Genomic DNA, 57671 nt, shown 5'->3' with positions numbered 1-57671 from the left:
AGCCCGTTCGGAGATTGAAAAAGTCCCGATATATAATCAGATTGGAAATTTACAAAAAATAGTTAAATTATTAAAACGACATAGAGATATTATCTTTGAAGGGGCTGATCATAAACCGATTTCTATTATTATTACAACGTTAGCAGCTAAGGCCTATAAAGGTAATTTATTACTTTATGATGAACTTAAAAACATATTGATGTATATGGAAAGCTTTATTGAGAGGATAGATGGTACATATATAATTAGAAATCCGGTAGAATATAATGAAAATTTTGCAGAGAAGTGGAATTCTAATAGTAGTCATGCAACACAGTTTTTTAGTTGGATTCAATATGCCAAATCTGATTTTTTAAATATTAAAGCAGGATTAGATGAGGTTGCTGAATTATGGGGTAAAAGTCTAGGAGAATCTTTAGTAAACCGAGCAGTAAAAAAATATGCATTAGGTTATAGAAATGCTAGACAAGATGGAAAGCTACATGTCAACGCTAATACGGGGCTTTGTATTGGGACTACAACTATAGCTAGTACTAAGGTGAAGGCACACACATTTTTTGGAGCAGAGGAGTAACGAGTGAACAATATTTTTCAATCTAAAAGCTTAAATGTGGGGCAACAAATACTTAAACTGGTAAAGTGTTGGAATTCAGGTGAAGTTATATTTCAATCACATAAAACATTTGAGTGGTGTTGCAAAGTAAAACCAACAAGTTTAAGTAGAGAATATGAAATGACTATAATATATAAATTAAACTGCCGTCCTCAAGTATATATAAGAAAAGATGATTTATGGAAAGTGAAAGATGGTAAAATTCCTCATATATACAAGTGTGAAGAGAATAGAGTAGAAATTTGCTTGTACTTTGGAAATGAATTTAAAACATCAATGTATATATCCGATACGATCGTACCGTGGGCTATAGAATGGCTATTTTATTATGAAATATGGTTAATAACAGGAACTTGGCTGGGAGGTGGGATCCATCCTGCCGATTGCAAAAATCAAATAGTGGATTATGAGAAGAGGACCTAAAGAGAAACTATGTAAGAGCTTTAAAGAATACTCATGATAACTTAATAAATACAGTACAATAAGCTGTAAAGTTATTACTGGGCGATATACTGCATTGCTTCGGTTTTGTCTTTTAGTTAAGACGTATTATAGGTGCGAAAAAGCGCTCCAACCAGGAGCGCCTTTTCTTTTTTATCCAAAAGGATAATATAAAGTTAGTTTTGGGATTCATAGCCCAATTTGTATTTTCATTATACATTTGCTTTTGAAGCGGGTCAATCTTTTCAGTGCATATATATTTCGTATGATAGCATTTAGTTATGCCTATTCTATTGTAAAAAATGTTGATGGCTACTATTAGAGGAATAGTGCCAATATTTAGTATAGAACCTATTTTAATAATTTTCATGGCATTCTAACTATTGATGCACAAACATATTTTTTTTATAATTAATATATAATAAAACGTACTAATTGATACATTTAATATTGACGATTGTTTACAAATATTGTATTATATATTTTACAGAAAGGCGCATAGATGAATTTACATTATAATCAAAGTTATAGTAGAGAAGAAATAGCTAATATGCTAAAACTAGTGTACGAATGTGTTGAATGTGGAATGTATTCCGTTTCAAGAAATGTAAATCGCCAAGAAAATATAGACTTTATTAATGAATATAATATGCGTAGTGAAAAGATAGAAGCAATTTTAAATAATCTCACAGTAGATGATTTTTGTCATACATTACAGAATACAAAAGCAGGGTATGAAGATGAAACACTCTATGTATTTGTCCCTCAGGTAGAACTATTTGAAGCTGATGGAGTAGCAATTAAAGTAGATATTTATATAAAAACTAATATAATGAATACATCTAAAGGTAATCGAATGGTGGTGATTTCTTTTCATAAGAGAAATAAACCTATACAGTATGCATTTAGATAACCTAGAAAAGAGGATATGATTATGGAAAGCCAAAGAGTGTTTTGTGAAGAATGTAGAAATGATGTTAATTATGTAGTAGAAGAAACACAAATGGTTGGGACAATTAAAGGCGAAACTTATGAGTACATGGGGAAAGTTGCACACTGCGTTGATTGTCAGTCTGAAATCTATGTAAGTGAAGTACATGATTTTAATTTAAAAGCATTATATGATGAGTATAGAAAGAAGAATGATATTATTTCCTTAGAACATATTCGGGAGATTTGTGAAAAATACGCGATTGGTAAAAGACCGCTTTCATTGTTATTGGATTGGGGAGAGCAGACTTTTTCGCGCTATTATGAGGGAGATATTCCGACTAAACAGTATTCTAACTTATTAAAAGAAATATATGAAGATCCACATGTTTATTATGAATTATTAGAAAAAAATAAAAATAATCTAACATCAGTAAAAGCTTATCAAAAAAGCAAGCTTGCTGTGCAACAATTGATTGGGCAAGTTGAAAATGAAGATAAAAAGATTAATCATGTGATTGCATATCTTCTTAGTAAATGTGAAGATATTACACCGTTAGCGTTACAAAAATTATTATATTATGTGCAAGGGTTTTACTATGCATTTTATGACAGATTTTTGTTTAATGAAGATTGCCAGGCATGGGTACATGGTCCCGTATATCCGGAAGTGTATCATCGATATAAGGATTATAGATTTAATCCTATTAAAAGTAATAAGGAACGAGATAGTTTAGACCTTCTAGTCTCTGAAACTGTTATTTTGGATAGTGTAGTGAAGTATTTTGGCTGCTATAGTGGAAAGATTTTAGAATTATTTACTCATTCAGAGGAACCTTGGTTAGCGGCAAGAAGCGGGTGTAAAATGTTTGAGCAATCTGATGAAATTATCTATAAAGAAGATATAGGTAAATACTTTCAGCATATAAAATCAATATATAATATGATAAACCCTAGTGATATAAAGCTCTATGCAGAATCAATGTTTAGCAGGCTATAAAGAAAAGATGAATTGTTTTTAAACTTGCACCAACCCCAATAGTCTTGTAAAATAGAGGTATAACAACTTATGTAGTATAAGAAATTTTAGGAGGAATTGATTATGGCAGTGAAGATTGGTATTAATGGCTTTGGTCGTATTGGTAAATGCGTCATGCGCGCGGCTCTTAACAACCCAGATGTGGAAGTAGTAGCCATTAATGATACTGGTGATATTGAAGGTTCCGCTTTACTGTTTAAACATGACTCAATTCATGGCAACTTAAGCTGTGACGTGTCTGTAGAAGGCGAATATTTAGTAGTAGACGGCAAAAAAACACGTGTATTCTGTGACCGTGATCCAGCAAAATTAGACTGGTCCTCCGAAGGGGTAGAAGTGGTTATCGAATGTACGGGAGTGTTCCGTTCTCGTGAAAAGGCAGCAGCTCATTTAGGGGGCACTGTTAAAAAAGTAATCATTTCCGCACCAGGTAAAGATGAAGATAAAACCATCGTAATGGGTGTCAATGAAAGTGAATATGATCCAGCTACACATCATGTAGTATCTAATGCAAGTTGTACTACAAACTGTTTAGCTCCATTTGCAAAAGTATTGCATCAAGAATTTGGTATCAAACGTGGTATGATGACAACAGTGCACTCTTACACAAATGACCAACGTGTATTGGATGCACCACACAAAGACTTACGTCGTGCTCGTGCAGCAGCGATGTCCATTATTCCTACTACAACAGGTGCAGCAAAAGCAGTGGCATTAGTATTACCTGAATTAAAAGGTAAATTAAATGGCTTTGCTCTTCGTGTACCTACTCCAAATGTGTCTGTAACAGACTTAGTAGTAGAACTTGAAAAAGAAGCAACTAAAGAAAGCATCAATGCGGCATTCCGCAAAGCAGCTGAAGGTGAGTTAAAAGGTATTCTTGGCGTATCTGATTTGCCACTAGTATCCAAAGACTTCAATGGTGATGCTCGTAGTTCTATCGTAGATGCAGACTTGACAATGGTGATGGAAGGCAATATGGCAAAAGTAGTAGCTTGGTATGACAATGAGTGGGGCTATTCCTCTCGTATTGTTGACCTAGCTGTGTACATGAGCAAACGAGGCTTATAATCTGCCGGGGACTACGAGGGTAGTCCCTTTTTGGCATGTTTATTGTATATACATAGGAGACAGTATGAAACTTTCACTAGCAAATATGAATGTAGCAAATAAAACTGTATTTGTACGAGTTGATTTTAATGTACCTTTGAAAGACGGTGTTATCACTGATGACACTCGTATTCGTGCCACATTACCTACATTGCGTCATTTGATTGACCAAGGTGCGAAGGTAGTGATTGCCTCTCATTTAGGTCGTCCTAAAGGAGAGCGTAAACCAGAGTTTACCTTAGCTCCTTGTGCCAAACGATTGAGTGAATTATTAGAACAACCAGTTCGTTTTGTAGAAGATTGCATTGGTGACATCCCTGCACAAGCTGTAAGTGAAATGAAGTCCGGTGATGTGGTGGTATTAGAAAATCTTCGTTTCTATAAAGAAGAAGAAAAAAATGATCCTACCTTTGCCAAAGCCTTAGCGGATTTAGCAGAAGTGGGCGTGAATGATGCCTTCGGCGTATCTCATCGTGCCCATGCCTCTGTGGAAGGAATTACGAAATACTTACCAATGGGAGCTGGTTTCTTGTTAGAAAAGGAAATTCGCTATGTGGGAGGTGCTGTAGAGCATCCTGAACACCCATTTGCAGCTATCATCGGTGGCGCCAAAGTAAGCGACAAAATTGAAGTCATTTCTAACTTATTACCAAAAGTAGAAGTATTGATCATCGGCGGTGGTATGGCAAATACTTTCGTAGCGGCTCAAGGTCATAATGTGGGTACTTCCTTAGTGGAAGCTGACAAATTTGAACTAGCTCGTGAATTAATTGCTCGTGCAAAAGAAACTAACACTAACCTATTATTGCCAGTAGACTTCGTTGTAGCCGATGCTTTCAGTGAAACTGCTAATCACAAGGTGGTAGATGCAACGGCTATTGAAGAGGGTTGGATGGCCTTAGACATTGGTCCGAAGAGCCGTGAGCTATTCGCAGAGGCTTTAGCACCGATGAAAATGATCGTTTGGAATGGTCCTATGGGCGTATTTGAAATGGAAGTATTCGCAGGTGGTACCAATGCGGTAGCGAAAGCGGTGGCAGAGGCGAATGCAACTACAATTGTAGGCGGCGGCGATTCTGTAGCGGCTATTGAAAAAAGTGGATTAAGTCACAAAATTTCTCATATTTCCACTGGTGGCGGCGCCTCCTTAGAGTACTTAGAAGGCAAAGTATTACCAGGTATTGCAGCCTTACAAGAGGCATAGGAGGTTATCATGCGACAACCGATCATTGCAGGGAACTGGAAAATGCATATGACGAATACAGAAGCCACTGTATTCGTAGAACAATTGAAAACATTAGTGGCAGATGCTAGTTGTGAAGTGGTAGTATGCCCTCCGTTTACAGCCATTAGCACTGTAGCTGATTTAGCGGAAGACACCAAGGTTCGTGTAGGGGCACAAAACGTGTTCCACGAAGAATCTGGTGCCTATACAGGGGAAGTATCTCCTTCGATGTTGACGGACTTAGGTGTGTCCTACGTAATTGTGGGTCACTCTGAACGACGTTCTATTTTTAAAGAAGCAGATCGTTGTGTGAATAAGCGTGTGCGCATTGTTTTACAACATGGCATGAGCCCTATCCTGTGCGTAGGTGAAAGTTTAAATCAACGTGAAAGTGGGGAAACGGTGGCATTCATTCATTCCCAATTAGAAATGGGATTGCATGGAGTGCCTGCAGAAGAAATGACAGAAGTGGTGATTGCTTACGAACCGATTTGGGCCATTGGCACAGGTCGTACAGCCACAGCGGAACAAGCTGGGGAAGTATGCCAAAGCATTCGTGAGAAAATCGCCGCTATGTATACGCCGGACATTGCAGAACAAGTACGCATTCTATACGGTGGCAGTGTAAAACCGGAGAATGCGAAAGATATTTTAGCCCAAGCCCACGTGGATGGTGCTTTGGTGGGTGGTGCTTCCTTGGAAGCAGAGACTTTTACGGGAATTATTAATGCCTGTTAACATAGGTTTGAGGTAGCGTATGGCAAAATTAAAAGGACCAGTGATGCTAACAATCCTTGATGGATTCGGTATTGGGGATGGTCAAGACCCAACCAATGCGGTGGTACAAGCGAACCCCCGAACATTTTTAGAATTATGGGATAAGTGCCCTCACACTCTATTGGATGCATCTGGTATGGCCGTAGGCTTGCCAGATGGACAGATGGGAAACTCTGAAGTGGGGCATTTGAATATTGGTGCCGGACGTATTGTGTACCAAGAATTGACGCGCATCACGAAAGAGGCAGAGGAAGGAACCTTATTTACTCGTCATACCTTGGTGAAAGCCTATGAAGAGGGGGCTAAACAAGCCTTGCATCTAGTAGGTTTGTTATCGGATGGCGGTGTCCACTCGCATATTGATCACTTGAAGGCATTACTTCGTGGCGCTAAAGAGGCTGGTGTAGGAAAAGTCTATATCCACGCCTTCTTAGATGGTCGTGATGTACCACCACAAAGTGCGTTGGCCTATATTGATGATATTGCTCACTATTGCAAAGAATTGGGCTTAGGATCGATTGGGACGGTAGGCGGTCGCTATTATGGTATGGACCGTGATCAACGATGGGAACGGGTACAATTGGCGTACAATGCCATGGTATGTGGTAGTGGTACAGAAGTAGGTTGTGCTCATGAAGCGGTAGAACACAGTTATGCTGATGAAACAACAGATGAATTTGTCATTCCATCGGTAGTGGAAGGGTATACAGGTATGCAGGATGGAGATGCGATTTTGTTCTTTAACTTCCGTCCTGATCGGGCTCGTCAATTAGTGCGTGCTGTGGTAGATCCGGATTTTACTGGATTTGAACGAAAACATGTATTGCAAGGTTCCTATGTGGCGAGTATGACTCGGTACGAAGCAGACTTACCAGTGCCTGTGGTGTATGATAAAGAACTGCTAACAGATACCCTAGGAGAAGTGCTAGCTAAGGGTGGTTATCGTCAACTGCGCATTGCAGAAACAGAGAAATATGCTCATGTGACGTATTTCTTCAATGGTGGTAAGGAAGATGTATTCCCTGGGGAAGATAGAATTTTAGTGCCTTCTCCGAAGGTGGCTACCTATGATTTGCAACCAGAGATGAGTGCTCCAGAGGTAACAGAAAAGGTTGTATCCGCCATTCGCAGTGGCGAGTATGATATGATTATCTTGAATTATGCAAACCCAGATATGGTAGGCCATACGGGTGATTTTGAAGCAGCAAAACGAGCGATTTTAGCTGTGGATGTGGGACTTTCAGAGATTGTGAAAGCCATTCAAGATAGGAATGGTCAGTTATTAATTACAGCGGACCATGGAAATTCTGAGGTCATGGTGGACCATACCACAGAAATTCCGCACACGGCGCATACGACGAATCCGGTACCACTCATTTTAGTGGGAGCCCCAGAGGGTGTCACCTTGCGACCAGGTCGGCTATGTGATTTAGCACCAACTATGCTGGCTTTAGGCGGTATTGAGCAGCCTGAAGCTATGAGTGGTGAAAGTTTGTTAGTACAATAAGGAGAAGTAACAATGGCAGTAATTACTGATGTATACGCAAGAGAGATTATGGATTCCCGTGGCAATCCAACAGTAGAAGTAGAAGTATATTTAGAAGATGGTACGATTGGTCGTGCAGCGGTTCCATCTGGAGCGTCTACTGGTCAATTTGAAGCGGTGGAATTGCGCGATAGCGAGTCTTCTCGTTACTTAGGCAAAGGTGTATTACAAGCGGTAGCAAACGTAAATGACATCATTGGACCTGCTATTTTAGGGTTTGATGCATCTGAGCAAGTGGCTATTGATGGGGTGATGATTGAGTTAGATGGCACTCCTAACAAAGCAAAATTAGGTGCTAATGCGATCTTAGGTGTATCCATGGCAGTAGCTCGTGCAGCGGCTGAATCTTATGATTTACCATTGTTCCAATACCTTGGTGGCACGAATGCAAAAGAATTGCCAGTACCAATGATGAATATTTTAAATGGTGGGGCTCATGCAGATAATAACGTGGATATCCAAGAGTTCATGATTATGCCAATTGGTGCATCTAGCTTTATGGAAGCATTGCGTTATTGTGCAGAAGTATACCATACATTGAAAGGTGTATTGAAAGCAAAAGGCTTGGCCACAGGTGTAGGTGATGAAGGGGGCTTTGCTCCGAACTTAGGTTCCAATGAAGAAGCATTACAAGTGATTACAGAAGCTATCGAAAAAGCAGGTCTTGTAGTGGGTAAAGATATTGTATTTGCTATTGATGCAGCATCTTCTGAGTTCTACAAAGATGGCAAGTATCACTTAGCTGGTGAAGGCAAAGTAAAAACAGCTGCTGAGATGGTAGAATACTATGCAGAACTTTGTGAAAAATATCCAATTTACTCCATCGAAGATGGCTTGGCAGAAGAAGATTGGGAAGGCTGGAAACTATTGACGGAGCGCCTTGGCAAAACTGTTCAATTAGTAGGTGACGATTTATTCGTAACGAACACAGAACGCTTGTCTCGTGGTATCAAAGAAGATACAGCGAATGCAATCTTGATCAAAGTGAACCAAATCGGTACGTTGACAGAAACATTTGATGCTATTGAAATGGCAAAACGTGCAGGCTATACAGCTGTAATTTCTCACCGTTCTGGTGAAACAGAAGATTCCACAATTGCTGATATCGCTGTAGCAGTAAACACTGGACAAATCAAAACTGGTGCTCCAGCTCGTTCCGAACGCGTAGCGAAATACAACCAATTACTTCGTATTGAAGATATGTTGGCAGAAACGGCTCAATACCGTGGTAGCGATGTGTTCTATAACATCAAACGATAAGAATATGTGAAAATGAAAAAGGACCCTACGGGGTCCTTTTTGTATAAAACCTATATGTATTTTCCGTATATTGCGGGAAGTTCCTGTAGAAACAAGCTATAATTATTCTCCCAATAAAGTAGCGAAAAATTCTTTAGCAGAACGTCCATTACCGTTATTTGATTCTTCGACTCCACGAGATAAAATATCTTCTAATTCTGAAGGGCTAAAGTCAGATGTACTAAGGGGCGGTGTATTTAACTTTAGATCAAAAGGGAGTCCGTTATGTAGGATAATTTGTCGATAGAATAAATCAATAGCGACAGCGCGACTTAGTCCAAGGTCTTCTAAAATAGATTCAGCATGTTGTTTTATATTTTCATTAATTCGGACATTAACACTAGCAGATTTCATGAGGGTCTCCTTTCTGGTTACTATGTTAAGTAAATTATAAACTGTTGTATTGCATTATGCAACATAAAATAATATATGGAATATAAATTGACTAGGTAGTAGTTTGTGATATAATATAAATAAGAAAAGGAGAGCCATCAACGTGCGTTCGGCGTTAGGCTCATCTAGGAGTTAATAAAGCTTGATGACACCTAACGTGTTGAGGAGTGGTAGTCCTCATGCGTTAGGTGTTTTCATTGTCTACTTACATAGATCAATGATAGCACTCACCTTGTTTTATACAAGGTGTTTATTTTTTTGTATAAAATCCATGAAAGACGATATATATAATCTATGATATAATAGAAAAGATTAATGCTGAATGCATTCTATAGAATTTTAAGTAAAGGTGAAAGGATTAGGAAAGGAGGAGTAGGGTGTACAACAATTTTGAAGTGATTGGGGCATTTGCATTGTATTTAGGCCTCATGATGTACATCGGGGTATATTATTACCGCAAGTCTAATAGCTTAGACGACTATATTTTAGGAGGTCGCCAGCTAGGCCCCTGGATCACGTCCATGAGTGCGGAAGCATCAGATATGAGTGGATGGATGTTGATGGGTTTACCTGGATTTGCCTACTCAACAGGGATATCGGCCTTATGGATTGCCATTGGTTTAGCTTTGGGAACGTGGCTGAACTGGGTGTTCGTATCGAAACGATTGCGCAATTATACAGAGGTAGCGAATAATAGTTTGACTATACCGGATTATTTGAAAAACCGTTTTCATGATACATCAAGAATTGTGCCGGTGGTGTCTGCTATCTTCATCGTTATTTTCTTTTTAATTTACACGTCCTCCGGATTTGTGGCAGGTGGTAAATTATTTAATACTATCTTTGGACTAGATTACATGACATCTCTCTTTATTACAGCAGGGGTAGTTATTTTCTACACCTTCCTAGGTGGTTTCCTAGCTGTAAGTTGGACAGACTGTATCCAAGGTATGATGATGTTTTTCGCCATCTTATTGGTACCTGTGACGGCAGCCATGTATTTAGGTGGTCCTGTAGAAACATCTCAATTAATTGCTACGGAGTTCCCAGCAGGCTTGTCCATTTGGGGACCGGAACAAGATACTTTCACCTTGGTGGTAGGTATCATTTCTAGCCTAGGATGGGGGCTTGGTTACTTTGGTCAACCTCACATCTTAGTGCGTTTCATGGCGATTTCCGATGCGAAAGAATTAAAAAAAGCTACAAATATTGCCATGATTTGGGTGGTTATTTCCTTGTTGGCGGCAGTGGCAGTAGGTCTAGTTGGTAAAGTATATTTAACAACACCTCTAGTAGATGCTGATGCAGAAACAGTGTTCCTTGTGATGAGCGAGCATTTATTTAACCCATTTGTGGCAGGTTTGATTTGGTCCGCTGTATTGGCAGCTATCATGAGTACAGCCTCTGCACAATTGTTAGTAACTGCATCTTCTGTGTCTCAAGATTTGTACCGCAATGTGTTTGCCCGTGATGCAGGAGACCGTGAACTAGTTATGGTTAGCCGTGCTACCGTATTGATCGTATCTGCTATTGCCATCGTGATGGCAGTCAATCCACAAAGTTATATCTTGACGATGGTGGCCTATGCATGGGCAGGATTTGGCGCTGCCTTTGGTCCAGCTATCTTGATCTCGTTGACTTGGAAACGTATGACTCTGAAAGGTTGTATCGCTGGTATCTTAGTAGGTGGTATTACCGTTCTTGTGTGGAAACAATTTGGTTGGTTCGGCTTGTATGAAATCGTACCAGGTTTTATCTTATCCGCCATTGCTATCTTTGTAGTAAGCTTGTTGGATCATGAGCCAAGTAAAGAAATCCAAGCGGAGTTCGATGCATCAGAACAAATGCATATTTTATAATTACATACACATAGTAAACGAAATGTTGGGACTACTCCTTTGGGATAGTGCCAACATTTTTTTATAGAAGATACTTATAGATGAGGCACTTATAAAGCACACATTTAGTAATCACTGGGGTCTGTATGAATTGGCATATCTTTTTTACTAATATGTATGGATACAACTATAAGTCCTACTAGGTCTTGTTAGGAAGTTATAACGTGCGGTAAGGAAGGTACTATCTTAAAGGGAACGTGTAACAAGATAGGTATGTCTGCTAGTTCATGATGAAGGAAATTATTGTACTAGGAGAATAGTATAAAAAACTGCAAGATGCATATAACGATATAGGCAATGACTATGGAAAAGAAAGAAGAGTTCTTGGTGGAATAGTTTATAGGTATCTATAAAAATGGTATAATAAATAGATACGATTCGATAAATGTACGGTCAGAAAGGAGGAAAGACATATGGATGCTAGAGCCCTACGAACATTGCAACATTTTTATGGATATTCCAGTTTTCGCCCCGCTCAAGAGGTACCTGTTACAGCTTTATTAGAGAACCAAGATGTGCTAGGGATTATGCCTACTGGGGCAGGTAAATCGATTTGCTTTCAAATTCCTGCTATGCTAAAGGCGGGCATTACCATTGTATTTTCTCCGTTGATTTCCTTGATGCAAGATCAAGTGGATACCTTGAAAGAGCAAGGTATGCCAGCGGCGTATATGAATAGCACCCTCAGTCGAGAAGAGCAGAATAAAATTTTGTACTATTTACGGGAAGGGCGCATTAAACTATTATACTTGGCACCAGAAAAATTAGAGTCCGAAGGGTTTTGTGAGTTTTTAAGAGGACTGCCAATTAGCCAAGTGATTATTGATGAAGCCCATTGTGTGTCACAATGGGGGCATGATTTTAGGCCTTCTTTCACGGCTATAGGACCCTTTATTAAGAGCTTGCCCCATAGACCTGTGGTAGGGGCTTTCACAGCCAGTGCTACGGAAGAAGTAGAACGTGATATGAAACAACTCTTAGGATTGGAGAATGCCCGTGTGCATATTACGGGATTTGATCGTCCTAATTTAGCGTTTTCTGTGATCCACGAAAGTAAGCGTATGGAATATGTACGGGATTATGTGCTACACAACCCAAATGATGTGGGGATTATTTATTGCGCTACTAGGGCGAATGTGGAAAAAGTATATCGTGAGCTTTTACGGTACGGCGTGAAAGTAGGTTATTACCATGGTGGTTTATCTGATGAAGAGCGTAAGTACCAACAGAATCGTTACGCCTTTGATGAAGTACAAGTTATGGTAGCTACCAATGCATTTGGAATGGGCATCGATAAAAGTAATGTGCGCTATGTAATCCATTACCAAATGCCACGAAATATGGAAAGTTATTACCAAGAGGCAGGCCGTGCTGGACGAGATGGAGCACCGGCAGATTGTATTTTGCTCTACAATGGGCAAGATGTGGCAGTACATCAATATATTCTAAGTCAAAGTGACTTGCCACCAGAACGACAACGGATTGAGCGGAATATGCTACAAGCCATGATCGATTATTGTCATACACCTATGTGCCTACGTAAATTCATGTTGTCTTATTTTGGTGAACAAGTGCCTTGGGATCAATGTCATCATTGCAGTACTTGTGATGAACCACGAGTGGCGGTGGATGTAACAGCCGATGCGAGCGCCGTATTGCAGACGATTTGGAATACAGAAGAACGATATGGTGTGACTATGATTGCGGATATCCTATGTGGGAATCGGACGGAGCGTATTGAGAAGTTTCGCTTACACCGATTATCCGTATTTGGTAAATTAAATCGTTGGGCAGATAAAGATGTAAAAGGCTTTATTAAGCGCTTAATGGCGATGGGGTATGTGACGTCTTCGGGAGGACAATATCCTATTTTATCCGTTACGGAACAAGGTCATGAAGTATTAGCGGGACGGGTCACTGTGAAAGATGTGCCTATTGAGGTAGGGGAACATCGTCCTATGCAGGGCCGTTCTAAATCAAATGCTTCAGGGCTAGCAAAAGCCACTAAGAATAACTCCTTATTTGAGGCTCTGCGTGTGCATCGTTTGGAACTTTCAAAAACAGAAGGGGTAAAACCGTTCATGATTTTTTCAGACGCTACTTTATTGGACATGGTAGCAAAAGAACCATTGACCTTAGGAGATATGGCGAATGTGAAAGGCGTAGGAGATATGAAGCTGCGCAAATATGGCAATGAATTTTTGAAGGTCATAGCCGGGTTTAAGGGTAACATATAGCGATAGAGGGACAACTTGATATCTAAATGTAGATATACAAATACATTTAGACACAGATATTGATACAAATACAGATATACATACAGATATACATACAGATATACATACTATATGCTGATACAGTTTAGCATAGTTTCGTATACAAGGAGGCATAGATGAGTTTAGCAGATACGCAATATTTACAGATTATAGAGAATATATTAGATCATGGGTATTATGCCAACAATCGTACAGGCATTGCGACCTATAAATTACCGCATCAAGTGATGCAATTCAATTTAGCAGAAGAATTTCCTATTTTAACCACGAAATTTGTGGCTTTCAAAACGGCCATTAAAGAATTGCTTTGGATTTGGCAATTGCAATCTAATGATGTACGTCAGTTGCAGGCCATGAATGTAAAAGTTTGGGATGAATGGATGCGTGAAGATGGTACGATTGGTAAGGCTTATGGATACCAAATTGCCAAATATAAACAGTTAGATAATTTATTGGATATGCTACAAAAGGACCCTCAAAGCCGTCGTATGATTGTGACCTTGTGGAATATTGAGGACTTGCCAGATATGGCGTTGCAACCATGTGCCTATGAAACATTATGGGATGTCACCGATGGTCGTTTAAATTGTATGCTTATCCAGCGCAGTGGGGATATGGGATTAGGAGTGCCTTTTAATACAGCACAGTATGCAGCGTTGGTTCATATGATTGCCCAAGTATCTGGATTGCAGGCAGGACAATTCACGCATGTCATCAATAATGCTCATATTTATGAGAACCATGTAGAAGCTTTACGTACTCAATTAGAACGTAAACATGAAGCCTTAGAGGCTCCGGTGTTACGATTAAACCCAGAGATCAAAAATTTCTATGATTTTACGCCAGAAGATATAACTCTAGAAGGCTATGAGCATTTAGGGAAACTATCTATGACAGTAGCTGTATAAGGAGTTATCTATGTTAGCAATGATTGTAGCAGTGGCTGAGAATGGCGTTATAGGCAAGGATAATCAACTGATTTGGCACATTCCAGAAGATTTAGCATATTTTAAACAGCGCACTACTGGGCATGTCATCATCATGGGACGGAAGACATTGGAGTCTTTGCCGTTTTTGTTACCTAATCGTGAACATTGGGTCATTACATCACAATTGGATTACATACCACCCTATGAAGGAGTGAAAGTATTCCATAGTCCAGAGGAAGCAGCACAAGCGGCACAAGACATAGAGTTAGCGTATTGCATTGGCGGTGCGCAGGTGTATGCAAGCATGGCACCTTATGCAGATCGTTTGTATGTGACGGAGTTACACCGAGCTTTCACAGGGGATGTGACATTTACTGAGCATACCAAGCCAGAATGGATGGAGATAGAGCGTATACCCGGCGCAGGGCAAGATGAGTTGTCTTATGATTTTGTAACCTATGAAAGGTGGAAATAGAATGGAAATACATGTAGTGATAGCCCAAGAGTTAGGGGTAAAGCCACATCAAGTAGAAGCAGCCATTACTTTATTAGATGAGGGTAATACAGTACCATTTATTGCACGGTATCGAAAAGAAGTGACTGGTGAGTTAAAAGATGAGCAATTGCGTGACATCGAAGAGCGGATGAAATATTTGCGCAACTTGTTACAAAGAAAAGAAGAAGTCACTAAGTCTATTGAAGAACAAGGCAAATTGACGGACGAACTATCCGCAGCGATTACGAAAGCGATGAAATTGCAAGAATTAGAAGACTTGTATTTGCCATTCCGTCCGAAAAAACGTACTCGTGCGTCCATGGCCAGAGACCGTGGTTTGGAACCGTTGGCACAGGCATTGTTCACAACGGCTACAGAAGAAGAGTTACGCCAAATGGGAGCAGAGTACCTTAATGAAGAAGTGCCTACTGTGGAAGATGCCTTACAAGGGGCGATGGATATTGTAGCAGAAGAAGCGAGTGAACGAGCAGATATTCGCCAATATTTGCGTAAAGCTATGTGGGAAACTGGTCATATGAAAACGGAGCTAGTAGGCGAAGAAGAAGTAAACCAAGGATTCTTACAGTACAATGAAGAATACAAAGAACCCATTCGCCAAGTCCCATCCCATCGTGTATTAGCGATGAACCGTGGGGAAAGCTTGGGCGCTTTAAAAGTTAGCTTTGTGGTACCGGATGAAACATTTATCCAATATATGGTAGACACTGTGCAAGGTACTGCAAGGGTAGAGCATTCGTATATTGCTGAGGCTATTGCTGATGGATATAAACGACTATTGTATCCATCGTTAGAGCGTGAAACACGAAATGCAATGACAGAGCAAGCAGAAGAGCAGGCCATCAAAGTATTTGGTACGAACTTGCGCAATTTGTTGCTCCAAGCACCTTTATCTGGACATGTTATTATGGGCTTAGACCCAGGATATCGTACAGGTTGTAAAATGGCCATCATTGACAGGGAAGGTAATGTCCTAGATTATGGGGCTTACTATCTTACGATGAGTGATAAACAAGCAGAGCGTGCCAAACAAGAATTGGCTAAGAAAATCCGTCAATATGGTGTTACTTTGATTTCTATCGGCAATGGTACTGCTTCTTATGAAACAGAGCAATTTACATCTGCTATGATTGCTGAAGAAGGCTTAGATTGTCATTATATTATTACTAATGAAGCAGGTGCCTCTGTATACTCCGCTTCTAAGTTAGCTATTGAAGAATTGCCAGATTTAGATGTATCTATCCGTGGTGCCGTATCTATTGCGCGCCGTGTACAAGACCCATTGGCGGAATCTGTGAAGATTGATCCAAAATCAATCGGTGTTGGTCAATACCAACATGATGTGAATCAAAAACAATTGGGCGCCACCTTAGATCAAGTAGTAGAAACGGTGGTAAACCATGTAGGGGTAGAGCTCAATACAGCGTCTCCAGCGATATTGAAGCATGTGTCTGGTATTTCTAGCACCGTGGCGAATAATATTATTGCTTACCGCAAGGAACATGGTGCTTTTACTAGTCGTAAGCAATTGTTGAAAGTAGCACGTTTAGGTCCTGCCGCCTTTACACAATGTGCCGGTTTCTTGCGCATCGGTAAAGGGGAGAACCCTTTAGATGCGACGCCAGTTCATCCAGAGTCTTATGAGATTGCCCAAGGAGTGCTAACACAGTTGGGGATGTCCTTAGACGATTTACGTAATAAAGCGACACTGGAAACGGCCAAAGCGAAACTGCAAACGGTGAATGTGGAAGAGTTGGCGAAACAGCTAGATGCAGGTGTACCGACGGTGCGAGATATTGTAGAAGCCTTGCAAAAACCAGGTCGTGACCCACGGGAAGATTTACCAGCACCGATGACTCGGAAACAAATTATGAGTTTGGAAGATATTCAAGTCGGTACCGTGGTAAAAGGAACAGTTCATAATGTGGTGGACTTTGGTGCCTTTGTAGACTTTGGTGTGAAAATCAATGGACTGCTGCATAAAAGCGAGTTTTGTGCCTATCATGAACATCCATCTGATGTATTAGCAGTAGGAGATATTATCGAAGTAGAGATTATTTCTGTCGATGCAAAACGGAACCGCATTGGTTTATCCATGAAACGAGAAAAACCAAAAGATCCAAACCGTCAAGGTCATAGACGCAATGGCGATGGAAATCCCCGTCGAGATACACCACGTAAGGATGGTCAACAACCAAAAGGCGAAAGACAACAGGGTCGAAACTCTAACAATGTTAAGGATATAAGAAGTGGCTCAGGTAATCCTATTCGAGATAGAAACAATCGTGGAAAAGGGCAAGAAAAAGAGCAGGACTTAGGCGCTTTATTACAACAATGGGCTGACCGTGGAGGACGTAAACGATGATCTATATCATAAGTATCTTGACCTTCCTATTGGATCAAGTAGCAAAATGGTATGTACGTAGCCACTTTCGGTTAGGTGAATCTGTGCCAGTTGTACCTGATGTTTTTCATTGGACCTATATTGTGAACCATGGAGCAGCCTTTGGTATGTTGATGCACCAACGATGGATATTGTTGTTGGTAGTGGTGCTTTTGTTAGGCGCTATGTACGTAGGTCGTAAGAAATTAGCTATGGCACCGTTATATGCACGAATTGGGACAGGCACGCTCCTAGGTGGTGCCTTGGGCAATGCCTGGGATCGTTTGTACTTAGGTGGTGTAGTGGATTTCTTTGATTTTCGAGTATGGCCTATCTTTAATATTGCGGATATTGGTATTTGCATTGGTGTACCTTTGTTGATTCTATATTTTTGGTCCTATGAAAGCCAAAAACAGTGAGGTAAATAATGGAAACAAAACAATATATAGTAGAGGCTCAAGATGAGGGTACACGATTAGATGTGTACCTCACGAGAGAGCTTGGTCAGTCACGTAGCTATGTGCAATCCTTAGTGAAAGAGGGAAATGTACAAGTGAATGGCAAAACAGGAAAATCAAATTTGAAACTTTCAAAGGATAGTGAAATCAGCGTTACTATTCCTGAAGTGCACGAAGTAGAAGTAGAACCAGAGAACATTCCACTGGATATTCTATTTGAAGATTCGCATATGATTGTCATTAATAAAGCTCGTGGTATGGTGGTACATCCAGCGGTAGGCAATCATTCAGGGACACTGGTGAATGCTTTGCTATACCATTGTAAAGATTTATCTGGCATCAATGGAGAAATTCGCCCTGGCATTGTGCATCGATTAGACAAGGATACATCTGGTGTGATGATGGCAGCCAAACATGATGAATCCCATTTGGGCTTAGCAGAGCAAGTGAAAGAACATAGTGCTACAAGAACCTATTATGCATTAGTACAAGGCAATATTGCAGAAGAAAAAGGGACTATCAAGGCTCCTATTGGTCGCCACCCTAAAGATCGTATGAAAATGGCGGTGGTCTTTGAAAATAGTAAAGACGCAGTGACCCATTTCCGTGTACTAGAACGATATGGCAAGCACACATTAATAGAATGCGAACTAGAAACGGGAAGAACTCACCAAATTCGTGTACATTTAGCGTATATTGGACATCCTGTGGTGAATGATCCGTTCTATGGATTCCGTAAAATGGATTTTCCTATTGTAGGGCAGGCCTTGCATTCTAAAACATTATCTGTGAAACATCCTATCACAGGGGAAGCCTTACACTTTGAAGCGCCATTGCCGGAAGATTTTTTGGCATGTATTGAGTATGCGAAAGAGCATAATCGATAAGGAGTGATACTATGGAAGAACGTATCTTAATTGATGAAGCTGGTATGATGCGAGCCATTCGTCGTATCGGGCACGAAATTTTAGAGCGTAATAAAGGATTATCCAATGCTTTAATTATTGGCATTGAGTGCCGTGGTGTATATATAGCAAAACGATTACAAGCTCAAATTGAAGCCATTGAAGGGATTCAAGTAGATGTGGCAACAATGGATGTCTCCTTGTATCGAGATGATCGGAGCAATCAACCGAAGGAAGGGCCTCCGTTTACGATGGATACGACGGGTAAAATTGTGATTCTTGTAGATGATGTATTATTTACAGGTCGTACGATTCGATCTGCATTGAATGCCCTTATGGATGCAGGTAGACCGAGTGCCATCCAATTAGCTGTATTAGTGGATCGAGGCCATCGGGAACTACCTATACGAGCTGACTATGTAGGGAAAAATATTCCTACATCCCACTTGGAAACGGTGCAAGTTCGTGTGCACGAAGTGGATGGGGATGATAGTGTAGTGATTTTTTAGAAAGATGAGGAACAACCAATGCATGGTATGGGAACCATCCTTAATGTGGTGTTGATTATTTGTGGTAGCTTATTAGGACTCTTTATTCGACATCGCATGAAAGAAAATTTAAAAGAAACGCTCATGATGGTGTGTGGGATCATTATCCTTCTATTAGGTATGAGTGGCACTATGCAATATATGCTAGTTATTGTTAGCGACAGTTTGCATACAACAGGACCTATGATGATGATTATCTCTATGGTACTAGGGGCGATTATTGGGGAATTGATTGATTTTGATCGTCGTATTACAGCCATTGGAGAATGGTTGAAGTTGAAAACAGGTAACAGTCGGGACCCACAGTTTACCAATGCTTTTATTACGGCATCCATGACATTTACCGTAGGAGCTATGGGGGTCATCGGTTCTATTCAAGATGGTTTGACTGGCGATTACAGTACGATGGTTGTCAAAAGTATTCTAGATGGTATTATTGTAATGGTCATGGCATCTTCCATGGGAAAAGGGGCTTTGTTCTCCTTTTTACCAGTGGGGATTACCCAAGGGATGATTACGGGTTTAGCTCATTTAGCGGCACCGCTTATGACTCCAGAGGCGATTGATAATTTATCCTATGTGGGCTCCATCTTAATTTTCTGTGTGGGAATTAATGTATTGTGGCCCAACAAGATTCGTGTGGCTAACTTGCTACCAGCAATATTTATAGCAATATTCATGACATTCTTGCCGATTACACTGTAAATTTTAGGGGGACTATAAATATCCTTTATACTATAGAGGAATAGTGAGTGCAACATTCCATACGGCATATTAGATAGGGATTATATGATAGAGGAAGGTTGAGTATAGGTACTCACTTTCCTCTTTTTACTTTCATAAAAGCTAATGAAAAAAATACAAGTTGAGCCTAGTAAAATTATGGATAGCGGATTTTTGCATGTGATAGAAAACATTGAGTCTATGTTAATGGCTGTGATAGAATAAACATACAAAAATGTGCGGCATAGATAGTTGTAGACATACTGAGCATTAAATAGTGAGGAGTTAGTGATGAAAGAACGTGAGAAACAGCAGGCTATCGAAGATAAGCGATTAAAAGAATTAAAAACGGTGCGCAAGATGATAGAAATCTACTGCAAAGGACAGCACCGACGTAAGTCCGGTGAGCTCTGTGAAAGCTGTGCAGAATTGATGCATTATGCAGAAGCAAGGGTAGAGCGATGCCCGCATATGGAAGAAAAAACATTTTGCGCCATGTGCAAAACACATTGTTACGCACCGACCTATCGGGAACGAATTAAAGAAGTCATGCGCTACAGTGGTCCTCGTATGTTATGGATACATCCAATCATGACGATACGACACATATTGTTAGGGAAAGGTCTGTTGAAATAATATGTGACTGAAATTATATGTTACAGTAATATGTCATGGGAATTGTGACGTGTTAAAAATCAAGTAAACACCTTTACACTATATCGAAAATTATAGTATACTATATATAGACAAAAGAGCGCCCATAAAAGGTTGCTCTTTTTTTACTGTAGGAGGCACGAATTTCGTGAGGGAAACTCCTAAGCGTATATTGGGTATAGTTAAAGGGCGTATAACATGAAATTAAAAATCGTAGGATTATTGATCTTACTGGTGATTTCACTCGTAGTAGCCCCTCAATTTGGGGCTTCTTTCATACCGGTGTGGGATATGTACCAGGCATTTACCAGTCCAGTGCCAACAGATGAGATGAAAATGTTGAGCACCATTGTGCAAGATATTCGCTTGCCGCGGTTGTTGTATTCGGTACTGACAGGGATTGGATTATCTTTAGTAGGGGTTCTGATGCAAACAGTAACACGCAATGCACTAGCCGATCCTTATGTTTTAGGTGTCTCGTCAGGTGCTAGTACAGGAGCGGTCTTTGCCATCATTATGGGAGGATTACCATTCTTGGCATCTTATAATGTGCCATTCTTTGCGGCTTTGGGAGCAGGTATTTCCATCTTGTTGGTGTTACTCTGTGTGGGACGTAGCCAAAGTCCAGTAAAATTAATTTTAATTGGTATGGGTATGACAGGTATTTTCTCATCCATTACGATGATGATTATTTATGGAGCGAAGCACGAAGCACAAGTACGAAGTGCTATGTTCTGGTTGCTCGGTAGTTTTGCAGGCATTCAGTGGAGAGACTTACCATTAACAGCCATTATCATTGGTTTGTTGATGTTCTATATGTACATGTATAAACAGGATTTTGACGTCCTCTTATTAGGGCAACAAGAAGCGAAGCAAATGGGCTTATCGGTGAAATCCTTGCAATTATCTATGGTCATCGTATCCTCTGTGGCTATCGCTACCTTAGTAGCAAAAGTAGGTGTAGTAGGCTTTATGGGCCTTATTATTCCGCACTTGGCACGCATGGTTGGGGGCCCTAAACATGGACGATTACTGATTTTTGCGCCACTCATTGGTAGTATTGTGATGATCTGGGCGGATGTACTTTCACGAGCTATGTATAGTCCCGAAGAGATTCCTATCGGTGTATTGACGTCCTTACTAGGGGCACCACTATTTATTTGGATTATTATGACGAGATACCGTCATCAAGGTTAGACAATAGGAGGGACTATGTACGAGGTAAATTCTTTGTCCTTTTCCTATGGAAAACGACAAATTTTAGATGATGTGAAGCTCAGCTTTCCTAAACATAAAATGACGGCTATCATTGGACCTAATGGTTGTGGTAAATCGACACTTCTTGGACATTTGAGCCAATTGCATCCCACTGATGCGATTACATTGGATGGTGTGCCTTTACAAACCATTGATGGCCCTACCTTTTCACGGAAGGTGGCAGTGCTAGCACAAATGCATGATGCTATGATCGATGATTTTTTAGTGAAAGATATTGTACTTATGGGACGATATCCTTATAAAAGTCATTTTGGAAATTATACAGCGGAAGATGTTGCCATTACCCAGTCCTATATGGATCAAGTGGGGGTATCCCATTTGGCAGAAGAGGAAATGGGACATTTGTCGGGTGGTGAACGGCAACGTGTGTTCATTGCAAAAGCATTGACACAACAAACAGAGGTATTATTGTTAGATGAACCAACAAATCATCTAGACATGAAATACAAGGTAGCGCTCATGAAAGAATTGCAAAACTTTTCGGGTACAAGTATTGTTGTTCTCCATGACCTAAATCTAGCGGCGCGCTATTGCGATCACATCGTGTTGATGAAAGATGGCAAAGTGCTAAAAACGGGGGCCCCACAAGAGGTGTTAACCCCAGAGTTGCTGGAGCCTATTTTTGAAGTGCCTTTCCATGTGTCTATGGAAGAGGGCGTATATCATTTGTATTACTAATTAAGGTAAGAAAGGGAAGATTATGTTAAGTAATTGGAAACAATCTAAAGGCTTTGTATTAACAGCTTTAGTATGTGGTGCTTTGGCAGTAGCAGGCTGTGGTTCTGAAAAAGAACAAGCAAAAACTGGCACAGAAGTGACTTGGAATCAAACATTTGAAGGCAAACAAACAGAATTTGCTGTGAAAGAATCTCCTAAACATGCCGTATCCATGTCTCAGTTTACAACAGAAATGATGTTACAATTAGGCTTGGAAGATAAAATGGCGGGTACAGCTTTCCAAGAAGAAGAAATCTATCCACCATTACAAGAAGCCTATGGCAAAGTAAAAGTATTAGCTGAAAAATGGCCTTCTTATGAAGTGTTTATGTCTGTAAAACCTGATTTCGCTACAGGTTGGGAAGATTCTTTCAGTAAAGAAGGTATCCCTGCAGATAAAATGATTGCTCAAAAAGTAAACATTTGGATTCCAGAGTCTGCTTTATCTACACAAGCTGACTTAGAAACTAATTTCAAAGATATGATTAAATTAGGTGAAATCTTCGGCGTGAAAGCAAAAGCAGAAGAATGGGTAAAAGGTCAACGTGCTTTGCTAGAAAAAGTACAAGCTAAATTGAAAGACCTTCCACATAAACGTGTATTCGTATATGACTCCCAAGATGGACAACCTTTCACAGTATTCGAAGGTTACACAACTAACGTATTGCGTTTAATCGGTGCTGATAACGTAATGAGTGGTTTAGGGGTAGATAAAACTTGGGCGAAAGGTTCTTGGGAAACTGTAGTTCAACAAAATCCTGATTACATCATAATTCCTGACTATGGTAATTCCATCCGCAACGATGATGATTTCCAAGAAAAAGTAGCTAAAATTAAAGCTGACCCTCAATTACAAACAATTAAAGCGGTACAAGAAAATCATTTCATCCGCGTAAAATTGTCTGAAATTACACCAGGCGTTCGTACAGTAGAAGCGTTAAAACGTCTAGCTGAAGAAATCCATGGTATCCATATTGACTAATTAGATAGTCTTATACATAGTAAAAGCCGTCACAATAGTGACGGCTTTTTTTGTATGTTTTACTTATTACTTCGAAATATAGTATTATTTAAGTATAGAGAGTATATGCTGATTAATATGTACTACATAGTGATTCACTATGGGCAGTGGATATACACTTGGTAATAAAAATCAACTATAGGAGGCAGTAATGATGAAAGGGAAGGCATTACGTATTGTGGTGAGTACGATATGAAACATTCTATATTACTCATTACGTCTATGACGAAGCATTGGCAATGGGCTAAAGAAATAGAACAGAAGTATACAGATGAGACTATGTCCTTGGGCATAGTCTTTCTGTCATCTGAAAATATAGAGTTAGAAGATGTTCAGAGGGCGATTGATGGTACGGATATAGTACTATTTACTCATGTAGGCAGTACCTTAGATACTCCTTTGGTAAAAGGGATTCACAAATATATTACACAGAAACAAGTTCCTTATGTATTACTATTCCATGATTCAGCGTCGGATGTACAGCGATATGGTATTGCAGATGAAGACATCGGCCAAATTCAAGCTTATTTACATCAAGGAGGAACAGAAAACTTTTATGGACTGTGCCAATATATGCTATCCTTACAAGGTTATACAGGGCCAGTGGAACCGGTGAAAGAACTACCATACCAAGGTATTTTAGGCAGACAAGGGGAAGTGTATCCATCCTATGAGGCATATCGTAAGGACTATGATCATGATGGTCCAGTGGTAGGCATTTTCTTCTATCGAGATGAATGGGTGCAAGGTCAATTAGACTATCCCTATGCACTGTATGATCGTGCATTAGAACAAGGGTTATCGCCGGTATTAGTATTTGGTCAATACAGCAGTAAATCTGGTGGACAATTGCGGTGGTACGATTGTTGGCACATGTTGTTTGATCATCAAGTGAAAGAGAAAATATCTCTCATCATTAATACATGCAAGTTCTCCATCATTGGCTTGCAGGGGGCGAGTCGTGATGAAATGACGGATTTAGGAATCCCTATCGTGCAGGGCTTTGTTACCTATACTACTCTTGAAAGCTGGCAAACACGTTCACAAGGGTTAGAGCCTATGGATATATCCTTTTCCTTGTCATTGCCGGAAATAGATGGCATTTTAAACGGTCATATTGTAGGGACCAGAACGTACTCAGAGGAAAGAGGCTACTATTTCAAACCATATCCTGAAGGGATTCAAAAGTTAGTAGACCAAGCCAAACGATGGATTGCATTGCAACAGAAACATAGGTCAGAAGTAAAGATTGCTCTATTCCTTCATAATTATCCTCCCAAAAATTCACATATTGGCAATGCCTGTGGGCTAGATACGCCAGAATCTGTACTACGGTTGTTGCAAGAATTACAACAGAACGGATATACAGTAGATGGTATCCCTCAAACGAGTGAAGATCTAATGATGATACTGACCAAACATGCTACGAATGATGTAGATTGCTTGACCGATTCAGCCGTAGAGAAAGCCCCGAAACTACCGAAAGAAGTGTATAGGACGTGGTTTTCAAAGCTGGATAGTGCTACCCAAGAATCACTACTACAACATTGGGGACAGCCTATAGGAGAGATTTTTGTAGAAGATGAGGAACTCATTATTCCAGGAGTGCCCTTTGGCAATGTGTGGGTATTAGTACAACCGCCACGTGGATTTAGTGATAATCCAGATGCTTTGTACCATTCGCCGGATATTCCGCCTACGCATCACTATGAGGGAGTATATCATTGGGTGCGTACTGTATTTCAAGCCGATGTGGCGATTCATATGGGGACACATGGTAACTTAGAATGGTTGCCCGGTAAGGGAACGGCTTTAAGTTCCTATTGTTACCCTCAGTTAGGTATCGAAGATATACCTAATCTCTATCCGTACTGGACAACCATCGTTGGTGAAGGCATTCAAGCAAAACGGCGTAGCCATGCTGTTTTACTTAGCTATTTATCGCCACCTATGAAGCGTTCCGGTTTGTATGGTGACTATGAAACGCTAGGACGGTATTTGGACGAATATGACCATATGAAAGCGCAGGAAACAAACCAAGAGCAAGTGGTACTAGGGTATATATTATCATCCGTGAAAGAGTGTCATTTAGAGCACTTGTGCGAACCCTTCGACTGGTATCAAGAGGGCGGTCAGGCACACTTTGTGGCAGATAGATCTGTCAGTGAAGAAGAGTGGCGTGCCTTAGCTGACTCCATTCATGTAGACGAGGTAGAAGAACTGTTAGGGGATATTCATAACTATTTGATGGACATCCAACATCGTCATATTCGTTGTGGCTTGCATATTTTAGGGCAAAATCCAACTACAGAGGAAGAAGCTGGGTATATAGATGCTTTCATAGACATGCATGGTGTGCCAGATGATGCACAGAAAGAAACGCTGTGTGAAACTTACCTCGCAGGGTTGCGCCAAACCACAGAAGAAATGTGCCAATTATTACGAGGTTTAGAAGGAAACTATATTCCACCTAATATCGGTGGGGCTGTTACTAATGGTGGTATCGGGGTGCTACCGATGGGGCGCAATTTTTATGGCGTTGATGAACGGACCTTGCCGACCGTGCCTGCCTATGCCATCGGTTGTGAACTAGGCGATGCATTGCTCAATGAATATATTCGAGAAGAACAGCGATATCCAGAGGAAATCGGTATTGTCTTGTGGGCAGACAACACGCAACGCACTCATGGACAATGTATTGGTGAAGTATTCTATTTATTGGGTGTACGACCAGTTTATACAGGAAGTCGTGTGTCCGATTTAGAAGTTATACCTCTCGAGGAATTAGGGCGACCACGCATCGATGTAACAAGCCGTATTAGTGGACTATTCCGAGATATGATGCCTTCCGGTGTCATGTGGATTGCAAAAGCGGTGCAAATGATAAACGCCCTTGATGAAGATCATAGTGTGAATTACGTAAAAAAACATATAGACCTGGATACAGCTGCATTAGTAGAAGACGGTATGGACTATGAAGAAGCTATCAAGGCTACTACGATTCGTGTCTTTGGGGATGCACCAGGTGCCTATGGGGCAGGAGTGAATCAAATTCTAGAACAAAGCAACTGGTCTACTCGTGAAGATTTAGCCAATGCCTATGTCACCTGGGGTGGCTATGGATATGATGAGCAAGGGGAAATTATTCCAAGCCATCAACAGTTTCGCAAGCGATTAGGTTCCATCGAAGTGACTGTGAAAAATGAAGATAACCGAGAGGTGAGTTTGTTAAGTACAGATGATTTCAATGCCTATCATGGTGGGATGATCGCTGCTGTGGAGGCGGTGAAAGGTATTAAGCCGAAATCATTTATAGGAGATACCACGTATCGTAAAGATATTTTGGTGCGTTCCTTAGAAGATGAAATTCAGCGTCAGTTCCGTAGTGAACCAATGAACCCTATTTTTATAGAGGGCATGATGAAACACGGCTACAAGGGGGCAGCGGATATGGCTTCCTATGTACAACATACCTATGAATGGGACGCCACTAGTGATATGATTCAAGATTGGATGTATGATGCCTATACAGACGAGTATGTCATGAATCAGGACGTACAGGACTGGATGCGCCAAGTCAATCCTTGGGCATTAGGGGCCATTTGTACTACTTTATTAGAAGCAGAACAACGAGGACTTTGGAAGACCAGTGCGGAACGTATAGAAGGATTGCGCGATGTGGCAATGTCCTTGGAAGATGATCTAGAGGGGTATTATGATGAAACGTAAGGAGACTAACATGAGTACTATATATCCTTTTACAGCCTTAGTAGGACAAGATCAAATGAAATTGGCCTTACTCCTCAATGCGGTAGACCCACGGGTAGGTGGTGTATTGATACAGGGTGATAAGGGAACGGCAAAATCGACGGCGGTACGAAGCTTAGCCAAGGTGCTGCCGATGCATCGTGATGGCACACCGATGAAAGTGGTTGACCTTCCATTGCATTGCACGGAAGACAGATTGGTGGGAACTTTGGATATTGAGCGGATGCTGCAAGAGGGGAAGCAAAAGTTTTCTCCAGGCATTTTATTTGAGGCTCACGAAAATATTCTCTATGTGGATGAAGTCAATTTACTAGAGGACTACTTAGTGGATACATTGCTAGATGTGGCGGCGATGGGTGTGAATCGGGTTGAACGTGAGGGCATTAGCCATAGTCATCCATCACGATTTATTTTGGTGGGCACCATGAACCCCGAAGAGGGGGCTATTCGTCCGCAATTGTTGGATCGCTTTGGTCTATCGGTGACTGTGAAAGCAGAAACAGATGTAGCATTGCGGATGGAAGTATTGCGTCGTCGATTGGCTTTTGAAGATACACCACAAGCATTTATTGAGTCCTACAGGAAGGACGATGAAGCGTTGCGTAAAACCATTGAAACAGCGCGTAAAGCGTTGCCTACCATTGGGGTAGATGCAAATCTATTAGAATTGATTGCCAATATATCTATTACCCTAGGCGTAGAGGGACATCGTTCAGATATTACCTTGCTCAATAGTAGCCGTGCTTTGGCGGCCTTACAGGGGGAGCCCCATGTGACCATGGATCATCTGAAACAGTTGACACCGCTTGTGGTATCTCATCGGATGAAGCGGAAACCTTTTGAGCAACGTGAATTTGATGAAACTATGTTAGAGAATCTATGGGCCACCTATGAAGGGATACAGAAGTAGTAGAATCATCAAAGATTTTGTTAAAGGAGGTGAATGGTATGAGTGTACAACTGAATACAGGCATTCACCTCTTTTTGCAAGAACCTTTGTTGCGGACATTACTGATTTCAGGTGAAGTGGGAACGGGAAAAACGTATGCTCTGTTACAAGCATTGCTTGATAGGGGCCGAACCTATACGACGATTACATCCCACACAGATGTGAGTGCTATGCAGGAAGCAGTGGATATACAAAGGACCTTAGAAACAGCTCAAATTGTAAAACAAGCACATCCTTGGGACGTGTATGACTTGCTTATCTGCGAAGGATTGGATCACTTTGACCGGTCCATGTGGTTACGGATTCTTTACGAGCAAAATCATCGGTACGAAGCAGGAAGACCGCTACAAATCATTGGGACCTATACAGGAACAGAAGGGCTATCGCAATGGGTCTATGATATGGATTTGTGGATACCCATAGAATCCCCAGATGTGGATACTAGAGTGCGGATCCTAGCAGATAGAGACCATGCAGATATATATGAGAACGGTACGACTTGTGAAAGTTACCACAGGGAGGGAATATCAGTAGATGTATATGGAACTCATGGAGAAGAGTCGATTTGTTCTAAGGGGAAATTAATGGATGCACCTGGAATCCCAAACGTGCATGATAGCATATATACATATATTTCCAGTTTAGTAGAGAGATTCAACATTTCCTTTATGGGCATGGAATATATTTTACTAAAAGCGGCCATAGGTCTAGCTAGAGAAAAAGGCCATCAATTTGTGGAGCCAGCTGATGTAGAAACAGTACTTCCATGGACATTACCACAGAAAATGAAGAACCTAGTGAACCCTCGGATACAGCAAGATAGAGAGGCACAGGATTCATCTGACCGAATGCCATCCAATGAGGCAAGAAGGGAACAAGAGAAAACGAAAGAGGTCAGTTCAAACCGAGAACAAGAGGACAATAGCTCACAAGGTATGGATAGGGAAAAGGACCGTGATGAGACAATAGGGAAGGGGCCTCAGGGGATGATGACAGATAGCGATGAAGCTCATGATGGACAATCAAAAGAGGAAACCACTCTGGAACTAGATCAGACAGAAGTGGAACTTGACACTAGTCATGATGGAACAGAGGAAGAAACAGATACTAACGGACAAGGTCAACGTAAGCCCAATAGAGGTAAGGTAGAGGAGTCCTTTGCACTTTCAGAAGCAGTGGAAACGCAGGTGTTACATTTATATGGGATGTTGCAATCTGGGCTGGCAAAGAAACACATAGACATCAGTGATGACGGTCGAGGCCCTAAGGTACATCGTCAAGGAACTATGGGGAGAACCATTGCATGGATACCAACGATAGTACAAGGGATTGTACGCAGTCGGAAAGTACCGATTCGGCTAACTATAGAAGATATCAGATATGCTATGTATCAGGAAATACCAAAAGAAGCCATCTATTTAGTAGTTGATACAAGTGGATCTATGGGGCAGAGACAACGATTACAGGGGGCAGAGAAGTTACTTTCGCAATTGGTACAGATGATGTATGTAAAACGACAGTATGTATCGCTCATCACCTTTCAAAAGCATGGGGCGCAATGTGTGGTGCCGCTGACACAGCGAATTGAGACCATCCCCAAAGCATTGGGAGAAGCTCGTATTGGGGGCATAACGCCCTTTGTAAAAGGTATTGAGGAAGCGGTCAAACAGATAGGCAATGACATGTCTCAAATGGGGCATGTACAGGCAAAGGTTGTAATTATTACAGATGGGAAGGTCACCTCACAAGCACTGCAGGGACTAGACGACATCGGTAGATGGCTTGCGAATCAGGGAATACAAACGACGGTTATCGATACAGACACCAGTTTTGTACGTATGAACCGTGCCAAAGAAATTGCTCATATGTTAGGAGCAGAACTTATAAATATTTCTCAATATAGAGCATATAACTAGTGATAGAATATATAGGTAAATACATGCGCTATATGCTACAATAGAGTATAGAATCCAAGTTTGGTTTGGTAAAAGGTAAGGTGTAATTATATATGGAAAAACGACAGGATTATTTGCAAATGATTGCAGGTGAGTCAGTGTCCCGCAGACCGGTTTGGTTTATGCGTCAAGCGGGGCGAAGTCAAGCGGCGTATCGCAAGATTAAAGAGCGATATAGCCTATTTGAGATTACTCATCAACCGGAATTATGTGCAAAAGTAACAGCTCTTCCCGTTCATGAGTATGATGTGGATGCGGCTATTTTGTACAAAGATATTATGACTCCTTTGGTGCCTATGGGCGTAGATGTGAACATAAAATCTGGTATAGGGCCAGTGATTTCTAATCCCATTCGGTCCAAAGATGATGTGGAAAAGCTACGGGATATTGTGGTAGAAGAATCATTGGACTTTATGGTGAAAACGATCCAAATGTTGACGAAAGAAATGCTTACAGTTCCCTTAATTGGCTTTGCAGGAGCTCCTTTCACATTGGCTAGCTATATGATTGAAGGTGGCCCTTCTAAGAATTACCAGAAAACTCGTCAATGTTTAGTGGCAACCCCTGAGATTTGGCATGCTTTGATGGAGCGATTGACTACTATGTCCATTACTTATATGGAAGGTCAAATTCAGGCGGGTGTGAATGCAATTCAAATTTTTGATTCATGGATTGGAGCCCTTTCCATGGAACAATATGAAAATGGTGTATTTCCGTATATGAAACATATTATTGGGACTATTAAAGAACGATATCCTCATATTCCTATCACTATGTTCGGCGTAGGTACTAAGCATTTATTCCCAGTGTGGAAAGAATTACCATTAGATGTAATCGGTTGCGATTGGAGATGCTCCATTGCAGAAGCAAGTGCGATGGGCATCAAGCAAACATTACAAGGGAATTTGGACCCTGCCTATTTATTTGCAGATTGGAAGACAATTCAAGGTGAAATTGATCGTATTTTGGCAGAAGGTGCTGCTCATGGAAAGCATATTTTTAATTTAGGCCACGGTGTTGTGCCAGATGCGAATCCTAAAGTATTGCGAAACATAGTGGAGTATGTACATGACAGAGGATAAAGAGATACAACAAGTTTGTGTATTGGTATTAGATTATGGCTCTCCCCGCTCCTTAGAAGATGTGAAAACATATTATACCCGCATACGGAGAGGTCACGGGCCAAGTGACAAAGAATTACAAGGATTGCGACATAAGTATGAACGCATTGGTGGACAATCTCAGTTAATGGAGTCTACCGCATGGCAAGTAGAGCGGTTACAAGAAGAGTTACAAAACGAACTACCCTTTGCAAAGGTAACGGTGGTACAAGCACATAAATATATAGAACCACTCATCGGGGATGTAGCGAAGGAATTGGGCCACTATGATACAGTAGTGGTACTTATGATGAATCCTTATGGAACAGACATATTAAATGCATCCTATCTAGAGCCACTGAAACCGTTTATGAATGACCGATGGAAGGTAGTACAACATTGGGCAGATATACCGACATTAGTGCAATCTTGGACAGACCGAGTACAGAAGACTATGCGTACATTGCCTATTACGGCGAAACCGCTGTATGTCTTTACTGGACATAGTGTGCCACTGATGCAAGGAATTTCCTATGATGGATATGTGCATAGCTTACAACGGGTGATGCAATCTATAGCAGATCAATTGGTGTTGCCCAATGCTACCCTAGCTTGGCAAAGTGCAGGCACTCGTGGGGAATGGCTAACACCTACGGTAGAAATGGTTACGGAACAAGCGGGCGCAGAAGGGCATACCCATGTGGTATATATGCCTATCGGCTTTACTTGCACTCATATGGAAGTATCTTATGATTTAGATGTGGAACGTCGTGAACAATGTGATCACTTAGGTATATCTTATGTGCGAGTGCCTATGCCAGATCGTGACACTCTCTTTGTGAAAGCCATGGCGCATGGTGTATTAACAGCTCTCTTGAAGGAGGGATAATATGAAAGTAGCAATTATTGGTGGTGGTCTAACGGGCTTATCTGCAGCGTATTATATGGGCAAAGCATTTCCTAACTGGGACATTCATGTCCTAGAATCTTCGAATCGTTGGGGTGGAAAGGTACAAACAAAACGTCGCGATGGCTATGTGGTAGAAGTGGGGCCTGATTCGTATTTAGCCAGAAAAACATCTATGACAGATTTGGTACAGGAATTGGGATTAGGTGATACCTTGGTACGTAATGCTACGGGAGAATCCTATATTTATCATCAAGGTCAAATGAAGCCTATCCCTGGAGGATCCATCATTGGCATCCCTACAGAATTTCTTCCTTTTGCTATGTCTAGCTTATTAAGTTGGTTTGGTAAATTACGAGCTGGATTAGATATTTTTAAGAAACCATATCCAGGAAATGAAGATATGAGTATCGATGCCTTTTTCCGGTATCATTTAGGGGATGAACTAGTCAATTTATTAATTGAACCTCTCTTATCTGGTATCTACGGTGGAGACTTAAAACGCTTAAGTTTACTGGGAACCTTTCCAGAATTTCGTCAATTAGAACAAAAGCATGGAAACTTGGTCAAAGGTATGATGGCTATGCAAGGTATGCGCAAACAATCTGGGGCGGCTACCGAAGGACAATTTGCCCAATTAACGGGAGGTTTAGAATCATTAGTAGATGCTCTTGTGGAACAAATGCCAAAGAACGTTTCTTTGCACACATCGACTGAGGTGCTAGAGGCATCATACACAGATAAGCTCTATACAGTGCAAACACAAAACGGTACAGACTCCTATGACCGTCTTGTGATTACTACGCCACCTAAAGCCTATGAAAAATTTTTTTTGGGAGATGAAAAATTTGAAGACTTGCGGCATATGGAACAATCTTCTTGTGCCATTGTCATTATGAGTTTGCCGAAGTCAGCGTTTACAAAACCATTGCAAGGCACAGGCTTTGTGATTACTCGCAGCACAGAGACGCCATTGACGGCATGTACTTACATTTCTAGTAAGTGGCCACAAACGACACCACAAGACAAGGTGGTACTACGCGTCTTTTTAGGGAAACCTACAGACTCTACGGTAGATACGCACAGTGAAGAAGAACTGTGTGAATTGGCGCTTTCAGAAATACGAAATATATTGAAGTTTACAGGAAATCCAGAATGGATGGAAGTGGTACGGTTACAAAAAAGTATGCCCCAATACGAAGTGGGACATAAAGACCGAGTGGCAACCCTCATGGGCCATGTCCAAGAACACTATCCAGGATTGGCATTAATTGGAACTCCATTTAAAGGGGTCGGCATGCCAGATGGCATCAAACAAGCCTATGAATTGGTAACAGTATGGAAAGAAGAAACTAAGGAGGTAGTTCCTATGGATACACATACAGAATCTGTTCATGCAGGCGCAATACCTATGCATGGACATACTACAGGACTAGAAAAAGTGCCTGAAACGTACGAAGGTTGGTTTAGCTTACACGCTAATTATTCCATTAATTTTGAAAAATGGAGAAGCTGGTCCGGTGAGCAACAAAGTGAAGCATTGCAATCTTTCAAGGCGTTTATTGGAAATTTAGAAGCAGCTCATGAGGCCCATACAAGTAGCTATGCTATGTACCAAATCAATGGTCACAAGGGAGATATTATGTTTTGGTTCTTGCAACCAAGTTTGCAAGAGTTGAACGAAGTAGAATTGACACTAAAAAAATTACCAATCTTTAGTGTATTACAGCCAGAATCTTCTTTCGTATCTGTTATTGAAGTAAGCAATTATGTGAAATCTCCGAAGGACCATCCAAAAGTGCAAGCCCGGTTATACCCTAAAATTCCTAGATTGGCTTGCATGTGTTTTTACCCTATGGCTAAGCAACGTAATTTAACAGATAATTGGTATATGCTAGATCGTCAAAGTCGTGGTAGTATGATGCGTTCTCATGGTCAAATTGGTAAAAAATATGAGGACACTATCAAAGAGTTTACGACGGGTGCTTTTGGCATGGATGATTGGGAATGGGGTATTACATTGATGAGTGATGATCCAATTCAGTTTAAAAAAATCGTCAATGAAATGCGATTTGATGAAGTAAGTGCTCGTTTTGGTATCTTTGGACCATTTACGATTGGTACTATTCTAGATATGGATGGCATAGATCATCTGTTTTCTTAATACATCAATAGGGCATTAAACTATAAAGAAATACAATTGCGACAGGTTTGCATACTAGTACTATGCTAGATTGTATAATCTGTCGCGATTTTTTAGGGTCTTCGTCAATGTAGTAGCTGCACATCTAAGAGTCGTAGCTAACATCTATGGTTGTGTCATCTTTTGTATCATGTTAGATAGAACTGTTTGTATCTTAGTGATACTTATGCAGTAGTTATGTGTGGTTATATGGTATAATGAAAGATATGATAAAGGAGTGATATCATGAAATTGTTAGCTATAGACTTAGATGATACGCTGTTACGTGATGATAATACCGTGTCTGATTATACAAAAGCAGTGCTAAAAAAAGCACAGGACAAGGGAATTGAGGTACTCATTGCTACAGGTCGAATGTACCAAACGGCATATCCTGTAGCACATCGCTTAGGCTTAGGTGATGTACCGATGGTACTGTATTCTGGCGGTGTCATCCAACGTGTAGAAAGTAAAGAACTCATTTGGGAACGAGCTATACCACCGGAGGTAGCGCGCAAAGTATTAGCCATCACGAAAGAGCATAATATCTATATTCAGTCCTATATTGATGATGAATTATTAGTACACAGTGAAACAGAGTTTTCTCGTCTCTATGAAGAGATTACAGGTGCCAAGGCTGTGTACGTAGGAGATGCTATCTATGCCCCTCAAAAGGGAACGAACAAACTATTAGTGGTGGAAGAGCCTGAACGTATGACAGAGGTGATTGCTATACTTTCCAAAGAAGTTGGCCACATGGTTGAGTTAGTTCGATCCAAAGTGAATTTCCTAGAAATCGTGGCACCTCACGTGTCCAAAGGGGAAGCTTTGGCTTTCATGGGCGAGCGATTGGGCATCGGTTTAGAAGATATGGTATCCTTTGGTAATTCAGAAAATGATATTTCTATGTTACAAGTAACAGGCCATTCTGTGGCAGTAGGAAATGCAGAGGAACATGTGAAGACAATTGCCAAAGAAGTATGCGACACAAATGAAAAAGATGGCGTCGCTAAATGGATTGAAGCGAATGTATTATAAAATTTTGTAGGAGGGCCTCATGGAAGGGTTTCGTTTAATCATTGTGACCGGTATGTCCGGAGCAGGTAAAACACAAGTGATGCAAGTTTTGGAAGATATGGGATATTTCTGTATCGACAATATTCCTCCTGTGTTGATTCCTAAGTTTAGTGAAATTTGTCGTCAAAGTGCAGGCACTAAAGTGAGTCGAGTAGCCTTAGTGGTAGATATCCGCAGTCGTGAATTTTTTGATGATTTAAATAGTGCCTTAGATGATTTGACGGCTATGAGTGTGCCTTATGAAATTGTGTTCATGGAAGCTAGCGATGATACTTTGATTCGCCGGTATAAAGAAACACGTCGTAGTCACCCCTTGGCACCATCAGGTCGTATTAGTACAGGGCTGTCACAAGAACGGGCACTTTTGGCGGATGTACGTAGCAAAGCGGATCATATTATCGACACCACAAATATGAAAACATCTGCCTTGAAATCATTTATGCGCCGTACTTTTAGCCACGTGAAAGAACAAACAGATGGCATGGCTATTACAGTGGTAAGTTTTGGTTTTAAATTTGGTATGCCTAATGATGCGGATATGGTATGGGATGTGCGATTCTTGCCGAATCCGTATTACATTCCTGAATATCGTCATAAATCGGGGCGCGTACCAGTGGTAAAAGAGTATATTCACTCCTTTGAAGTGACTGATGAATTTAAAAAGCATTTCTTTACTACACTAGATTTCCTTGTGCCAAACTATGAACAAGAGGGAAAAAGCCAATTTGTGGTAGCTGTAGGCTGTACAGGCGGTATGCATCGTAGCGTAGCAATGGCAGAGGCATTATATGCACATTTGAAAGAAAAAGGCTGTAATGTTTCTGTGGAACATCGTGATATGATGCGTAATCATGTAGAAGAAGATGTGAATCCACGTTCTAGATTAGATCTATAAAGAAAGGAGTGGGACGATTCCTTCGTCTCTCAAGCCTATGAAATATAATAATTGGATGCGCTGGTTTGCGCCAGGCATTAATATTAAGCGGTGGCTATTCCTATTTTCTTTAGGCACGATTTGGCTGGTAGTGGGTGTCCTTATGATGATGAACTACCAGTGGATTAGCAACTTTGAAGATATTTTCTTAGAATTTTTATTCCATCTTACAGGCTCCTATAACTATACGGTCATAGCCAGTCTTGGTTTAGCAGGTATTGTGGCGGGTATGGTAGCTATGTTGTGGGGGATACGTAAGCTCATTCAGACCATTGTGAATGCGATTTTGCCTAATACAGAAGATGGTGTGAGTGATTATATTTTTGAAAAAATTCGCTTAGGACAAGGACCAAAAATCGTAGTGATTGGTGGTGGTACAGGATTGTCTATGCTATTGCGAGGGCTAAAAAGTAAAACCACGAATTTAACCGCTATTGTTACAGTAGCAGACGATGGAGGTTCTTCTGGTCGGTTACGAGAAGATTTTCAAATGATTGCTCCTGGAGATTTACGCAACTGTTTAGTAGCATTAGCGGAAAAAGAAGGACTTATGGAAGAACTATTCCAGTATCGATTTACTAAAGGAGCAGAATTATCGGGCCATAGTTTTGGGAATTTATTCTTAACAGCAATGACTCAAGTGCTGAAAGATGATGTGGAAAAAGCCTTAGAAGCCTCTAGCAAGATCTTGCGAGTTCGGGGACGTGTTATTCCATCATCTACAGAAGAAATCAAACTGATTGCTAAATTGACGGATGGTACCATCGTAGAAGGGGAAAGTAATATCCCTAATGCGGGTAAGCCAATTGCGAAGGTCTATACTGAGCCACATAGACCATCTCCTGTAGGAGCTGCCTTGCAAGCTATTGATGAAGCCGATGCCATCATTTTAGGCCCGGGCAGTTTATATACTTCGGTAATGCCGAACCTATTAATTGATAAGGTAGCGGATCACATTGCTAACTCTAAAGCGGCTAAGATTTATATTTGCAATGTGATGACGCAGCCAGGTGAAACAGATGGGTATACTGTGTCTGACCATGTGAAAGCCATTGAAGCACATAGTGAGGTGGGAATTATCGATACAGTTCTTGTGAATGATAACAGAATCCAAGATGCCACATTAGAACACTATAAACAAGCGGGGCAAGAACCAGTAGACGTAGATATGGACGTGTTGCAATCGATGGGGATTCGGACAGTTCGTGCAAATCTTGTAGATAGTCAAGATAAAGCGGTCCACAATTCTGATCGGTTAGCGAAAGTGGTCATGGATGTTGTCTATGCTTTGCAGACGGATATTGAACCGCACATTTTAGAATATTACTTACAGCGAGAAGATCATTAAGTATGAAAGTAGAGCCTCTAAAGGCTCTATTTTCTAGTAGAAATAGTAAAGGAGAGGCTATGTCATTTGCAGAAGATGTAAAAAATGAATTGTGCCAATTTAAAACAGAAGATGCGTGGGCATCCAAGGTAGAGGCCTCTTGTTTATTACGGATGGGTGGGTCCATTTTACTAGGTATGCAAGGACGCGTAGGGGTACGTTTGGTGACGGCCAATAATGCAGTAGCTAGACGAGTGCTAGGAATTATTAAAGAACAGTATGATTTGCCTACTTCTGTGCTAGTGCGTAAAGGGCTAAACCTACGCAAAAAGAACATGTATACGTTGACGGTAGAGCCTACAGAACAGAGTCGTCTTGCTCTAGAGGAGTTACAATTATGGCCTGTGGATGCTATGATTCCAGATGAATGGTTAAAAGACATGGAATCACGTCGAGCTTTTTTGCGGGGAGCTTTTTTGGGATGCGGATCTGTGAATAAGCCACAAAGTGACTATCATTTAGAGTTTATGACTACAAAGGAAGACTTTGCAGATCAAATTATTCGTGTCTTAAAGATGTTCCGATTGCATGCTCGAAAGGTAGAGCGCAAAGAGGAGTTTGTAGTGTATTTAAAAGAAGGGGATGCGGTGACCTCTTGTTTACAAATTATGGGAGCTCAATCAGCCCTGATGAATTTTGAAAATGTACGAATTATGAAAGATGTACGTAACACCATTAATCGTCAAGTAAACTGTGAAACAGCAAATTTACAAAAAACGGTGAATGCAGCAGTGCGTCAATTAGATGCGATACGTATTATTGATAAGCATCAAGGTCTCGACTCCTTGCCAGTTCGTCTTTATGAGGCAGCTATATTACGTCAGGAATTTCCGGATGGTAGTTTGCAAGAATTGGTAGATGCCTATGAAACAAAGTACAAGCGAGAATTGACAAAATCTGGTATTGGACATCGTTTGCGTAAATTAGAAGCCCTCGCCTTACAGTGGGAGCCAGAGGGACTTACGATAGAATAGAGGTAGTATGAAATTAATGAATCGAATACAATGGAAACAATGGTTATTAGGGAGCATTTTAACAGTACTTGGGCTAGGCACTACGTATGGACAAGCACCGAGAACGGTAAATATTGATGAGTATACATTTACACCCTTAGAGGTAAAAACTGTTAAAGAGATAGATACTTTATTATTGTCCGATAGCCCAGAATATGTGAAAGAGCCTGGGATTGTAGGGGCAGGTACACTTCATGGGAAAAGTCGTATTTACTTTTATCATGTGAACGAACGAACAGAACCTATGAAAGTAGGTATTTTATTGGAAAATAAAGGAAATGCTCCAGCATTTGTAGAGATTGAACGAGCTATCTATGCGAAACCAAGTCCTGACTATTTTAAAGTGGGACGAGAGCTTTCGAAAAAAGAAGTGAATAGTACTGCATTAGATTTAGGTGCTTGGGCGAATGAAGGTGTAACGATTCCTGTTCGTTCTAAAGGATTACAACAAGAAATTAAAAAAGAAAAAGAGAGTCTTGCACAATCGAAGAAATTAAAGGCAAAAAAAATTGAAGAGGCAATTAAAAAGGATACTACATCAAGAACTATTTCATTAGTATCACACAATACTAGTGGTACAGAATTTGTATTACGCCCTGGGGAAGTGCGCCCTATTTTTACTGAGTTGGAAAAAGTTCTTATAAAAAAAGATGATTTATTCAGTGGTATTATCGATGTTTCTACTACGGAACCAGTATATGCATCTGTGGCGGTGATGGAACCTAAGTCAACCGTTACATATGGCTTGCCTTTATTACCAATTCATCCTATAGATGAAGTAGAGTTGCGTGGTACCTATGAAGGAATGCGTCGATTCCATGTGGTGGAACCGCAGTTTAATAGTGAAGCAGGCCCAGCTAGTTTTGAAATTGCCAATGATCGAGAAGATGCCTTTATTAGTGGTGTTGACGAGACTAGTAATAATAAGTCGGTAAAAAACAAAGGAAATTATGGTATTTCTAATGTATATGTGTTACACACAGAAGGAAATACTCCCTATGCCTTGTATTTTAATCCATTAGGTGGTGCTTTTAGTGGCACATTCAGGATTACATCTTCTAAAGGTGTACGCACCTATGATGTGCCTGTAAAAGGTCCGTATTTGGGACATGAAACTATTTATGACACACAGCTATTAGATGTATTTGATAGACCAGAAGATTTACTATTAGAATACATGTCACCAGGGGCGTCGAATTTGCCTGTTAGATTTTTGTTGATTCCACAAATTTCGGAACATGAGAATACAGATGGTAAGACATCGCAGTATATTACTAATTTAGTGAATAAAATTTTGGGAAAATAATCAAGTTTTTATATAAATAATCTAAAAAGATATCTTGAATTAAACTAAATATAAATTATTTTATATGAACAATTATTCCTATTAATATGCGAAACTATGCAAATTGAAATTTCACTGTTTAATTTAAAATAATCTAGATAGACAAAGTTTATATTGACAATCATTGCTATTTATAAATATAATGAGTGTTAGAAATGATACTCAGATTAAAGTAGGCGATGTAATTCGGCAAAAGAGGCCCATTTGTTAGTCGTATGAGACAGCAAATGGGCTTTTTTAGAGGAGAAAATATGAATCAAAATAGTATACATGCTGTAGAAAAGTTTAAACCAAAGGTGATGGATTTAGATTTGCTATCTAGTACAGAGGTGGAACATGGCACCATTTATGAGATGAATACGCCTCGAGGTAAGGCCAAGATGTATAGTTATCCTGTATTCGGTGGAGTAGAATTGACGTTCCAAGAGGTGACCATGAAAGAAATCCGTCACCGTGCAAAACCCTTAGATGGTATGTTTGAAATCCATTATTGCAAAGAAGGGCGTATTGAGTGCGCCTTTGATAATGGAAAAGTATTATATATGGATGAAAACGATATTTCTGTAGGGTGGAAAGAGTCACCTAGCTATGTGCACTCTACAAAGTTTCCTACCTCTTATTATAAAGGTATCAATTTATCTATTTATATCCCCAAGGCCCAAGAGATGGTGAATAAGTTCGTAGGACATGATCGGATTGATCTTCGTGACATATGTAATCGCTTTTGTCAGGATTTTGAATTTGGGTTTGTATGTCGTAGAGAATCTAAACTTAGTGACATTTTTAAAAGTTTATATGATCTTCCCGATGAAGTGATGCCACAGTTATTTCAATTGAAATGTATGGAAATCATATTGTTATTAAGTACCATCGCATCAGATAATGATTGCTGTATGCCATATTTTGAACGAAAACATGTGGAAAGTGTGAAACGTATGCACGAATTTTTGATGAAAAATTTGCACAAAAAACCGACTATTGAAGAGTTGGCAAAAACATATGGATTAGCACCGACAGCATTGAAAAAATGTTTCAAAGGGATTTATGGTAGTAGCATTCATCAATATATTAAGCACATGCGGATAAAGGAGGCGGCAAAGGATTTAACTAATACAGATGATAGTATTCTCAGCATAGCTAACCGATATGGCTATGAAAATGCTAGTAAGTTTGCAGAAGCATTTCGGGTTATTATGGGACATAAACCTAGTGAATATAGGAAAATAAATAAAATGTCGGAATGGATTAAGTAGAAGCTATTTAGAGTAGATTTGAAATTATTAAATTTGATATTATAAGTATAAGCTGATAAAAATTATCATATTTTTTTAATGGAGGTAATAATATGGACAGCCTTTTATACATTGTACATTTATTTAACAGCGGTGGATTAGTAATGTATCCATTGGTTATTTTGTCAATCATTGTGATCGCAATTGGAATTGAGCGTTATACGTATTTCAAAGCTAATACTGCATTGCTAAAGGAATTTAGTCATGATGTGTATTTTGCAATAAAAGATAATGATTGGAAGAAAGCGAAAGAGTTATGTGAGGCAAATCAAACGGCAACTGGTCGTATCTTGAATGCAGGATTAACATACTCCAAAAACGAAACAAGTATGAAAAATGCGTTTTCCGAACAAATGATGATTGAAGCCTCTCATTTAAAAATTCATTTGGACTACTTAAGCGCTATCGTAACAATTTCTCCATTATTAGGTTTATTAGGTACAGTATCTGGTATGATTGGCACGTTCAGTGTATTGGATAATGGTGCTGGTGCATCCGCTATTTCTGGCGGCGTTGGTGAAGCCTTGATTGCCACAGCAACTGGTTTGTTAGTGGCTATCTTATCATTCTGTGTGTACACATACTTCAGTCATCGTATGGATGCAATTATCAATGATACAGAAACTTTATCTGTAGTGTTATTAAATGGTATGAAAGAACAATGGAGTGATTCTCATGTTTCAAAATAGTCGATTAAAAATGAAACCTGAGTTCATGATTGTGCCAATGATCGATATCATTTTCTTCTTACTGGTTTTCTTCATGATGAACAGTATTGAAACGGTGGCACAAAAGTCCTTGGGTGTACAATTACCGCAAGCACAATCAGCAACACAAGTCAAACAAAGTCCTATCATTCTTACATTGGATAAAGAAGGACATATCTTGATTGACTCTAAACCATATAGTATCGATGAAGCTCGTAACTATATTACAAGCAAAATTGGAGAAAATCCAAATACAGCGGTACTATTACAAGCAGATAAAAATACGCAACATGGATTCGTGGTTGCCATTATGGATATGCTAAAAACGATTGGGGTTAAGAAGTTCTCAATTGCTGCTAGCTAGAAAGGATGACACATGGAACAATATATTTCCTGGAAAAAATCCTACATAATCTCTGTTGTAATCCACATTGTCCTAGCTGTTGTTTTAGGTATTGCTTTAGTATCCGTAGTAGAGCATAAACAAACCGAAAATGCTTTTGAAATTGACATGTCTATTTCCGACGATTTAAAAGCATCCGCAGGTGGCGGTGGCGGTGGCGGCGGGGTATCTTTCCCTCAACCACTTTCACAAGAAGTTGTACAAGCTAAAGTACAAGCAGCGCAACAAAGTTTATCATCTCCGGTGCCAGTTGATGATGCTGTGAATGTGCCAACATCTACCAACGCAGCTACAGGTGCAAGTGATGGAACATCTACAAACCAAGGTACTGGTGGTGGATCTGGTGGCGGTAACGGAACAGGAAACGGTACTGGCGATGGTAGCGGTAACGGCTCTGGTAGCGGTGGTGGATCTGGCTCTGGCAGTGGCGGAGGTAATGGAGATGGTGTAGGTACTACATCTGGTAATGCACCGTTTGACTGGGCAGGATTTGTGGCTACTGTACAAGCCCAAGCACAAGGTACGTACCCTGCAATGGCAGTAAAACGTAACTTACAAGGTAGTGTTACAGTTAGCGTAACCATTGATGCGAGCGGTAATATAGCCTCTGTTTCGGCAGGTGGCGGACCTGGTATTTTAAACAGTCATACCCAAGATGTTGTCTATGGCATAGGCAATTATCCAAATGGTAGTGGCTCATCAGTATCAAATACATTCACAGTGTACTACACTTTGAATGGTGACTAGTGCAAAGGCACAAGAAATAATTCAGGAGGAATTATGGATTTAAAAAGTTTATTTGACTCCATGTCGGAGGAACAACGTAATATTCAACTTGGTTTTGATACGGCAACGCCGTTGACGCATGCTTTTACAAGCAAACGTGCGGTACATGCTGGTCTAAGTGGTCGTCCTTTAGAAAAGGATGAGGCACAACGTGTATGGAATGAATTAATGCAACAACCGCCTGTTCCAGGGCAAATGCAAACGGCATATATTCATATTCCATTCTGTCAAACTAAATGTACCTATTGCGGATTCTATCAACATGCTACGAATCAAGATGCAGAAGATAAATATGTAGATATGTTATTGAAAGAAATGCAAATGGCTGCCGATCAACCGCGGTTCCGTGATGGTTTGATTCACACTATCTTTATTGGTGGTGGTACGCCAACATCATTATCTGCTAATAATGCAAAACGCATGTTGTCTGCCATCCAAGAATATTTCCCGTTGGCCAATGACTATGAGTTGACATTAGAAGGTCGTATTCACGACTTGGTGCCTGAAAAAATGGATGTATGGATGAGCCACGGTGTCAACCGTATGTCCTTAGGGGTACAGTCTTTCCATACTCACGTACGACGTCAATTGGGACGTTTAGATGATCAAGATACAGTGTTGTCTCGATTAGAACAATTAAAAGCATACCAACAATGTTCTGTAATTGTGGATTTAATCTATGGTTTACCAGATCAAACGATGGATGTGTGGATGGAAGACTTAAAACTTCTTGAACAATCCGCAGCAGATGGTATGGATTTGTATCAATTAAATGTTTTTGAAAATAGTGATTTACAAAGCTTAATTGAACGCGGCAAAGTAAGCCCAGCAGCTACCACTAAAGAACAAGCATTAATGTATGAGGCAGCTGTAAAATACTTGATGAAACGTGATTTTACACGTTTAAGTGCAGCTCATTGGAGCCGTGCACCGCGTGAACGCTCAATGTACAACACTATGGCGAAAGCGGGATACCCAATGTATCCATTTGGTTGTGGTGCTGGTGGTAATTTAGGTGGATACATGACAATGTTACACCGTGTATTGCCTCCATATGAGGCTCTTGTAGAAGAAGGTAAAAAACCATTTATGGTTCTCATGAAACAATCTGAACTACAAGAATTCTCTAATTATGTAATCAGTTCCTTGGAACGAGGTGTTTTAAATCTAGACACTTTGATCGAAATGGATTCAAAATTAGAGGACTTACGTTGGTTGCTTGATACTTGGGTAACTCGTGGTTTGATGGAATATAATGGCGTATTATATCGCTTAACAACGGCTGGTGGATTCTGGAATGTCAATATTACACAAACCGTTATTGAATGTGTTCAGTACATCTTAACGGGTGAAAGCACATTGTTACATGAAAATATTGCGGCTCAAAACCATGGTGGTAGACCAAAAGATCATCCACATGTAGGTGGTGGTCATCCTGAAGGTGTGGCGAAACATCCACAGGGAGCAGGCGGTCATCCAGCAGGTGTTCCAAAAGGACATCCAGAAGGAGTACCAATGGGAGGACATCCAGCGGGCGTGGTGAAACACCCACATGGGGCAGGCGGACATCCAGCAGGTATCCCAAAAGGGCATCCAGAAGGAGTACCAATGGGAGGACATCCAGCAGGTGTACCTAAGCATCCACATGGAGCAGGTGGACATCCAGCGGGCATTCCAAAAGGGCATCCTACAGATATGGAAACTACACGTGCTCATGGCACAGTAGGACATAGTCCATTTAAGAAAAATATTTAGGTAGTATCTATTACAGGTGAACTCCTACACACCTTACCAAACCAAACAATATAGTTTCCTGTAATAGTTCTATAGCCACTCATAGAGTGGAATCAGGTATACCAGGTCAAAGTTGGTAGGCTGCATCATACTATAGTACGTTTAAAATCACTTCAGTAATAAGAGTGCAGTATCCGCAGGCAATGCCTGCGGATGTATATCTGATAAAGGAACATTGTGCCTTAGGCTACAATGTTAGATACAAAAATAATGATATACTATTTATAGTATTTATATGTTATGTAAAAGGAGCGCACTTCCTAGAAGTGTGGAAAATGAATGAAAGCAATCGTAGTTTACTCAAGCCGTACAGGCAATACAAAATTAGTAGCAGAAGCTATGGCAAGTGCTTTGCCTGCTGGTACACCATGTGTATCTGTGAAAGAAGTTCCAGCTGATTTAGCATCTTACGATGTAGTATTTATGGGTTTCTGGGCAGACCAAGGTAACGCTGATAAAGCGGCACAAGCAGTACTTAAAGAAATCACAAATGAAAAAGTAGCTTTATTCTGTACTTTAGGGGTTCCTCCAGTATCTCCTCATGCACAAGAAACTGTAGAAGCAGCTGCGAAATTGTTACCAAATGGTCAAACACCAGTAGGTTACTTCAAATGCCAAGGTAAAGTAGATCCGAAAGTAATCGAAATGATGTACAAAATGTTCCCAGAAGGCCATAACCATGGTAAAAGCCCTGAACGTGATGCACGTCATGCACAAGCTGCATCTCATCCAGACGAAAACGACTTAGCTAATGCAAAAGCATTTGTTGAAGAAGTTATTGCTAAATTATAAGTTTTCTACCTATGTAATAGGTTGCAATATAATAACACTCCGAAAAAGACTGCCAGAAATGGCGGTTTTTTTCATTTACGAAGATAACATGCTAGTATGTGTATAGATAGTATAAAATGTAAATAAATCTCTTGACGTATAAGCGTCCTTGCTTTATAATACTTATAAGCTTAATGAATCGGTACGAGAGACCGAAGAGCGTAATTTGAACCTTTTAAATTAGTCCTGTGAGGCTAGTAAGGGAACGTAGTAGGAGTCTTTACCTATATCTATAGGTGTACTCTATAATAGAATCACTATAACTATGCGACCTCTTGCCTTACGGCAAGGGGTCTTTTTGCGTGTAATAGAAGTACTACAAAGGAGGCTATGATGGGAGAAATCAGCTTAAAAGGTAAGCACCTATTAGGACTGCAAGGTCGGTCAAAAGAAGAAATTGAACTCATTTTACGTGTAGCTAAAAAAATGAAAAAAATTGTTTTATCGGACAATAAGAAACATCCATTATTAAAAGGCAAATCTATTATTAACTTGTTTATGGAGAATAGTACACGTACAAGAAGTTCTTTTGAGTTAGCAGGTAAATATTTAGGGGCTGATGTCATCAACATTTCCAAGAGCGGTAGCTCTATGGCAAAAGGGGAAAGTTTCCGTGACACATTATTAACGATGTCTTATATGGGAACAGACGCCATCGTAATGCGCTCTAGTGAAGAAGGAGCTCCTTTATATGCCACAAAATGTGTGGATCCAATTATTATCAATGCTGGTGATGGAGCTCATGAGCATCCAACACAAGCCTTATTAGATATGTACTCTATCTTAGAACATAAACCTACATTAGAAGGTTTAAAAGTAGTTATCATAGGCGATATCATGCACAGCCGTGTAGCGCGCTCCAATATTTATGGATTAAAAACAATGGGTGCTGACGTGCATCTAGCTGGTCCACGTACGTTAGTATACCCAGAACTAGAAAAATTGGGTGTTACAGTTCATCATGATGTACGTGAAGCTGTGAAAGATGCAGATGTGGTAAACGTATTGCGTATCCAATTAGAACGGATTCACTCCGCGTTATACCCAAGTAATCGTGAATATGCACGTATCTTTGGGATTAATAAATCTGTGTTAGAAAATGCAAAAGATGATGTATTAGTATTGCATCCAGGACCAATGAATAGAGGGCTTGAAATTGCGCCAGATGTGGCGTATGGTGATGCATCAGTAATCCAAGAACAGGTGCGTAATGGTGTAGCCATCCGTATGGCGATTTTATACTTAACAATTATCGGAGGTGACGGTAGTGAGCTTGCTGATTAAAAATGGTACGGTAGTTAACCCGGCAAAAGGACAACATGAAGTAGCAGATATTCTTGTAGAAAATGGTGTAATTGCAGCAATTGGACAAAATTTACAAGCGAATCAAGCAGAGGTATACGATGCAACAGGTCTTATCGTAGCTCCTGGATTAATTGACATTCACACGCATTTGCGTGAACCAGGTCAAGAAGCAAAAGAAGACTTTCACAGTGGTACACAAGCGGCAGCAGCAGGTGGATTTACACGTGTTGTAACTATGGCAAATACAAACCCTGTTGTGGATAACGCTCCACTAGTACGTGGATTGCGTAAACAAGCGGAATTGACAGGGGTTGTAAAAGTAGATTTTATGGGCGCTGTGTCTAAAGGCTTGCAAGGAAAAGAACTTGCAGAAATGGGTGATATGGCAGAAGCTGGTGTAGTAGGTTTCTCCGATGACGGACATTATGTAGAAAGTGCTGCTTTCATGCGTCGTGCTTTAGAATATTCATCCATGTTTGGAAAAATGGTTGTAGACCATGCAGAAGAATGTAGCTTAACTTGTGAAGGTCACATGCATGAAGGTATCGTTTCCTATGAAATGGGTGTAAAAGGTCGCCCAGCTGTGGCAGAAGATTTAGCGGTAGCTCGTGATATTATGCTAGCAGAAATGACTGGTGGACATATCCATATTGCACATGTGAGTACAAAAGAAGCTGTCGATCAAGTACGCCGTGCGAAAGCAAAAGGAATCAAAGTAACTTGTGAAGTAACAAGCCAACATTTAGTATTCACAGATGAATATTTACGAGATTATAATCCAGACTTTAAAATGGCTCCGCCAATTCGTTCTGAAGATCATCGCCAAGCGTTGTTAGAAGCATTACAAGATGGCACAATTGATGCAATAATTACGGACCATGCACCACATGCGTACGAAGAAAAAGATGTGGAATTCTGCTGTGCAGCGAATGGTTTCACAGGATTGGAAACATCCTTTGCGGCAGTAATTACACATGTATTAAAAACAGGTATCCTCACAATTGATGAAATCATCAATTTAATGAGTACTAAACCAGCTCAATTAATCGGAGTAGACGGAGGCGTACTTGAAGTAGGAAAACCTGCGGATATCTCAGTCCTTTCTTTAGATGAAACTTGGACTGTAGATAGAAATAAATTCTACACTCGTGGTAAATCATGTCCATTTGATGGTATGACAGTCACTGGTAGAGCAAAATTAACAGTAGTAGATGGACAAGTTGTAATGAAAGACGGGGTTGTAATCGGGTGACAGGAAAACTGGTATTAGAAAATGGAACTATCTTTGAGGGCACATTGCTGGGGGGCATGCCAATCGTTGGCGAAGTAGTGTTTAATACAGGGATGACGGGATATCAAGAGATTTTAACAGATCCGTCATATGCAGATCAAATTATTACTTTAACTTACCCATTAGTAGGCAATTATGGTGTCACACGTGAGGTAGATCAATCTTCTAAGCCCTATTGCAAGGCAATGATTGTAGGAGAATTGTGTACGTTCCCTAGTAATTGGCAAAATGAGGGGACATTTGAGGAATATATGAGAAGCCATGGTATTCCATGTTTATACAATGTGGATACACGTGCAATTACACGTGCTATCCGCAGCCATGGCGTGATGAAAGGGGTTATTTGCCCAACAGATACACCACAAGAGAAAATCGATGCTTTATTAGCGCAACTACTAGCGACAGATCACATTATGCGTGTTACCACAAAATGGGAAGGTCGCCGTGGTCAAGATACAGCTGAGTTTCATGTAGCCGTGTACGATTTTGGTGTGAAAGAAAATATTCTTCAATCTTTGGAAAACGAAGGGTGTCGATTGACAATTTTCCCAGCTCATACAAAAGCTGAAACAGTGATGGCTTGCAATCCTGATGGAATCTTCTTGTCCAATGGACCGGGAGACCCGAAAGACGTACCTGAAATTGTTGAAGAAATAAAAAAATTAGTAGGCCAAAAACCTATTTTTGGTATTTGCATGGGACATCAACTGATTGCTCGTGCATTTGGTGGTGAAACGTATAAGTTGCGTTTTGGTCATCGTGGATCTAACCATCCAGTAAAAGATTTAGATACGAATCGTGTTCATATTACCTCTCAAAATCATGGTTATGCAGTTGATGAAGCAAGCCTAGAGGGTTCTGGATTGCGCGTATCCCATCGCAGTGTGAATGATGGTACTGTAGAAGGATTAGTGCATAATGAATTGCCGATTATGTCGGTACAATATCACCCAGAAGCATCTCCGGGGCCAACTGATAATGTATATTTGTTTGAACGTTTTAAAACATTGATGAGAAGAGGTTAATGATGGAAAAGAAAAAAGTTCTTGTAATTGGTTCTGGTCCAATTATTATCGGGCAGGCAGCTGAGTTTGATTATGCAGGCACACAGGCTTGTCAATCTCTTCGTGAAGAAGGTTATGAAGTTGTATTAGTGAACTCCAATCCGGCTACTATCATGACAGACCGTGATATTGCGGACCGTGTTTATATTGAACCGATTTCTTTGGAGTTTGTTACAGAGATTATCCGTAAAGAACGCCCATATGGTGTGTTGGCTACATTAGGTGGACAAGTTGGTCTCAATATGGCGGTAGAACTGTCAGAGGCAGGAGTCCTTAAGGAGTATAATGTAAAATTATTGGGTACTACTTTAGAGGCTATCAAACAAGCGGAAGACCGTGAATTGTTTAAAGAGGCAATGAAACGTATCAACCAACCTGTGCCAGAATCTGATATTTTCAGTGATGTGGCGGAGGCAGTGGATTTTGCCAATCGTATTGGATACCCTATCATCATCCGTCCTGCCTATACACTAGGTGGCACAGGCGGCGGTATTGCTCATAACGAAGAAGAAATGTACATGATTGCTCTTCGTGGCATCAAGCTTAGTCCAATCCATCAAATTCTTGTAGAACGATCTGTAGCTGGTTGGAAAGAAATCGAATACGAAGTGATGCGTGACCGCGCAGATAACTGTATCATTGTATGTAATATGGAAAACATTGACCCAGTAGGGGTTCATACAGGTGATTCGGTGGTAGTAGCACCATCTCAAACCTTGAATGATACACAGTACCAAATGTTGCGCACTGCCTCTGTGGATATCATTCGCTATCTTAAAATTGAAGGCGGTTGCAATGTGCAATATGCCTTAGATCCATATAGCAATCAATATTATGTAATCGAAGTAAATCCACGTGTGTCTCGCTCTTCTGCATTAGCCTCTAAAGCAACGGGATATCCCATTGCTAAGGTAGCGGCGAAGGTTGCTATCGGCATGACCTTAGATGAAATTACAAATGCTGTTACAGGAGAAACAAAAGCGTGCTTTGAACCATCCTTGGACTATGTGGTAACAAAATTTCCTCGTTGGCCATTTGAAAAATTTAATTTGGCGGATCGTACGTTGGGAACACAAATGAAAGCCACTGGCGAAGTTATGGCTATCGACAGAACCTTAGAAGGTTCTCTATTAAAAGCCATTCGTTCTTTAGAAATTGGATTAGATCATATTGAACTGAAAAAGATTGCTCATGAAACGCCTGAGCAACTGATTGAACGATTACAATTAGTGGATGATGAACGTCTCTATGTCATCGCTCAAGCTCTTCGTGTGGGTATTAGTGTAGAGAAAATCTGCTATATTACAAAAATAAATTCTTTCTTCATCAATAAAATTAAAAATATTATATTAGTAGAAAAAGATTTGGCTACTAATGGTGTAACAGAAACAAATTTAAAAACTGCGAAGCGTTACTCTTTCCCAGACAAAGTCATTGCTAGATATGCAAATTGTAGTGCAGAAGACGTATTGGCAAAACGCAATGAATGGAATATTCATCCAACCTATAAATACGTAGATACCTGTGCCGCAGAATTTGAAGCGCACACACCATATTATTACAGTGCCTATGCCACAGAAGATGAAGTAGTACCACGTGGTGAAAACAGCGTTATCGTTCTTGGTTCCGGTCCAATTCGTATCGGACAAGGGGTAGAATTTGATTATTGCTCTGTTCATTCCTCTTGGGCATTGCGTAAAGCGGGCATGAAATCCATCATTATTAACAATAACCCAGAGACAGTAAGTACAGATTTTGATACATCTGATAGCTTATACTTTGAACCGTTGACAGTAGATGATGTGATGGAAATTATCCGCAAGGAGAAGCCGGTAGGGGTTATCGCTCAGTTTGGTGGACAAACAGCCATTAACTTAGCAGGACCGTTGGCTGCACGGGGTGTAAACATTCTAGGTACATCTGTAGACAGCATCGATATGGCAGAAGACCGTGAACGTTTCGATGAATTATTGGCAAAATTGGAAATTCCTCGTCCAGTAGGGGCGTTGGTGACTAGCGATGAAGAAGCCTTAGAAGCAGCAAAACGCTTACAATATCCATTGATTGTCCGTCCGTCTTATGTACTAGGTGGTCGTGCTATGGAAATTGTATATAATGACCAAGAATTAGATCGTTATATGAAAGAAGCTGTAGTAGCATCGAAAGATCACCCAGTGTTAATCGACCGCTACATGGTAGGCATGGAAGTAGAAGTAGATGCGATTTCTGATGGTATCGATGTATGCATTCCGGGTATTATGGAACAAGTGGAACGAGCAGGGGTACACTCTGGTGATTCTATTGCGGTATATCCAGCACAACATTTGTCGGAAGAGTTGACGAATCAAATTGTAGACTATACTCGTCGCATTGCTCAAGGTTTGCAGGTAAAAGGGGTACTCAATATCCAATATATTGTGGTCAATGATGAGTTACATGTTATCGAAGTAAACCCTCGTTCTAGCCGTACAGTGCCTTTCATTAGTAAAGTAACCGGTATCAACATGGTGGAGTATGCAACACGAATTGCTTTAGGAGAAACCTTGGAAAGCTTGGGATTACCAACTGGATTAGTGCCAGCCCGTCCACATGTGGCTGTAAAAGCACCAGTATTCTCCTTCTCAAAAATGGGGTTGGTAGAAATTGCACTAGGACCAGAAATGAAATCTACTGGAGAAGTAATGGGAATTGGCCGTACTTATGCAGATGCCTTGTTCAAAGCGATTCACGGAGCCAATATGCGCATTCCAGATAAAGGCAATATTTTGATGACCGTAGCCGATCGTGATAAAGAAGAAGCAGCCCGTTTGGCAAAAGGTTTTATCGAATTGGGGTACCACATTCAAGCTACAGGTGGTACTGGTCGTTATTTCACAGAACACGGTGTAGATTGCACTATAGTGAATAAGCTATCTGAAGGTAGTCCAAACTGTGCAGATGCTATTCGTGAAGGTAAAGTAGATTTGGTGCTAAATACCCTAACCTATGGTAAACAACCAGAACGAGAGGGATTCCAATTGCGTCGTTTAGCTGTAGAAATGGGCGTACCATGCTTAACATCTTTGGATACAGCTCGTGAAGTATTACATGTTGTAGCTAGTCGAGCTACCGCAGGTGATGCTATTACAGTGGATGCAGTGCAAGATTATGAAATGGAGTAATCATAAATGAGTGGATATGTAGAAATGGGTCGAGTGATTCATAACACCCAAATAGGCAGTGATGTATGGAGAATGTCCATATATGCACCCAAACAAGCAAAAGAGGCACAACTAGGACAGTTTTGCAATGTTCGCGTCACAGGGGGCACAGCTCCCTTGTTGCGCAGACCTATCAGTTATGCCGGCTTTGATGCCGAAGCAGGTACCATCGACTTATTATATCGTGTGGTAGGTAAAGGTACAGAGATTATGACTCAGCTACGAGAAGGGGATACCTTAGATTGCTTGGGACCATTAGGTCAAGCTTTTACCACTGCAGACCGCATGTTATTAGTGGGTGGTGGTGTTGGAATTGCGCCTATGCTATGTATCGCTGATCGGTTACAACCAGGTCAAGAGGCTCATGTGATATTAGGATTCCGTAATGCAAGTGAATCATTTTGGGCTGATTTATTTAAAGATAGTCCTGTGACTGTACACATCACCACAGATGATGGCTCACTGGGTACTAAAGGATATCCTACGTCTGTGATGGAAACGCTGATGAGAGAAGAGCAGTTTCATGCGGTCTTGACATGTGGTCCTACACCAATGATGAAAGGGGTAGCCGCTGTAGCTCAACAAATGGGAGTGCCTTGCCAAGTGTCCTTAGAGGAACGCATGGGTTGTGGTACCGGTGGTTGCGTAGGCTGTGCATGCCAAGGTAAAAGTGGCACACGATATAAAGTGTGTAAAGATGGTCCTGTATTCCCTGCTGAGGAGGTGTTTTTCTAATGGCTACTGTAGATCCTAAATTAGCAGTGGAGTTCTGTGGTATCTCCATGAAAAATCCTATTGTAGCAGCATCGGGCACTTTTGGGTTCGGATTGGAATATGATGGATATTTAGACCTTGATACAGAGGTAGGGGCGATTTCTGTAAAAGGTTTAACACCTACTCCTCGACCTGGTAATGCTGGTGTACGTATCGCTGAAACACCATCTGGGGTGTTGAACTGTATCGGATTAGAAAATCCAGGAGCAGAAGCATTCGTAGCAGATATATTGCCAAATTTAAAACAATATGATGTGCCAATTTTTGCCAATATCTCTGGTAATACACTGGAAGAGTACGAATATATGGCAAAAACATTGACCGTCGAAGGTGTAGCAGCCTTAGAGGTCAACATTAGTTGTCCTAATGTAAAATGCGGAGGTATGGCATTTGGTGTGCAGGCGGAGAGTGCGGCTGCTGTATGTAAAGCGGTAAAAGGGCATACAGATTTGCCAGTAATTATGAAATTATCACCCAATGTAACAGATATCGTAGAGATTGCTCGTGCTGTAGAAGCGGCAGGTGCAGATGGTATCAGTATGATTAATACCCTATTAGGGATGTCTGTAGATCTACGGACTCGTAAACCATTATTGGGGAATATCTATGGTGGTTTATCTGGTCCAGCTGTGAAACCAGTGGCATTGCGCTTAACACATCAAGTGGCACAAGCTATTGAAATCCCAATTATGGGGGGCGGCGGCATCATGACTGGTGAAGATGCCTTAGAATTTATGCTAGTAGGAGCTGACATCGTGTCTGTGGGGACGGCAACGATGGTAGATCCACGAGCTATTGGCATCATCGCTAGTGAAATGAGTGCTTATTGTGAAAGCCAACACATCGATCATGTATCGAACTTAGTTGGTGGTATTATTATGCCTTAATAAGAGAAAATGTATATCTCCTGTAATAGGTTTATAGTGTCAGCAATACATCTAAAATCAGAGTGGTTATCAGGAAATATATCGATACAGGGAAAGCCTTAAAGAAGAGAACTTTGAATACAATACAGAAAAGGACTGTTCCAGTGAAAGAGACACTGGCAACAGTCCTTTTAGTGTTTAAATTTTATTGAGTAATTCTTCTTTTTTCTGTTGAAATTCTTCGTTGGTTATGGCTCCTAGGTCAAGGAGCTCTTTTAGTTGTTTGATACGAAGGATGGGATCATCCAGGGCTGATACTATATCAGATGTGGTAGTATTCTCTGATGTATCCTCTACTTCAATGGTAGCAGTTTCCACTGGAGGACCTGCATCGATGGCAGCTTTCACAGCAGCTGTATTAACCCATAAGCCACGTTGTTGTTGATCATAATCGTAGGCTACAGTGCCACGAGATTCAATCCAGGCTTGTAAATTTTCATTTACTAAATTAGTCAATACATCTAATGTGGCAAGACAGGTATCTCGACCTTGAATGAGCAAGACTCGATGGGTACGACTCACCTCTTTGTTGTCGATATGATCGATATCTGTATCATAAAACTTAGCACGTGTACCATAGCGACCACGATACGTAAATAGACCTGTTTTTGTGTTGTAAGTAATTTTAACTTGCAATGTATGACCGCCAGGGGCATAGCTTATGATATGGTCTGGAGTTTGCGTGAACCAATCGAAGAGTCCCATAATCACTATCCTTTCTTACGTTTGCTTGGCCAAGGACTAGGAGGTCCGTAGCGATTGTTTCCAGTAGAACCAGGGAAACAAGATAAGAATCCGTGTATAATTACTACAATAATAGTGTGCAGAATATAAATATTCTTTAATGGTAGATATAAATTTGTACAAATAATATACATACCCAATAGTATACCAAGGAGACGACCTGGTAATCCGATGTCATTGAATCGTCGTATGTATAGGGTATAGTATAGAGGGAGCAATATGATATATCCTGCGTAAGCTAATGCTTTGATGCCAAAATAAGCCGGCAATATGACAACTACATCTAATAGTTGTTGGATAAACATATTAAAAATATGCATAGTAGCAGATAAAAATAGTATGCCAATGATAAATTGAAATCGATTCATCCGACCTGATGAATTTAATACGCCATGACTGTGTGGTTCTAGCGCAAGTAAAAGAAAGAGGGCTGCTACACCTACTAGAAATGATAGGCCCATATTAATCAGTATGTCCATAAGGAACCTCCTTATATGCTATGAATAAGTATAGCATAGATTAGGATATATGGCGAACTGTGGTCAAATGGAATGAAATTGAAATAGATTCTTCATTAAAATATTAAAAAAATAGAGTAGTATAAAGAAAGTTAGCAGAAAAAAATAGGCAAAATAGCGGTTCATTGGTATAATAGTAAAGATAGTAAGAAATAGGTTCACTTTTTTCTTTCTAACTACGATTATATAGTTATGAAAGGAGGAATGTATGAAACCTGTAACAACACCTATGGAAAAACGCATTCGCATGGTTCGTGCTTGGTTAGATGCAGCAGCTAAGTCCTATGCTACAAAGGGAAGTGTGAAGGGGAACTTTCATTTATTCTTGGCTCAAGCAGAGATGAAGCAAATGAATGAGGGTAGACCCTCTATTGTGTCCTACGCACAACGAGCTATGTTAACTATTGCATTAGTAGGAGTCATAGGGGTAACACATTGGTGGCTATCACAACATGAAGCAGGGAACGTAACACATACTCCTGTCATAGAAACAAAGGTAGAGGTGAAACCTGCACCTGTGTCTTCCACAGTGGTAGTGAAAGAATCACCAACCATAGAACAGGCTGAACCTAAGCCCGTAGAGACGGTGATAGAAACCAATCATGTTGTAACAACACAGCCCAATGTAGAACCTAGAAAAGATCCTACTATTAGCTCGAAAGACATGGTACATGCAGTGCAAACTGGTGGACGTATTTTGCGAGATTAGCACCTTTTATATTCTAAGGAGGAACATATATGAAGGGAAACCTATCTTATAAGAAATTTTTAACCTTTGCTGTCCTAGCGGCAATCAGTACAACTCCAGTATTTGCTGATACTGCTACTACGACTGAAAGTGGCAAAACAATTGCTAAATTATCCATGGAGGATTTAGGAAAGCAAAATACTACACGCCAAGAAACAGTAGCCTCTGGTGATACGGCTACAGAGGCAGCGATTGCAGCAGCTCGTGAAGGTTTGTCTGAGGCTGCACAACGTGATGCTATTGAAGAACAACGTAAACGTGTTGATAACTCTTCCTTAGCTACTAATGACAAAGAAGTTAAAGTTATCACAAAAGCTGGTGGTGATAAATTAGAAGAAGCACAGGCGGCAGGTGTGGAAACAGCGATTCCTCAAGTACAAGCTCGTTATTTCACATCCCTAACTGAAGCGGAGTTACAAAAATATGTAGGCAAAACGATCACTCATATTTCTATTGAAGGTCTTGACCAAGCAAATCAACCGGCTTTCCTTTCTTTATTACAAGGTAAAATTGGTGATGCTGTTACAGTAGAAGGAATCTCTAAAGAGATTGCTAACCTAGGTGGTTCCGGTGTTCTTTCAGAAATTACACCAGTATTTACAGAAGTACCAGAAGGTGTAAAAGTAGCATATCATGTAACCTTAAACCCAGTGATTAAAGGTGTGTCTGTAGAGGGTAATACGGTATACAAAACAGATGTATTATTGAACTATTTAGGTGTACAACCTAACACTGTGTTAAATACTATTGCAGTTGGTGAAAAAGTACAAGGTATCAACGCAGCGTACCAACGTGATGGATATATTTTAGCTCATGTAAAAGATATGGCTGTAGATGACAATGGTGTATTACACGTATCTGTAGTAGAAGGTATTGTAGAACGTATTACTCCACATGGTAATAAAAAGACTAAAGATCGTGTGATTACTCGTGAATTTAACCAAAAAGTGGGACAACCATTTAATAAATTCTTAGTACGTCGATCTGTAGAGAA

The 57671-nt window shown here is 40.5% G+C and carries 50 protein-coding genes (2 of these 50 cut by a window edge); 47 read left to right on the top strand and 3 right to left on the bottom strand.

Annotated features, from left to right (window positions below):
• The 9 genes from EO114_RS02095 to eno form a co-directional block, all read left to right on the top strand.
• Positions 1 to 574 carry the 3' portion of a nucleotidyltransferase gene (locus EO114_RS02095; RefSeq protein ID WP_127061239.1) on the top strand. Its footprint begins 542 nt before the window's first position, so the window shows 574 of its 1116 coding nt (coding positions 543-1116); its start codon lies beyond the left edge, outside the window; the stop codon is at positions 572 to 574.
• Between the two features lie 3 nt (positions 575 to 577).
• On the top strand, positions 578 to 1036 hold the full coding sequence (locus EO114_RS02090; protein ID WP_127061237.1) for a hypothetical protein: 459 nt from the start codon (positions 578 to 580) through the stop codon (positions 1034 to 1036).
• A 520-nt stretch (positions 1037 to 1556) separates the two neighbouring features.
• On the top strand, positions 1557 to 1967 hold the full coding sequence (locus EO114_RS02085; RefSeq protein ID WP_127061235.1) for a hypothetical protein: 411 nt from the start codon (positions 1557 to 1559) through the stop codon (positions 1965 to 1967).
• A 21-nt stretch (positions 1968 to 1988) separates the two neighbouring features.
• A complete protein-coding gene (locus EO114_RS02080) occupies positions 1989 to 2984 on the top strand; it encodes a type II TA system antitoxin MqsA family protein (protein WP_127061233.1) in 996 nt (331 codons plus the stop codon).
• Positions 2985 to 3086: 102 nt separating this feature from the next.
• Complete coding sequence (gene gap / locus EO114_RS02075) at positions 3087 to 4094, top strand: type I glyceraldehyde-3-phosphate dehydrogenase (RefSeq protein WP_062402066.1); 1008 nt, start codon at positions 3087 to 3089, stop codon at positions 4092 to 4094.
• A gap of 64 nt (positions 4095 to 4158) precedes the next feature.
• On the top strand, positions 4159 to 5337 hold the full coding sequence (pgk, locus tag EO114_RS02070; RefSeq protein WP_127061231.1) for a phosphoglycerate kinase: 1179 nt from the start codon (positions 4159 to 4161) through the stop codon (positions 5335 to 5337).
• Between the two features lie 6 nt (positions 5338 to 5343).
• Positions 5344 to 6096 carry a triose-phosphate isomerase gene (gene tpiA, locus EO114_RS02065; RefSeq protein WP_231723409.1) on the top strand — a complete coding sequence of 251 codons (753 nt, stop codon included), beginning with the start codon at positions 5344 to 5346 and terminating at the stop codon, positions 6094 to 6096.
• 19 nt (positions 6097 to 6115) lie between these two features.
• A complete protein-coding gene (gene gpmI, locus EO114_RS02060) occupies positions 6116 to 7642 on the top strand; it encodes a 2,3-bisphosphoglycerate-independent phosphoglycerate mutase (protein ID WP_127061229.1) in 1527 nt (508 codons plus the stop codon).
• Positions 7643 to 7654: 12 nt separating this feature from the next.
• Positions 7655 to 8941, top strand: coding sequence for a phosphopyruvate hydratase (gene eno, locus EO114_RS02055; RefSeq protein ID WP_127061226.1), 1287 nt, complete (start codon positions 7655 to 7657; stop codon positions 8939 to 8941).
• A gap of 102 nt (positions 8942 to 9043) precedes the next feature.
• Here eno and EO114_RS02050 read toward each other — a convergent pair whose 3' ends face one another.
• The gene (locus EO114_RS02050) at positions 9044 to 9334 is read right to left on the bottom strand and encodes a type II toxin-antitoxin system RelB/DinJ family antitoxin (protein ID WP_009354012.1); all 291 of its coding nucleotides are present in this window, start codon (positions 9332 to 9334) and stop codon (positions 9044 to 9046) included.
• A gap of 467 nt (positions 9335 to 9801) precedes the next feature.
• Between EO114_RS02050 and putP the strand changes: the two genes are divergently transcribed.
• The 36 genes from putP (at position 9802) to EO114_RS01865 (ending at position 54628) form a co-directional block, all read left to right on the top strand.
• Positions 9802 to 11232: a sodium/proline symporter PutP gene (putP, locus tag EO114_RS02045; protein WP_240629049.1), complete on the top strand. Its 1431-nt coding sequence runs from the start codon at positions 9802 to 9804 to the stop codon at positions 11230 to 11232.
• A gap of 452 nt (positions 11233 to 11684) precedes the next feature.
• On the top strand, positions 11685 to 13508 hold the full coding sequence (gene recQ / locus EO114_RS02040; RefSeq protein ID WP_127061224.1) for a DNA helicase RecQ: 1824 nt from the start codon (positions 11685 to 11687) through the stop codon (positions 13506 to 13508).
• 155 nt (positions 13509 to 13663) lie between these two features.
• Positions 13664 to 14455 (top strand): thymidylate synthase, encoded by a 792-nt coding sequence (locus EO114_RS02035; RefSeq protein ID WP_126940681.1) that lies wholly within the window; start codon positions 13664 to 13666, stop codon positions 14453 to 14455.
• A gap of 10 nt (positions 14456 to 14465) precedes the next feature.
• Positions 14466 to 14951 carry a dihydrofolate reductase gene (locus EO114_RS02030; RefSeq protein ID WP_126940680.1) on the top strand — a complete coding sequence of 162 codons (486 nt, stop codon included), beginning with the start codon at positions 14466 to 14468 and terminating at the stop codon, positions 14949 to 14951.
• A gap of 1 nt (position 14952) precedes the next feature.
• Positions 14953 to 17355, top strand: a complete 2403-nt coding sequence (locus EO114_RS02025; RefSeq protein ID WP_126940679.1) for a Tex family protein — start codon at positions 14953 to 14955, stop codon at positions 17353 to 17355.
• The gene (lspA, locus tag EO114_RS02020; protein WP_009353699.1) at positions 17352 to 17792 is read left to right on the top strand and encodes a signal peptidase II; all 441 of its coding nucleotides are present in this window, start codon (positions 17352 to 17354) and stop codon (positions 17790 to 17792) included. Before EO114_RS02025 ends, lspA begins: the two co-directional genes overlap by 4 nt.
• A gap of 8 nt (positions 17793 to 17800) precedes the next feature.
• A complete protein-coding gene (locus EO114_RS02015; protein ID WP_126940678.1) occupies positions 17801 to 18718 on the top strand; it encodes an RluA family pseudouridine synthase in 918 nt (305 codons plus the stop codon).
• 11 nt (positions 18719 to 18729) lie between these two features.
• The gene (pyrR, locus tag EO114_RS02010; RefSeq protein WP_127061222.1) at positions 18730 to 19245 is read left to right on the top strand and encodes a bifunctional pyr operon transcriptional regulator/uracil phosphoribosyltransferase PyrR; all 516 of its coding nucleotides are present in this window, start codon (positions 18730 to 18732) and stop codon (positions 19243 to 19245) included.
• An 18-nt stretch (positions 19246 to 19263) separates the two neighbouring features.
• On the top strand, positions 19264 to 19989 hold the full coding sequence (locus EO114_RS02005; RefSeq protein WP_127061220.1) for a DUF554 domain-containing protein: 726 nt from the start codon (positions 19264 to 19266) through the stop codon (positions 19987 to 19989).
• A 309-nt stretch (positions 19990 to 20298) separates the two neighbouring features.
• On the top strand, positions 20299 to 20643 hold the full coding sequence (locus tag EO114_RS02000) for a nitrous oxide-stimulated promoter family protein (RefSeq protein ID WP_009353674.1): 345 nt from the start codon (positions 20299 to 20301) through the stop codon (positions 20641 to 20643).
• A gap of 216 nt (positions 20644 to 20859) precedes the next feature.
• Complete coding sequence (locus EO114_RS01995) at positions 20860 to 21858, top strand: iron ABC transporter permease (RefSeq protein ID WP_126940676.1); 999 nt, start codon at positions 20860 to 20862, stop codon at positions 21856 to 21858.
• Between the two features lie 15 nt (positions 21859 to 21873).
• Entirely contained in the window at positions 21874 to 22617 is a 744-nt protein-coding gene (locus EO114_RS01990; RefSeq protein WP_127010727.1) for an ABC transporter ATP-binding protein, read from the top strand.
• A gap of 22 nt (positions 22618 to 22639) precedes the next feature.
• The gene (locus EO114_RS01985) at positions 22640 to 23638 is read left to right on the top strand and encodes an ABC transporter substrate-binding protein (RefSeq protein ID WP_127061218.1); all 999 of its coding nucleotides are present in this window, start codon (positions 22640 to 22642) and stop codon (positions 23636 to 23638) included.
• A 231-nt stretch (positions 23639 to 23869) separates the two neighbouring features.
• Entirely contained in the window at positions 23870 to 27406 is a 3537-nt protein-coding gene (locus tag EO114_RS01980) for a cobaltochelatase subunit CobN (protein ID WP_127061216.1), read from the top strand.
• 10 nt (positions 27407 to 27416) lie between these two features.
• A complete protein-coding gene (locus tag EO114_RS01975; protein ID WP_127061214.1) occupies positions 27417 to 28355 on the top strand; it encodes an ATP-binding protein in 939 nt (312 codons plus the stop codon).
• Positions 28356 to 28393: 38 nt separating this feature from the next.
• Positions 28394 to 30310, top strand: coding sequence for a VWA domain-containing protein (locus EO114_RS01970; protein WP_127061212.1), 1917 nt, complete (start codon positions 28394 to 28396; stop codon positions 30308 to 30310).
• A gap of 92 nt (positions 30311 to 30402) precedes the next feature.
• A complete protein-coding gene (gene hemE / locus EO114_RS01965) occupies positions 30403 to 31431 on the top strand; it encodes a uroporphyrinogen decarboxylase (protein ID WP_127061210.1) in 1029 nt (342 codons plus the stop codon).
• Positions 31418 to 32338 carry a ferrochelatase gene (gene hemH, locus EO114_RS01960; protein WP_164723739.1) on the top strand — a complete coding sequence of 307 codons (921 nt, stop codon included), beginning with the start codon at positions 31418 to 31420 and terminating at the stop codon, positions 32336 to 32338. The genes hemE and hemH overlap by 14 nt, the downstream gene beginning before the upstream one ends.
• Before the next feature lies 1 nt (position 32339).
• Positions 32340 to 34520, top strand: coding sequence for a protoporphyrinogen oxidase (gene hemG, locus EO114_RS07960; protein WP_240629046.1), 2181 nt, complete (start codon positions 32340 to 32342; stop codon positions 34518 to 34520).
• Between the two features lie 264 nt (positions 34521 to 34784).
• On the top strand, positions 34785 to 35576 hold the full coding sequence (locus tag EO114_RS01945) for a Cof-type HAD-IIB family hydrolase (protein ID WP_127061208.1): 792 nt from the start codon (positions 34785 to 34787) through the stop codon (positions 35574 to 35576).
• Positions 35577 to 35595: 19 nt separating this feature from the next.
• Positions 35596 to 36510 carry an RNase adapter RapZ gene (gene rapZ / locus EO114_RS01940; protein ID WP_009353656.1) on the top strand — a complete coding sequence of 305 codons (915 nt, stop codon included), beginning with the start codon at positions 35596 to 35598 and terminating at the stop codon, positions 36508 to 36510.
• 37 nt (positions 36511 to 36547) lie between these two features.
• On the top strand, positions 36548 to 37897 hold the full coding sequence (gene yvcK, locus EO114_RS01935) for a gluconeogenesis factor YvcK family protein (RefSeq protein WP_164723738.1): 1350 nt from the start codon (positions 36548 to 36550) through the stop codon (positions 37895 to 37897).
• 59 nt (positions 37898 to 37956) lie between these two features.
• A complete protein-coding gene (gene whiA / locus EO114_RS01930; RefSeq protein WP_127061206.1) occupies positions 37957 to 38910 on the top strand; it encodes a DNA-binding protein WhiA in 954 nt (317 codons plus the stop codon).
• A gap of 7 nt (positions 38911 to 38917) precedes the next feature.
• Positions 38918 to 40255, top strand: a complete 1338-nt coding sequence (locus EO114_RS01925) for a hypothetical protein (RefSeq protein WP_127061204.1) — start codon at positions 38918 to 38920, stop codon at positions 40253 to 40255.
• A 290-nt stretch (positions 40256 to 40545) separates the two neighbouring features.
• Positions 40546 to 41547 carry an AraC family transcriptional regulator gene (locus EO114_RS01920; RefSeq protein WP_164723737.1) on the top strand — a complete coding sequence of 334 codons (1002 nt, stop codon included), beginning with the start codon at positions 40546 to 40548 and terminating at the stop codon, positions 41545 to 41547.
• A gap of 92 nt (positions 41548 to 41639) precedes the next feature.
• Positions 41640 to 42275 carry a MotA/TolQ/ExbB proton channel family protein gene (locus tag EO114_RS01915; protein WP_009353689.1) on the top strand — a complete coding sequence of 212 codons (636 nt, stop codon included), beginning with the start codon at positions 41640 to 41642 and terminating at the stop codon, positions 42273 to 42275.
• Positions 42262 to 42657 carry a biopolymer transporter ExbD gene (locus EO114_RS01910; protein WP_009353705.1) on the top strand — a complete coding sequence of 132 codons (396 nt, stop codon included), beginning with the start codon at positions 42262 to 42264 and terminating at the stop codon, positions 42655 to 42657. The genes EO114_RS01915 and EO114_RS01910 overlap by 14 nt, the downstream gene beginning before the upstream one ends.
• Before the next feature lie 12 nt (positions 42658 to 42669).
• Positions 42670 to 43443 (top strand): energy transducer TonB, encoded by a 774-nt coding sequence (locus EO114_RS01905; protein ID WP_009353703.1) that lies wholly within the window; start codon positions 42670 to 42672, stop codon positions 43441 to 43443.
• Positions 43444 to 43476: 33 nt separating this feature from the next.
• Positions 43477 to 45237 (top strand): heme anaerobic degradation radical SAM methyltransferase ChuW/HutW, encoded by a 1761-nt coding sequence (gene hutW / locus EO114_RS01900; protein ID WP_127061200.1) that lies wholly within the window; start codon positions 43477 to 43479, stop codon positions 45235 to 45237.
• Between the two features lie 318 nt (positions 45238 to 45555).
• A complete protein-coding gene (locus EO114_RS01895) occupies positions 45556 to 46068 on the top strand; it encodes a flavodoxin family protein (protein ID WP_009353675.1) in 513 nt (170 codons plus the stop codon).
• 372 nt (positions 46069 to 46440) lie between these two features.
• Positions 46441 to 47391, top strand: coding sequence for an aspartate carbamoyltransferase catalytic subunit (locus tag EO114_RS01890; RefSeq protein ID WP_009353673.1), 951 nt, complete (start codon positions 46441 to 46443; stop codon positions 47389 to 47391).
• Positions 47375 to 48664 carry a dihydroorotase gene (locus tag EO114_RS01885; RefSeq protein ID WP_062401988.1) on the top strand — a complete coding sequence of 430 codons (1290 nt, stop codon included), beginning with the start codon at positions 47375 to 47377 and terminating at the stop codon, positions 48662 to 48664. The genes EO114_RS01890 and EO114_RS01885 overlap by 17 nt, the downstream gene beginning before the upstream one ends.
• The gene (gene carA, locus EO114_RS01880) at positions 48661 to 49728 is read left to right on the top strand and encodes a glutamine-hydrolyzing carbamoyl-phosphate synthase small subunit (protein WP_127061198.1); all 1068 of its coding nucleotides are present in this window, start codon (positions 48661 to 48663) and stop codon (positions 49726 to 49728) included. The genes EO114_RS01885 and carA overlap by 4 nt, the downstream gene beginning before the upstream one ends.
• 2 nt (positions 49729 to 49730) lie before the next feature.
• Complete coding sequence (carB, locus tag EO114_RS01875; protein WP_370447300.1) at positions 49731 to 52928, top strand: carbamoyl-phosphate synthase large subunit; 3198 nt, start codon at positions 49731 to 49733, stop codon at positions 52926 to 52928.
• Between the two features lie 6 nt (positions 52929 to 52934).
• On the top strand, positions 52935 to 53702 hold the full coding sequence (locus EO114_RS01870) for a dihydroorotate dehydrogenase electron transfer subunit (protein ID WP_009353720.1): 768 nt from the start codon (positions 52935 to 52937) through the stop codon (positions 53700 to 53702).
• Positions 53702 to 54628: a dihydroorotate dehydrogenase gene (locus EO114_RS01865; RefSeq protein ID WP_009353691.1), complete on the top strand. Its 927-nt coding sequence runs from the start codon at positions 53702 to 53704 to the stop codon at positions 54626 to 54628. Before EO114_RS01870 ends, EO114_RS01865 begins: the two co-directional genes overlap by 1 nt.
• 177 nt (positions 54629 to 54805) lie before the next feature.
• Here EO114_RS01865 and EO114_RS01860 read toward each other — a convergent pair whose 3' ends face one another.
• Positions 54806 to 55372, bottom strand: coding sequence for an SHOCT domain-containing protein (locus EO114_RS01860; protein ID WP_009353687.1), 567 nt, complete (start codon positions 55370 to 55372; stop codon positions 54806 to 54808).
• Positions 55373 to 55377: 5 nt separating this feature from the next.
• Entirely contained in the window at positions 55378 to 55890 is a 513-nt protein-coding gene (locus tag EO114_RS01855) for a DUF805 domain-containing protein (RefSeq protein WP_009353721.1), read from the bottom strand.
• Positions 55891 to 56137: 247 nt separating this feature from the next.
• Between EO114_RS01855 and EO114_RS01850 the strand changes: the two genes are divergently transcribed.
• Both EO114_RS01850 and EO114_RS01845 read left to right on the top strand, forming a co-directional pair.
• Positions 56138 to 56638 (top strand): hypothetical protein, encoded by a 501-nt coding sequence (locus tag EO114_RS01850; protein ID WP_009353650.1) that lies wholly within the window; start codon positions 56138 to 56140, stop codon positions 56636 to 56638.
• A gap of 29 nt (positions 56639 to 56667) precedes the next feature.
• Positions 56668 to 57671 carry the start of an outer membrane protein assembly factor gene (locus EO114_RS01845; RefSeq protein ID WP_127061194.1) on the top strand. It continues 1129 nt past the right edge of the window, so the window shows 1004 of its 2133 coding nt (coding positions 1-1004); it begins with the start codon at positions 56668 to 56670; its stop codon lies off the right edge, out of view.

Source organism: Veillonella sp. 3627 (assembly GCF_003992195.1).
GTDB lineage: Bacteria > Bacillota > Negativicutes > Veillonellales > Veillonellaceae > F0422.
The sequence above is the reverse complement of the archived record's forward strand: the minus strand, read 5'-3'. Positions and strand labels throughout refer to the sequence as shown.

Bases quoted from the DNA above. Each gene is read 5' to 3' on its own strand.
- EO114_RS02085 (WP_127061235.1), top strand. From the start codon at position 1,557: ATGAATTTACATTATAATCAAAGTTATAGTAGAGAAGAAATAGCTAAT.
- EO114_RS02080 (WP_127061233.1), top strand. From the start codon at position 1,989: ATGGAAAGCCAAAGAGTGTTTTGTGAAGAATGTAGAAATGATGTTAAT.
- gap (WP_062402066.1), top strand. From the start codon at position 3,087: ATGGCAGTGAAGATTGGTATTAATGGCTTTGGTCGTATTGGTAAATGC.
- pgk (WP_127061231.1), top strand. From the start codon at position 4,159: ATGAAACTTTCACTAGCAAATATGAATGTAGCAAATAAAACTGTATTT.
- gpmI (WP_127061229.1), top strand. From the start codon at position 6,116: ATGGCAAAATTAAAAGGACCAGTGATGCTAACAATCCTTGATGGATTC.
- eno (WP_127061226.1), top strand. From the start codon at position 7,655: ATGGCAGTAATTACTGATGTATACGCAAGAGAGATTATGGATTCCCGT.
- EO114_RS02050 (WP_009354012.1), bottom strand. From the start codon at position 9,334: ATGAAATCTGCTAGTGTTAATGTCCGAATTAATGAAAATATAAAACAA.
- putP (WP_240629049.1), top strand. From the start codon at position 9,802: ATGATGTACATCGGGGTATATTATTACCGCAAGTCTAATAGCTTAGAC.
- recQ (WP_127061224.1), top strand. From the start codon at position 11,685: ATGGATGCTAGAGCCCTACGAACATTGCAACATTTTTATGGATATTCC.
- EO114_RS02035 (WP_126940681.1), top strand. From the start codon at position 13,664: ATGAGTTTAGCAGATACGCAATATTTACAGATTATAGAGAATATATTA.
- EO114_RS02030 (WP_126940680.1), top strand. From the start codon at position 14,466: ATGTTAGCAATGATTGTAGCAGTGGCTGAGAATGGCGTTATAGGCAAG.
- EO114_RS02025 (WP_126940679.1), top strand. From the start codon at position 14,953: ATGGAAATACATGTAGTGATAGCCCAAGAGTTAGGGGTAAAGCCACAT.
- lspA (WP_009353699.1), top strand. From the start codon at position 17,352: ATGATCTATATCATAAGTATCTTGACCTTCCTATTGGATCAAGTAGCA.
- EO114_RS02015 (WP_126940678.1), top strand. From the start codon at position 17,801: ATGGAAACAAAACAATATATAGTAGAGGCTCAAGATGAGGGTACACGA.
- pyrR (WP_127061222.1), top strand. From the start codon at position 18,730: ATGGAAGAACGTATCTTAATTGATGAAGCTGGTATGATGCGAGCCATT.
- EO114_RS02005 (WP_127061220.1), top strand. From the start codon at position 19,264: ATGCATGGTATGGGAACCATCCTTAATGTGGTGTTGATTATTTGTGGT.
- EO114_RS02000 (WP_009353674.1), top strand. From the start codon at position 20,299: ATGAAAGAACGTGAGAAACAGCAGGCTATCGAAGATAAGCGATTAAAA.
- EO114_RS01995 (WP_126940676.1), top strand. From the start codon at position 20,860: ATGAAATTAAAAATCGTAGGATTATTGATCTTACTGGTGATTTCACTC.
- EO114_RS01990 (WP_127010727.1), top strand. From the start codon at position 21,874: ATGTACGAGGTAAATTCTTTGTCCTTTTCCTATGGAAAACGACAAATT.
- EO114_RS01985 (WP_127061218.1), top strand. From the start codon at position 22,640: ATGTTAAGTAATTGGAAACAATCTAAAGGCTTTGTATTAACAGCTTTA.
- EO114_RS01980 (WP_127061216.1), top strand. From the start codon at position 23,870: ATGAAACATTCTATATTACTCATTACGTCTATGACGAAGCATTGGCAA.
- EO114_RS01975 (WP_127061214.1), top strand. From the start codon at position 27,417: ATGAGTACTATATATCCTTTTACAGCCTTAGTAGGACAAGATCAAATG.
- EO114_RS01970 (WP_127061212.1), top strand. From the start codon at position 28,394: ATGAGTGTACAACTGAATACAGGCATTCACCTCTTTTTGCAAGAACCT.
- hemE (WP_127061210.1), top strand. From the start codon at position 30,403: ATGGAAAAACGACAGGATTATTTGCAAATGATTGCAGGTGAGTCAGTG.
- hemH (WP_164723739.1), top strand. From the start codon at position 31,418: ATGACAGAGGATAAAGAGATACAACAAGTTTGTGTATTGGTATTAGAT.
- hemG (WP_240629046.1), top strand. From the start codon at position 32,340: ATGAAAGTAGCAATTATTGGTGGTGGTCTAACGGGCTTATCTGCAGCG.
- EO114_RS01945 (WP_127061208.1), top strand. From the start codon at position 34,785: ATGAAATTGTTAGCTATAGACTTAGATGATACGCTGTTACGTGATGAT.
- rapZ (WP_009353656.1), top strand. From the start codon at position 35,596: ATGGAAGGGTTTCGTTTAATCATTGTGACCGGTATGTCCGGAGCAGGT.
- yvcK (WP_164723738.1), top strand. From the start codon at position 36,548: ATGAAATATAATAATTGGATGCGCTGGTTTGCGCCAGGCATTAATATT.
- whiA (WP_127061206.1), top strand. From the start codon at position 37,957: ATGTCATTTGCAGAAGATGTAAAAAATGAATTGTGCCAATTTAAAACA.
- EO114_RS01925 (WP_127061204.1), top strand. From the start codon at position 38,918: ATGAAATTAATGAATCGAATACAATGGAAACAATGGTTATTAGGGAGC.
- EO114_RS01920 (WP_164723737.1), top strand. From the start codon at position 40,546: ATGAATCAAAATAGTATACATGCTGTAGAAAAGTTTAAACCAAAGGTG.
- EO114_RS01915 (WP_009353689.1), top strand. From the start codon at position 41,640: ATGGACAGCCTTTTATACATTGTACATTTATTTAACAGCGGTGGATTA.
- EO114_RS01910 (WP_009353705.1), top strand. From the start codon at position 42,262: ATGTTTCAAAATAGTCGATTAAAAATGAAACCTGAGTTCATGATTGTG.
- EO114_RS01905 (WP_009353703.1), top strand. From the start codon at position 42,670: ATGGAACAATATATTTCCTGGAAAAAATCCTACATAATCTCTGTTGTA.
- hutW (WP_127061200.1), top strand. From the start codon at position 43,477: ATGGATTTAAAAAGTTTATTTGACTCCATGTCGGAGGAACAACGTAAT.
- EO114_RS01895 (WP_009353675.1), top strand. From the start codon at position 45,556: ATGAAAGCAATCGTAGTTTACTCAAGCCGTACAGGCAATACAAAATTA.
- EO114_RS01890 (WP_009353673.1), top strand. From the start codon at position 46,441: ATGGGAGAAATCAGCTTAAAAGGTAAGCACCTATTAGGACTGCAAGGT.
- carB (WP_370447300.1), top strand. From the start codon at position 49,731: ATGGAAAAGAAAAAAGTTCTTGTAATTGGTTCTGGTCCAATTATTATC.
- EO114_RS01870 (WP_009353720.1), top strand. From the start codon at position 52,935: ATGAGTGGATATGTAGAAATGGGTCGAGTGATTCATAACACCCAAATA.
- EO114_RS01865 (WP_009353691.1), top strand. From the start codon at position 53,702: ATGGCTACTGTAGATCCTAAATTAGCAGTGGAGTTCTGTGGTATCTCC.
- EO114_RS01860 (WP_009353687.1), bottom strand. From the start codon at position 55,372: ATGGGACTCTTCGATTGGTTCACGCAAACTCCAGACCATATCATAAGC.
- EO114_RS01855 (WP_009353721.1), bottom strand. From the start codon at position 55,890: ATGGACATACTGATTAATATGGGCCTATCATTTCTAGTAGGTGTAGCA.
- EO114_RS01850 (WP_009353650.1), top strand. From the start codon at position 56,138: ATGAAACCTGTAACAACACCTATGGAAAAACGCATTCGCATGGTTCGT.